Origin of the sequence: Pseudophaeobacter leonis (assembly GCF_002087335.1) — a bacterium.
In the GTDB taxonomy this organism is placed as follows: Bacteria; Pseudomonadota; Alphaproteobacteria; order Rhodobacterales; family Rhodobacteraceae; genus Pseudophaeobacter; species Pseudophaeobacter leonis.
This window is the reverse complement of record NZ_MWVJ01000117.1, coordinates 1-46,158: the sequence shown is the minus strand read 5'-3', so window position 1 is coordinate 46,158 and position 46,158 is coordinate 1. Positions and strand designations below refer to the sequence as shown.

Below are 46,158 nucleotides of genomic sequence, written 5' to 3'. Positions count from 1 at the left end.
CTGCAGACCAAAATCAATCGGCTTGTCGTGCTGCATCGGCATATCCGGTGGTCACCACGCCAGATTTCAGCCGTGGCCCCAAAAACGGGTTGAGGATCACCTCGCCAATCCGGCTGACCTCACCCAGCCCCGCCAGCAATAGCAGCGGCGGCTGCAGCACCTCGCCATCCATCACCGTATGCGCCTTGGCCTTGTAGCCCAGGTTGCGGATCTGGCGGGCAATGACGCCCCCCAGCAGCGAAAAGCGCAGGTAGGCGCGCATCGACTGCGCCACCGCGATCCAGTCATCGCCCGAGGTGCCCTCGGTGGTGTCAAAGCCCTGATCGACAATCATGCTGATTGCCTGATCATGCTCGGGGTGAATTTCGGCGCCGGTGGCATCATGGCTGTACCAGGTCCAGTCCGGGCAGCGACTGATGCCAACCGCATCAATCCCCAGCCAATAGCTGGCGGCCTTGATATTGGCGGCATTGCGCGCTGCATCACTGGGGCGCGGCCCCTGGGCGGACGCGCCGTCCTGCAGCAGCACAAAGGCCCCCAGCATCCGGCGTTGCGCCATCGAGGGCGCGGCTTTGCGCACATAAAACCCACCGGTGGCGGCCGCCTGATTGGTTTTTCCCATGTCGCCAAACTGGCTGCGGGCAAACATATCGGCCCGCTTAGGCACCCGCGCCACGCGGGCCTCGTCGATATAGGTGGTAGGGTCATCCACCCGGTTCAATGTCTCAAAGGGGTGCGGTCCATCCTTGAAGGCGCGTGCCTTGAACGGATCATCGTTGAGCGCTGAACGTTCCGATCCCAGGCCCAGCCACCATTTTGGCCCCTTCACCTGCAGCATCGGTTGCTGATCCAGCGGCAGCAGCGGCTGATCCAGTCTCAGTTCAAAATCGGTGGTCACCACCGCAATGCCAAACCGCGTGCCCAGATAGGGGTTGACCAGATGCCCGCCCTCAACCGAAGCCAACCCCGCCGCCACCGCCAACTGGTTGAGATCCACATCAGACGAGGTGCCGGTATGCGCCTTGGCGTCCCAGCCCAGCAGCCGGATATAGTTGGCCAGAACCACAGCGGTTTCACTGGCGCGCAGGCAGGCGCGATGCTGGGCGGCTCCTTCAATCCAGTCACAGCCTTCCTCATGCGGCTTTGGGTCCCGCGGCATATCATAGAGAAAGACAATGGCGCGGGCGTGATCGCCAATGGTACTGGGCGGCGCCTGCATCGCCTCTTTCAGGTCCGCCATAATGTGATCAATGCCCGCCGCCAGTGTCTTGGTCTGGCGGGTCTTCAGATCTTGCGCCAGCCGATCAATATCCGGGTTGCGAAAGGGCTGCGCCAGCCGCGCCGAGGCCGGCACCGGGCCAATGCCCACCATGGCCGCATCCGCGAAATAGCCAAAGGCCTTGATGTGGTCGGCCCGCTCCTGTGGATCATTGGGAAAAGCGGCCTGCGCCTTATTGACCAGCCCGTCGCGCACCGCATCCATCATCGCCTGGTATTCCCCCATGGCATTGACAATCGAGGCCGGCGCATTGGGGCGGCGGAACTCCAGCGGCTGTGATGCAGGCACCGCGCCAGGATCGGGCATAGGGCCCCGCACCAGCCGCTCCATCGGAAAGGGGCCGAGATGCAGCGCCCGGTTGCGGGTCGAAAAAAAGCGGATAGTCATCAGTCTGGTCCTGCCCTGCCTGTCATAGCTCCCCTAGGTCTACAACACCGGGCAAGCCCTACGATAGGAGCCAACATCCAATTTTTACGATATCACCCTTAACCACTTGAAAAATATAAAAACAATATGGCAATTCACCCAAAAACTGCGCCTTCATGGGGCCTAAATCGCCAAACAGGGCCGCAACACAGCCAGATGCCGCCGCCTCAGCCGCGACGCCCGGCAAATTGGCGCACCTCTACGCCGCCTGCTGTCAGGCTTTGACGCACAGCGCGGGCAAGGGCGACCGCAGATGGGGTGTCTCCGTGCAGGCAGATGGTGTCGATGGCTGTGGGGATCCGCTTGCCGCTTTCGGTGATAATGGCGCCCTCTTCAACCATCTTGAGGATACGGGGCCCCGCCACGGCAGGGTCATGGATCACCGCGCCCGGCAGGCTGCGGTCCACCAGGGTGGCGTCATCATTATAGGCGCGGTCGGCAAAGATCTCGCCGCACCAGTTGCAGCCCAGATCGCGCACCACCTCTTCCATCGCCGTGGCCGCAAGCACCATGATGATAATGGCGGGGTCGACCTCAAGCGCCGCCTCATAGCAGGCCCGCGCCATGGCGTGATCAACGCAGGCCATGTTGGACAGCGCGCCGTGCAGCTTCAGATGCCGCACCTCTGTGCCCAGCGCTGTGGCCATGCCGCGCGCCGCTCCCAGCTGATAGCGCACCATATTGCCAAGGCTGGCGGGCGACATCTGCATTTTGCGGCGACCAAACCCCTGCAGATCCGGAAAGCCGGGATGCGCGCCAATCCCGACGCCATTGTCCCGCGCCAGCGCCATGGTCTGCGCCATCACATCCGGCTCGCCGGCATGAAAGCCACAGGCGATATTGGCAGAGACCACAACATCCAGAAGCGCGCTGTCATCGCCCATGTTCCAGGGGCCAAAACTTTCCCCCATATCAGCGTTAAGATCGACAGTTTTACCCGTATCTGGCTGACGCCCGTCTGACTGGTTCATGTGATGTCTCCACTGTTAGTGTCTGTGCTGTGGTTGTCGGTGCTGTCAAAAGGGTTCGCATCTGCCGACACCGCCCCACTGATGAGTTGATGCGAGAGCAGATCCTGCATCATGGCAGGGTCACGCAACAAGGGTCGGCAGCTGGCGGGCAGCGCCTTTACCTGCTTGTCATGTTTGGCCTGCGCTGCAAGCCCCTCCTCTAGAGAGACCCAGCAAAAGCGCAGATCGGTGCCGGACTGGGCCTGCGCCACCTTGGCAAGATCACAGGGCAGCACCGTGCCAATGCGGGGGTAGCCCCCGGTGGTTTGCGCCTCGCGCAGCAGCACAAAGGGCTTGCCATCGCCCGTCATCTGCACATCGCCCGGCACGATGATTTCCGACAGGAATTTCAGCTGCCCTGCGGCGGTGAACCCCGCCCCGTCAGAGACCATCTCGACCCCCCTGCGGTTGGCACGGCTGCCGCGCTTAAAAGCGGTGGCGCCAAACCGCGCCCGCACATCATTGGCAAACAGTTCAGACTGAAAACTCGCAACGATGCGCAACACACCGCCCTGAAAGCGATCCTCGGCCTGCAGTCCAAGCCCGACCTCGCGCCCCCGGTCCACACCACAGGGCAACAGATCGCCAACCGCTACGGCCTTGCCGAGGCCAGACATCAGGTGAATCGCCCGGGCGCCAAGCAGCATCTCGCTGGCGATGCCACCGCCCAGATGCAGATAACCATACAGGCCTTTCTTGGGCGCGCCGATCTCCAGCCTTTGCCCCGCCTGCAGTTGATGCGAGGCATTCCAGGCCAGCGCCGCGCCGTCCAGACTGGTCTGCATGGGGGCTCCGGTAAGAGCAATGCGCACAGGTCCCGTGGCCTCGAACAGCCCACCAATCCCTGCCAGCTCCAAAGCGGCCAGACTGGCATCCTGACGCAGCAAGGCAGCACCTTCGGCCAGCGCCAGAAAATCAGCGGCACCGCCGCGTGAGACCCCCTGCTGCAACTGCCCGGCGCGCCCCTGATCCTGGATTGAGGCAAGTGGGCCAATGCGCCGAACCCTGAGCCCGCTCATGCCGGGATCTCCGCGCGGCTGGCACCGCCAAAGTGCGGATCCTTCGCACAGGCGCGTTGGTATTCAGATTTGGAAACCGGGGTGAAAACCATCTCGTCCCCCACCCGCAAAGCAATGGGATCCTGCGATCCCAGCTGAAAGCCCTGAAAACCGGTTTGCCCCACATGCCGCCAGCCCGTGGGCGCAGATGTTGCAAACAGCACAAACTGGCTGATCGCCAGAACCAGAGCGCCGGTCGGCACCCTTGGGGTGAGCTCGGTTTGGCGCGGCAGGTTCCACTCAGCCCCCAGCGGCCCCAGATAGGGCTGGCCCGGGGCAAACCCGATGGTCAAAACGCGGACCCGCGCCGAGCCTAAGCTCTCGATCGCCTCGGCCTCGCTCAGGCCTGCAGCGGCGGCCGCCTCGCCCAACTGCGGCGCCAGATCGGTGCCGTAGACGGTTGGCACCTGCCAGAAACGGCGCCCCGGCGGCAAAACCGCCTGCGTCCAGTCTCGCTGGTCCAAAAGGGTCCAAAGCCTGTCTTTGAGCGCCCCATGGCACAGGGTTTCGGCATCAAACCGAATGTAGACGGAGGCCAGCGAGGTGGAGGTCTCCTGCACCCCAGGCCAGCCGCTGGCCTTTACCGCGTCGCAAAACGCCAGCGCGCCGCGATTGGAAGGCTCGGTCAGCGCTTCGGAAAAGGTCACCAGCATGCCATCCAGCCCAGCCGAGCGTATGACCGGAAAATCCATTGCGCCTTGCCCCACCCCGTTGCCTCCAAACCATTTTGCGCCACCGTCGCGACGCGCCAAGCCAGTGTCAATATCCCAGTGTCAATATTGGGTTTGCCTTGCCCCCTCACAAGCCCGTGCTGTGAGGCGCGCATCAGACCATAAACAGACGCACCCAAGCCGCATCAAACCCCTGCACCACAAGAGGCCGCGGACTGCTACGCAAAACGGCCCCCAAGGGGACCGCTGAGCCGTATCTGTCAGGTTTACTGCCGGCTTTATCACCGGGTGGGCCTGGGACCGAAGACTGACCCCAAACGCCTGATGCTAGAAGTCATCCCAACCACGGGCAACACCAGGGTCGGTGCCGGTCATGGCGACCGCAGCAGGCTCTTGCCGCTGTTGCCGCTCTTGTTGTCTGGGCGATGCTGCGGGCATCGTGACCACATTGCCGGCCCGGGCGGTGCTCGGCGCGGCAGCCCCTGGTTTGGTTTTGAACACACCCAATTGCCGGGCCAGCTGGCCCGCATCATTTGACAGGGTCTCGCTGGCGGCTGTGGTCTGTTCAACCATCGCGACATTCTGCTGGGTCACCTGATCCAGCTGTCCGACGCCTGTGTTGATTTCAACCAGCGTAGTCGACTGTTCCGTCGCGCCGCGCGCGATCTCGACGATGTGATTCGAGATTGTGCCAACACTTTCGATAATATGCTGAAGCTCTTCCCCTGTCTTACCCACCAGATCAACGCCACTGCCCACGTGGTGTTTACTCTGATCAATCAACGCTTTGATCTCGCCTGCGGCATGGGCCGAGCGCTGCGCCAGGCCCCGGACTTCGGAGGCAACCACAGCAAAACCGCGTCCGGCCTCACCGGCGCGGGCGGCTTCGACCCCGGCGTTCAGCGCCAGCAGGTTGGTCTGAAAGGCGATGTCGTCAATCACCGTGATGATCTTGGCAATTTCTTCCGATGAGCCTTCGATTTTGGACATGGCACTAATCGCCTCTCCAACCACAACCCCGCTCTGGGTGGCAACTGTGCGCGCCTCGCCCACGATTTCTTCGACTTTTTGCGCCCCACTGGCGGCGGCCTGCACGGTTGCAGTCAACTCCTCCAGGGCAGCGGCGGTTTCTTCCAGCGTGGCGGCCTGGCTTTCGGTGCGATGAGACAGATCGCTGGAGGACTGGTTGATGTCCTTAGCCGTCTGCCCCACGCCAACAGAGACCTGTTTTGCTGAGGTGACAGTGTTTTCCAGCTGCTCAAGCGATTGATTGAAGGTCTTGCCGAGATTGCCGATGTCGGGGATATCCGAGACGGTCACGCGACAGGTCAGATCCCCCTCGCGCAGGGCATCCAGACCTGCGGCGATCTCACCCAGCCCGCGACGGCGCGCGGTCACATCAGAGGCCACCTTTACAACGCCGACCACATTGCCCTCTGCATCAAAGGAGGCGCCATAGGTGGCCTGTATCCAGATTGTCGTGCCGTTTTTGGTCACGCGGGAGAATTGATTGGTAATATCCTGCCCGCTGGCGAGGGTTTTCCAGAATTCAGCGTATTCCTCGCTTTGCGCATAGTTTTGATCAACAAACATGGAATGATGCTGCCCGACGACCTCCTCCAGCGTGTATCCAACAGCCGCGAGGAAGTTTTTATTTGCATCTATGATATTGCCTTTGGGGTCGAATTGAATTGTCGCCTGCGTCCGGTCAACAAGGTCCGCAATGACCTTGTCCATCCCACCCCTTGAAGTGTCATTTTGAGACTTTCTTCTAAAAAACAATGCCATACTCCGAATTTACCTGCTAGTTCTTGGCAAAACTCATAGGGCTAAAAGTCTATTTTTTTCTTAACTCCAACAGTTGAAAGACAACGCGTTTCCGCCTCCCTGCTGCCCTTTTCCACGGAGCTGGGGCTTGGCCATCGCAGCTATTGGCTGCCAGCTGCGCCGTCCAACCTCACCTCGCGCTGATTGGCTAGAGTCGCGGCAGACCCCGAGAAGCACGCAACCGTACCCCCGGCCTTTTCCTCTTTCATCCTGACAGTTGGCAGCCCGCCATCCAGGCGCGCGCACGATACCGCCCGAATGAAGTTCCGATGGACATATTCATGGCGTCCAGCCCCCAAAAGAAAGCCAAGCTTCAAAAGGGCCAGGAAACAATTATGAGAGGCAGTGGCGGACCGAGGAGGATTCGAACCCCCGACCCCCTGATTCGTAGTCAGGTACTCTATCCAGCTGAGCTATCGGTCCACTGCGGCGGGGTTTAGTCTTAGGGACTGAGGCGCGCAACCCCAAAAACAAATAAGCACCAGCCTTTTTCAAGTTCGGCCGTTTTCCCAAGCGCTACGCGCAGAGAGATAGCGGACGCGAGCCAGCCGCAAACACAGATAAAACCCAGCCCCAAAAGGGACCGGTAAGGACCGGAAGCCTCGGGAGGGGACGGGGTCCATGCAAGGCGGTATTCTCGGCGCATGCGCACTATCCGCGCGCCTTGACCCTCACAAAGTGCCGTCGCCCTTTGGGAGACGAATTTCAAAGACACTGCCTTCGGGGCCGGTTTTGCTGAGCGTCACCATGCCGCCATGGCCCCGGACCAGCTCTGCGGCGATTGCCAGCCCCAGACCGCTGCCGCCTTTGCGGGCGCTGCCCTGAAACGGCGTGAACAGGTTATCCTGTGCCCGCTTTGGCAGGCCGGGGCCAGTGTCCGCAACGACAATCCACCAGGCGTCCTCCTCATCTCGGGCCGAAACGGTCACTTCACCGGGCTTACCGGTGGCGATGATAGCCTGGCGGGCATTGCGCACCAGGTTCATCACCACCCGGAACAGCTGCTCAGCATCGCCGCGCAGCTGCATGCCTTTTGGCACCGCATTGGTGATCTTAACCTCAACCGCTGTTTCGGCCAGCAATTCGCTTTCAGCAATGTCTTCGACCAGCTCGCAAAGCCGCACATGCGAGAAGGTCGGCGCAGGCTCTTCGGCGCGCCCAAAGGCCAGCGTGCCTTCGCACAGCGAAACAGCACGGGTGATTGAGTTCACCAGCTTGGGAGCCAGGCGCCGCACCAGAGGGTCTTCGCTCATCTCGATCCGGTCGGTGAACAGCTGCGCCGAGGTCAGGATATTGCGCAGATCATGGCTGATCTTGGCAACTGCCCCGCCAAGCTGCGCCAGCCGCTCGCGCTGCCGCAACGCCTGGTTCAGCTCGGTCTGCAGCTGCAACAGCGCCTCTTCCGCCTCGCGCAGCTCTATGACGCCGGCATTGGGCTGGATAATACCGCGGGCGTCCTCGGGCGCGGCCGCATAGCGCTGCATATAGCCCACAACACCTTTGATCGGGCGCACCAGGAAAATCCGCACTGCTGCAAACAGCAGAAGGGCGGTAAAGACCGAGATCACAGCGGACAGCAGCAAAACCCGCACCCCATAGTCGATCATCGCCATCCTGAGCGGCGCCCTTTCCATGGTGATTTCAATCAGCAGCCCGGCATCGCGCACCGGCGCGCCAATGACCCGGATGATCTTGTTCTCAGGGCTGACCAGCTGCTGAAAAGCATCGCCAATCAGGGTAAAGCCATTGGCCATACGCAGATCATAGGTCGCGACAATTGCCTGGGGAATCGGTGACGACAGCATCAGCTGGCGAATTTCGTCGCGGCGCAGCACCACGTTGAACACGCCGGCATTCTCCAGCAGCTCGGCCTCAAGCTCGGTTTCCAGCATATCATCTGCCAGCAGAACCAATGACGCAATCTGCGCCCGCTCCAACCTGTCAGAAAGATAGTCGAGACGGAAGCGGGAGATTGAGGGCACAAAGATCAGCACTTCGGCCAGCATGACAAAAACAATTGTCAGAACCAGGAACCTGCCTGAAAGCGAATTCAGCATGCGGCCCCGTCCCGCCTAGGGGATCCAGCGCTGCACAAACCGTACTGCGCGCTTAACGGCGGGGCTATCAAATAGCCGTGGCGAAAAATAGGCTCCCGCAACACGTTTGTTGATCTCCCCAATCGAAGGATATGGTGCCACCATCGCAGCAACCTGACTCATTTTTAGTCTATTCACCAGAGCCAGAGACCACAATGAGATCAATTCACCGGCCTGATACCCGACAATTGTCGCGCCCACCGGGCGGCCCTTGACCACCATCACCGTGATAAAACCACCGGTTTTCAACTCAGCCAGCGCCCGGTCATTGTGGTGAAAATCAAACCGCGCCAGCTCTAGCGCTGTGCCATACTGGCTGCGCGCCTCAGCCTCGGTGAGGCCAACCTGTGCCAGTTCCGGGTCGGTATAGGTGGCACGCGGAATATGCAGCTCCTGCGCCCTGGACGGCAGACCAAACAGTGTTGACCGGATGATCACCCCGGCATGATAGCCGGCCACATGGGTAAACTGCAGCCCACCGGCAACATCACCAATGGCATAGACGCGGCGATTGCTGGTGCGCAATGAGGCGTCAACCTTGATGCCGGTACGGCTGGGTTTGATACCGCCAGCGGCGAGGTTCAGCCGCTCCACGTTGCTTTTGCGCCCCACCGCCATCAACAGGTGTGAACCGGTAAAGCTGCGGCCATCCTTGGTTTTCACCGTAATAGATCCGGCTTTGCCGCTGATCTCAGCCGCCAGCGCATCCTCGGCGATCTCGACACCCTCGCGCCGCAGCGCCGCAAGCACCACAGCAGCGGCCTCCGGGTCGTCCCGCCCCAGTGCCTTGGCGCCTTCAATGACCGTGACCTTACAGCCAAGACGGATATGCGCCTGCGCCATTTCCATACCGATAGGGCCGCCGCCAATGATCAAAAGATGCTCCGGGCGCTCGCGCTGCGCGAAAAGCGTCTCATTGGTCTCGTAGGGCACAGAGCCCAGGCCCGGCACCGGCGGCACCAGCGGCGCAGAGCCCGTCGCAATCACCACCCGGCGCGCAGTGATGAAGTGATCCCCCGCCTGCACCTCGGTAGGTGAGATAAAGCTGCCGAATTCGCGGATGACCCGCACGCCAAAGCCCTCGAACCGCTCCTGGCTATCCATCGGGGTGATGGTGTCGATGGTGTTTTGCACATGGGTTTGGGCGGCAGCGTAGTCCACCTGCGGCTGCTGATCCGCAACGCCAAAGGCGGCGCTATGGGCTTGACCATAGGCCACTTTGGCACTGGCGAGCAGCGCCTTGGAGGGCACGCAGCCGTAATTCAGACAATCGCCGCCCATCTTATGGCCCTCAAGCAGCACCACAGAGGCGCCCATCTGGCTGGCGCCTGCCGCAACAGACAGACCACCAGAACCAGCCCCGATCACCAGCAGATCACATTTAACAGGGGTCATGGCTCAGCTCTCTTTCTTTGGGTCAGGACTCGTTGGGGAAGGTTCTTGTGGTGCAGAGGTCTTTGGTCCAGTGGCCTTTGGGCGCAGGGTTTTGACGATGATTGGCATCACAGCCAGCACACAAAGTCCAAGAATCGGCCCGATCACATGTGGTTCCCACAGCAGCGACAGGTCCGGATCTTCTCCGCGATCAAACACTTCGCCCACGCCGACGCCGATCCAGGTAAAGACAATCGCGCCGGGAATGATCCCCACAGCCGTCGTCCACAGGAAATTGCCAAACCGCACCCCGACCAGGGCCGGCAGCAGATTGGCGACAAAAAACGGCACTGCAGGCACCAGGCGCAGCAGCAACAGGACCTCGACCTCGTTCTGGCGCAGCGCGTTCTTGAGCATCTGAATGCGCCCCTCAGCCGATTCGAGCCTGGCCGTCAGCATCTCTCCCAGCCCCCAGCGCGCCGCCAGAAAGATACCCGTGGCCCCGATGGTGGCAGAGACCACATTCAGCCCGGTGCCCATGGCAAGACCAAAGAGAAATCCACCCGTGACCGAGGCCATCGCAGCCCCCGGCAGCGAAAACACCACGATCAGGATGTAAATGCAGGCAAAAATTGCTGCGAGGCCAAGATAGTTTTGATCCCGAAACGCCAAAAGCGCCTCACGATTGTCCCGCAGAGTGTCAAAGCTGAGGTAATCCTTGAGGGTCGCAGCCCCGATCACGGCAACCGCAACCGCGGCAATCAAGGGCAGGTGGCGGGCAATGCCGCCTTTTGGCGTCTTTGTCATATCACTCATCTCTCTGACCTCGATTCTCCGGCCTCGCTTGTGGCCCAGTTCTTTAGTCACCCAGCTTTGCGCAGTCCATCTTGGGCCGCCGAAACTGCGCCTTCATCTGGTCTTTGCTCTGGTCTGTGCTCTGGGCGCTCTGCGCGCTTTGGCTTGCTACGCCGAAAAATCTCCAACCGCGAGGCGTTGAGGGGGCTTATCACGCCGCCTTGATCTGATAAGTGCTATTTTGTGAGGATTCGGCGCATTGCGCGCGGCTTTGCAACATTCCAAGCTATATACTGGCCTAATAGCGCCGCTTTTGGCAGAAATGTTGCACGCTGCCGGCAAAAGTCCGGTCTCATGGTTTGACTTGGCAGAGAATCCCTTCTAAAGACCGGGCTTCGAGATAGACCCGAGGGGAGCGATTCCGCTTTTTCCCGCAGATAGTATTTGGAGACCGGAGCGATGAAACGCACCTTTCAGCCTTCGAACCTGGTTCGTAAACGTCGCCACGGCTTCCGTGCGCGCATGGCCACCAAGGCAGGCCGCAAGATCCTCAACGCACGCCGCGCACGCGGTCGCAAGGAGCTGAGCGCATAAGCGCACAGCTTCAAGGATTGACAGATATGACACCGCCGAAGGCCCCTCAGGACAGCGCTGCTGACCACGGGAACACGCCTTCGGCGGTTTCTGTTTGTCCAGAGCCTGTTTGTCCAGAGCCTGCGCAGACCGGGGGCAAATCAGCACCCCTGGTGGTGCTGTCTAAGCGCAGCGAATTTCTGGGCCGCGGCCCGCGCCCGCCGTCAGGGCACCAAAAGCATGATGGTTCAGGGCCGCAAACGCACCGAGACTGAACCCGGGGGCTTTCGCGTCGGCTTTACCTGCTCCAAGAAGGTCGGCAATGCTGTCGCCCGCAACCGCGCCAAACGCCGCCTGCGCGAAGCCGCCCGGCTGGTTTTGCCCAAAGCTCGGCCGCAGCGGCTGGGACTATGTTTTGATTGGCCGTGCCAAAGAAACCGACCAGCGCGATTTTGAAGATCTGAAGCGCGACCTGGCCTATGCGGTCAAAAAGATCCACGGATGATCTGTTTAACCCGGCCATCTCTCCCTATCTTTGGGGCATGACACCGCTCGCACATCTTCTGGCGCTCCCCGTGCGCGCCTATCGGCTATTGCTCTCCCCCTGGGTGGGCTTCAATTGCCGTTACCAGCCGACCTGTTCCGCCTATTCTCTGGAAGCCTTTGAAAAACATGGGGCTGTCAAAGGTGCCTGGCTGACGGCTCGACGCATCGGGCGCTGTCCCCACTGGGGTGGCGATGGCTATGATCCGGTTCCTGACGGTCCGCAAAACAGCCATCAAAACAGGTCTCAAGACGGGCCGCAAAACGGGCAGCAAAACAATCCCCCAAGGACAGCCAATAGGCGTCCTAAACCCCTGAGAGGCGCCTCTGGCATGGCCGCAAAGACGTGCGGCAAGGGTTTGGGCCAGGGTTAAGCCAGAGTTGGGCCAGAGTTGGGATAGCGACTTTTCTTCTTGGCAAATGCCGCGTCAAAGGCTAGGGGCCGCCATGCTTGATGATGAACAAAAAGAAATCCACCCGCTGTTCAACGGCGCTCCCTCGACCACCGAGTTCAAAAAGCTGCGCAAACGAATCGTGCGGCAGACGCGCGAAGCGATCGAGCAATATGGTATGGTCGATCGCCGTTCCGATGGCAGCACACCACGCTGGCTGGTCTGCCTGTCTGGTGGCAAGGACAGCTACACTCTGCTTGCGGTCCTGCACGAGCTGAAGTGGCGTGGCTTGCTTCCCGTGGTCTTCTGGCCTGCAATCTTGATCAGGGACAACCCGGTTTTCCCGCCACGGTGCTGCCTGAGGTTCTGGAAAAGATGGGTGTGCCCCATCGCATTGAATATCAGGACACCTACAGCATTGTCATGGACAAGGTGCCACAGGGGCGGCCCTTTTGCGCCCTGTGTTCCCGCCTGCGCCGTGGCAATCTCTACCGGATTGCCCGCGAAGAAGGCTGCTCGGCCGTGGTGCTGGGACATCACCGGGATGACATCCTCGAAACCTTCTTCATGAATCTCTTTCACGGGGGGCGCCTTGCCACCATGCCGCCAAAGCTGGTCAATGAAGAAGGCGATCTCTTTCTCTATCGGCCTCTGGCTCATGTGGCCGAAACAGACTGTGAAAAATTCGCGCAGGCAATGGACTACCCGATCATTCCCTGTGACCTTTGCGGCAGCCAGGATGGCCTGCAACGCCAACAGGTGAAGCAAATCCTTGATCAGTGGGAATCAAACAGCCCCGGACGCCGTCAGGTGATGTCCGTGCCCTCACAAATGCTCGACCCTCGCACCTGCTGGACCCAAAACTGTTTGATTTTATGGGCCTTGCGCTCAAAACCGCCGAGGAATCCACCGATTTGGACGAAATTCCCCACCTGCGTTAACTCCGGAGTCAGGAACAGGCCTCTATTCTGCTGAAGCATACCTGCTTGAGGCGAAAGGTCTGAACATGACACACACGAATTCCGGTCTCCTTTACCGAATTCGGACAAGATTGGCACCGGCACTCTTTGCGCCACCCATTCTTGCGTTCCTACCTGCGCTCACCCTCGCGACCTTCTGGGTCGGTGGTGAGGCGGCACTCTTGTGGGTTGCTTTGGGTATCCCTCTGATCTTTGCAGCCTTTGGCGGCTTCTCTGCCAATGCCCGCAATTTCACCCCCCGTGACAGCGTCACCGGGCTGATGCTGCGCGAAGGCTTTGAGCTGGAAATGAGCCGCATCGTCGAAGACTGCAACAAGACCGAACTGCGCTCGGCTCTCTACTATATCGAGGTTGATGAGTTCAAAGAGCTCGTCACCCGTGAAGGGCAGGATGCCGGCGACAGAATTATTCAAAGCTGTGGCGAACGCATTGCCAGTACCCTGCGCAATGGCGACACCGTTGCCCGCATTGGCGACAGCAAATTTGCCCTCTGCCTCACCCCTGTGCTGCAACTGGATCTCGAAGCCTGTGTTCAGATGGCAGGCCGTATTCAGGCCGCGGTGGAAGAGCCGATTTCGCTGGATGGCACCACCATCTACACCTCCTGCTCCATTGGGTTTTGCCTCAACACCCGTGCGCCCGGCAAACTGTCCAGCGACTGGTCTTCAGCCGCCAGTGCTGCCCTGAACGAGGCACAACAGAACGGCCCCTCCGGCATTCGGGTGTTCTCGGCCGATATGCACCAACGCAGCAAAGCCCGTGGCAGCCTGCGTGAAGAGGCTGCAGAAGCCCTTGAGGCAGGTCACATCCTGCCCTGGTTCCAGCCCCAAATCTGTACCGACACTGGCCGCGTTTCGGGCTTTGAAGCCCTGGCGCGCTGGATGCACCCGGTCCGTGGTTTGATCCCACCTGGAAAATTCCTCCCCGTTCTTGAGGAATGCGGCCTGATGGAACGTCTCAGCCAGGTGATGCTGTACCACTCTCTGACCGCGCTGAACGCCTGGGATGCCGCTGGCGTCAAGGTCCCCGCCGTTGGGGTGAACTTTGCCACCCAGGAGCTGCGCAATCCCAATCTGGCCGAGAACATCAAGTGGGAGCTGGAACGCTTTAGTCTGCCCCCGGCGCGTCTTTCGGTCGAGATTCTGGAAACCGTGATGACGGATCAACCCGATGACGTGGTCACCCGCAATATTGCCGCCCTCAGCGAGCTGGGCTGCCACATCGAGCTGGATGACTTTGGCACCGGCCATGCCTCGATCTCTGCGGTGCGCCGCTTTAATATCTCCCGGATCAAGATCGACCGTTCCTTTGTGCTGCGGGCGGACCGCGATCCCGATCAGCAAAAACTGATTGCCGCGATCCTGACCATGGCGGAACGCCTCGACCTTGAGACCCTGGCCGAAGGGGTGGAAACCGTCGGCGAACACGCTTTGCTGTCGCAGCTTGGCTGCGGCCACGTACAGGGCTTTGGCATTGGTCGTCCCATGCCCTTTGACCAGACACTGGACTGGATCACGGCCCATGAAGCCAAGCTGCAGGAAGCTCCCGAAATCGGTCGACACACCCGCTAATCCGCCGCTGATCCCCTGCTGATCCAGGGTTTTCTGCCACCGGGGCGCATTGCCGCCCCGGTTTTCGGCGATTCCGCTTGACCTTTGGGGTCCATCTCTGTTGAACCACACCCTGTCATTCCCTACACGAGGTGGCAGTCCCACATGGACGACCAGAACAAGAATCTCATTCTCGCAACCGCACTCAGTTTCTTGGTGATTCTCGGGTGGTATAGCTTTTTCCCTCCGCCAGAGCCCGCGCCCGCGCCGGATGCTTCGGTGGCTGAAACGGCGCCTGTCGGCGATGCCGCCAGCAGCCCGAATGTCGGAACGACTGAAGCTATTGCCAGCCAGTCGACCGAAGAAACCAGTGCATCTGATGCACCACGGCTCAACATCGAGACCAACCGCCTGTCCGGCAGCATCTCGCTGCAGGGCGGTCGCATCGATGATCTGGCGCTGAAAGACTATCGCGTCACCATTGATGATCCGGAAATCGTCCAGTTCCTGAAACCGGTGGGACAGCCAGGCGCCTACTACGCGCTCTATGGCTGGGCTCCGGGTGCCGGACTTGGCTTTGACGACGTGCCCAGTGCCAATACCCTCTGGAGCGCTCCTGCGGGCGCTACACTGACGCACGAGACCCCGGTGACGCTCACCTGGGACAACGGCAAGGGGCTGACCTTCCGCCGCACCGTTTCGGTGGATGAGAACTACATGTTCTCCATCACCCAGTCGGTCAGCAATGCCACCGGTGAGACCGTCGCCCTGGCGCCCTATGGCACCCTGGCCCGCCATGGCGAGCCTGCGGATCTGAAGAACTTCTTCATTCTGCACGAAGGCGTTGTTGGCATGGCCGACGGAGAGCTGGCCGAGCTGGACTATTCCGACGTTGCCGATTTTGACGTCGATCCACGGGACGGGTCGCGCGCGCAGGTCAAACAGGTTGCAGGCGATGGCTGGATCGGTTTCACCGATCACTACTGGATGTCGACTCTGGTTCCGGCCCCCGGCCAGGCCTTCCGCTCGATCGCCAAATATGACGAGCGCCGCGATATCTATCAAACGGATGTTGTGCTGCCGACAATGACCCTGGCCGCTGGCGAGACCTCTGAGGTCACCACCCAGCTGTTTTCCGGTGCCAAGGAATGGGCAACCATCCGCACCTACGAAAAGCAGGGCGGCATTGCCGGCTTCCTCGACAGCATCGACTGGGGCTGGTTCTTTTTCCTGACCAAACCGATGTTCGCCGTGCTGCACTGGCTCAATGCTCTGATCGGCAACATGGGCTGGGCCATTATCGCCCTGACCGTCCTGATCAAGATCATCGTCTTCCCGCTGGCTTATAAATCCTATGCCTCGATGGCTAAGATGAAAGAGCTGCAGCCGGAGATGGAGAAGCTGAAAGAGCGCGCTGGTGATGATCGCCAGAAGCAGCAAAAAGAGATCATGGAGCTTTATAAGCGGGAAAAAGTGAACCCCGCTGCCGGGTGTCTGCCGATCCTGATCCAGATCCCGATCTTCTTTTCGCTCTACAAGGTGATCTTTGTCACGCTCGAGCTGCGGCATGCGCCCTTCTTTGGTCCCTTCCAGGATCTCAGCGCGCCCGACCCAACCTCGATCATGAACCTCTTTGGGCTGCTGCCCTTTGACGGCCCGGCCCCGGAAAGCATCATGGCGCTGGTCTTCATCGGCATCCTGCCGCTGCTCTTGGGGATCTCGATGTGGCTGCAGCAAAAGCTGAACCCGGCCCCAACAGATCCGACACAGCAGATGATCTTTGCCTGGATGCCCTGGGTCTTCATGTTCATGCTGGGTGGGTTTGCCTCGGGGCTGGTGGTGTACTGGATCGCCAACAACACCATCACCTTTAGTCAGCAATATCTCATCATGCGCAGCCACGGCTATAAGCCGGACGTGTTTGGCAACATCAAGGCCAGCGTCAAGCGCAAGCCAAAAGCAGATGAGAAATGACCGAAACAGTTACAAATATCTGGCGCCACCCGCTCAAATCTCATGGGCGTGAGGCACTGGACAAGGTAACAATGATCGCCGGGCAGACAATGCCCGGCGATCGTGTCTGGGCCGTTGCCCATGAGGCCTCAGAGGCCGACGCCTCCGAATGGGCCCCCTGCAATAATTTCACCCGTGGCTCCAAAGCGCCGCAGCTGATGGCGATTGATGCCCGGCTTGACGACGCAAGCGGTCAGCTGACGCTGAGCCACCCCGACCGACCTGATCTTAGCTTTGATCCTGACGTAGCCGGGGACCTTTCGCGGTTTCTCGACTGGGAAAAGCCGCTGGTGCCGGCAAACCGCGCCGCCTCGGCCCGGATCATTCGCGTTCCCGGTCGCGGAATGACCGATACTGATTTCCCTTCGGTTTCCCTGTGCAACTGGTCCTCCCACCGCGCGGTTGAGGAGGCCATCGGGTATGATCTGTCACCGCTGCGCTGGCGCGGCAATATCTGGTTCGATCTGGGCCAGCCCTGGGTCGAAAACGACCTCATGGGTCAAACGATACAAATTGGCGGTGCGGTCTTTGTGATTCGCGAGCCCGTGGTGCGCTGCCTCGCAACCACTGCAAACCCAAAGACCGGCGAGCGGGATGCCGACACCCTGAAGACCCTGAAGGAAAACTGGGGCCACCAGAACTTTTCGGTCTATGCTGAGGTTCTGACCGGTGGTGACATTCAGCTTGGCGATAGCGTAAAGGTACTGTGATGCAGATCTCATTCTCCCTGGCCGAAGAGCCGGACCAAATCACCGCCGAAAAGGGCCGCAAGCTGTTTGCCGGCGACTCCCTGTTCGTCAAAGGCGTTGTCGCCATGTCCGGCCTGCCCGATGCGGACCGCATGGAGGTCTGTTTTGCCGGCCGTTCCAACGTTGGCAAATCCAGCCTGATCAACGCCCTTACCGGCACCAAGGGTCTGGCGCGGGCCTCCAACACGCCGGGCCGTACGCAAGAGATCAACTTTTTCACCCAGGGCCCCGATCTTTATCTCGTCGACCTTCCCGGCTATGGCTATGCCAATGCTCCGCTGGCGGTGGTCGAGAAATGGCAAAAGCTGCTCAAGCGCTACCTGAGCGGCCGCCAGACCCTGCGCCGGGCTTTTGTGCTGATCGACAGCCGCCACGGCGTCAAAGAGGTCGATGAAGAGATCATGAGCCTGCTGGACAGCTCGGCTGTGACCTTCCAATGCGTCATGACCAAGGCCGATAAGGTCAAGGCCAAAGACCGCGAAAAGGTGATCGAGCAGGTGCGCACTGCCCTCGCCCGTCACCCCGCAGCCTATCCCGAGATCGTGCTGACCTCCTCGGAAAAAGGCGATGGCATCGCCACGCTGCGCTCTATCATCACCGGTCTGGAATAGGTGATCTGCCGCCTGCTGTCATATGTCATGCTGCTGGCCATCGCCTGCGCCGGGTTGATCCCGGCGGGGTGGATGCCTGCGCATGACAGCGACGGCAAGGTGCTGCTGGTGATCTTGTACCACCGACGGGGCTGAGGAACGTTGGGTCGACCTCGGCGACGGGTCTCCCCTGCCTGCGCCGACGGATCAGATAAATGATCGCAGCTGTCCCTTCTCGGGTCACTCGATCCATGCGGATCTGCTCCAGACCCCTGCGACTGATCTGGGGCTCACCCTACCTCTGCGTGCCCGCTGGGCGCATGAAGGCTTTACCCATCATACGGCCGGCTTTCACTGGCGCTATGATGCACGCGGGCCGCCTGCCCTCTCCTGAACACTCAAACCTAGACGTTTTGATACCAGCCTGCCCTGAAACCACGGGCGCAGGCGCTGTTCTGATATGGAGAAATCCCCATGGCCACAAGCCATTCGCACGCCGCGGATCAGTCACGGTCGCGCACTGAAAAATTCTACTTTGCCGCCTGGCGCTGGCACTTTTATGCCGCGCTCTACGTCATCCCCTTCTTTTTGATGCTTGCCGTCACCGGCCTGATGATGATGTTCCTCACCCAATTCGATGGCCGGGACGGCGAGAAAATTCCCGTCACGCAGGGCGAAGCCGCGCTGAGCCTCACCGAGCAAGCCAATCTGGTGCTTGCGGCCCAACCCGGCACAATCGCCGAATGGATCGGCCCCAAGGCGCCTGATCTCGCCGCCGTGTACCGCGTAAAGACTGACGCAGGCCAGCGCTTGGTCGCCCTGAACCAGTACAGCGGTGAGGTGATCGAGATCTGGGATCGCCGCGCAGGCTGGTATGACTTTGCCGACAATATCCATTCGGATCTGCTGATTGGCACCAACCGGCGACCGGATGATCGAGATCGCAGCAGGCCTTGGTCTGGTTCTGGTGCTGACCGGCCTTTATATCTGGTGGCCGCGCGGCAACGCGCTCGCAGCCTTTGTGCCCAACCTGCGCGCCCGTGGCCGCGCCCTGTGGAAAAGCCTGCATGCTGTCACCGGCTTTTGGATCTCGGCGCTGCTGGTCATCTTTCTCGTCTCTGGCCTGTCCTGGACAGGGATCTGGGGCGGCAAGATGATGCAGGCCTGGAGCACGTTTCCGGCAGAAAAATGGGACAATGTGCCCCTGTCCGATTCCATCCATGCCGACATGAACCACGGCGCCACCAATGATGTGCCCTGGGCGCTGGAGCAAACCCCCATGCCCGCCTCAGGGTCTGACGCTGGCATAACGGGCATTCCCGAGGGGACCGCCATCACCATCGACAGCCTGGTGATCCTGGGCCGTATGCTGGGCATGGAGGGCCGTTTCCGCATCGCCTATCCGGGCGGCAAAGCCGGTGTCTGGACCATCAATCGCGACAGCATGAGCAGTGATTCGGACGACCCCTTTGTGGATCGCACCATCCATGTCGACCAATACAGCGGCAAGATCCTCGCGGATGTGAAATATGAAGACTACTCATGGGCCGGTAAGGCCATGGCCGTGGGCATCCCCTTTCACATGGGCCTGATGAGCACATGGAATTTCATTCTCAATGTCGTGTTTTGCCTGTCGGTGATCTTTGTCTCACTCTCGGGTGTTGTCATGTGGGTCAAACGCCGTCCTGTCGGCGCAGGTCGTCTGGCCGCGCCGCCAATGCCAGCGGAGCTGCCGTTCTGGAAAGGCGCCGTTCTGATCGGGCTTTTCACCTCGATGGCCTTTCCTCTGGTGGGGCTCACCCTGCTGGCGGTACTGGCCTTTGATCTCTTGGTTCTCAGCAATCTGCCCGCGATGAAGCGCGCCTTTAGCTAAGCCCATAGCTAGCCAGATAGCCTAACAAGAAAGGCTCCTTACTCACCCCCTGGCGCGTCTGGGGAGAGGAGCCTCAGGCTGGCGACGCCTTTTTGCGCCCCAAAGGTGCCGCCAACCAAAAGGCCCCGCAGAGCGCGAACTCTGCGGGGCCTGACTATGTCCCGAGGGGGAAAGCCTCAGACGTGCTGGGCGCCATGCTCTTCGATCTCGGTCCCCGAGATATAAGAGCTTTCCTGCGAGCATAAAAAGAAGATTGCCGCCGCCACTTCGTCGGGCTGGCCCAGACGCTGCATCGGCAGTTTTTCAACGATCTTATCGGTGCCCGGCGACAGGATTGCGGTTTCCACCTCTCCGGGGGCGATAGCATTGACCCGCACGCCCAGCGGGCCAAAGTCATGCGCCATCTCGCGGGTCAGCGCCGCCAGTGCGGCCTTTGAGGTGGCATAGGCCGCCCCGGCAAAGGGATGCACCCGGCTGCCTGCAATCGAGGTCACATTGACCACCGAGCCCCTGGCGGCGGCCAGCTCTTCTTTTAGGCCTCGCGCCAGCACGACGGTGGAAAAAAAATTGACGTGAAACACCTTGCCCCAGGTCATCAGATCAGTATCCAGCGTGCTCAACCGCTCGCCCTCAGGGCCCTTTGGTGAAATCCCGGCATTGTTGACCAGCGCATCCAGCCTGCCCCCCAGCCGTTCCTGAATGACGCCAACCGCATTGATGGTGTCGCTGGGGTCTGAGAGATCCAGCTGGACATGATCCTCGCGACCGCCGCCCAGGGGCATTCCTCGGGGAAGGGTTGCCGGGAGCAGGTGACCACCCGCCAGCCTTCGGCGTTAAAGCGACGCACGGTGGCATGGCCGATGCCTCGGCTGGCCCCAGTCAGAAGCAAGGTCTTTTGGCGCATGGCGAGGCTATCCATCATTTATGAGGTCTGTGGCGACACTAACAGCGCCAACCGGGGCTGCAATCAGTATGTGCCCCTTGGCAGCACTGCCGCAAACGCGTAACACCAAGTGCCAAAGGGACCCAGAGCCATGAAGAAGCAAGATATGAACCGCGATTGGATTGCCACAGCCGAAACCCTCTCAAGCGCTCTGCCCTACCTGCAGCGCTATGACGGGGCCATTGTTGTCATCAAGCTGGGTGGCAATGCCATGGGCAGCGATGAGGCGATGGAAACCTTTGCCCGCGACATCGTTCTGATGCGCCAGGTCGGGGTCAACCCGGTGATCGTGCATGGCGGTGGCCCGATGATCAATGCCATGCTGGACAAGCTGCAGATCAAATCGGAATTTGTTGATGGCAAACGGGTCACCGATCAGGCCACCATGGAAGTTGTGGAGATGGTGCTCTCGGGCGTGGTCAACAAACGTATCGTGCAGGCTATCAACGGCCAGGGCGGTCGTGCCGTGGGGCTTTCGGGTAAAGATGCCAATCTGATCATCTGTGATCAGGCCAACCCGGCTCTTGGCTTTGTCGGCGCCCCTGCCGAGATGAATCCGCAGGTGCTGCATGATCTGTTTGAAAAACACATCATCCCGGTGATTGCCCCGATTGGCGCCGGGCGCGCGGGCGAGACCTTCAATATCAATGGCGACACGGCCGCAGGCGCCATCGCCACCGCGCTCAACGCCGACCGCTTGCTGCTGCTGACCGATGTCTCTGGCGTCAAGGACGCGACCGGTGAGGTGGTCACCGAGCTGAAGGCCGCCGATGTCGAGCGGCTGACCGAAGAGGGCGTGATTGCCGGTGGCATGATTCCCAAAACCGAGACCGCCCTGGCAGCCGTCCGGTCAGGCGTGCGTGCCTGTACCATCGTCGATGGCCGGGTACAGAATGCCGTCTTGCTGGAACTGTTTACCGATCACGGTGCAGGCTCAATGATCCGCGCCTAAGGCCCCAAGCTTCACCAATCGAGCTATCCCTGCCTGCACCCTGGCTCTTCGGCTGGCGGGGGACATATTGACTGGGGAAGACTGCGCTAAATTGAGCTGCGTGATAGAACACCCGTGCCATTTTTCTCGACCTGACGGGCCCCGCTCCTGATAGGGTCTCTGTAAAAAAAATTGCAGGGATCAACTATGTTTGAGGTCACTCCCTCCCGCAAAACCACGCGCATGCGCCCTCTGGGCTATGCGCAGCTCGAAGGAGCTGTGCAGGCGCTGGGATTGCAAATCCACGGCGCGCTGCAGCCAGACCGCCAGCCTGTACAGGCGCTTTCCCATGGCACTTTGATCCTGTTGGGCACCGGTGCGGATTTTTGGCCCCAGTTCACCCAGGCGCCCGAATATCACGACAGCCAGCCAGACCCGATTGCCCGCTGGTCAGCCCGCGTCATTGGCGCGCTTGCAGTGTCACTGGATGCCACGGCCTATTTTCCCTTTGGCGGGCCGCCCTATAGGCCCTTTGTCAATTGGGCCCTGGCCTCGCAGCGCGCCTTCACATCGCCGTCACAGATGATGGTGCATGATAGCCTGGGCATGTTGATTTCCTACCGGGGGGCGCTGCACTTCGATCAATGCTTTGACATACCCCCCTTACCTTTGGCACACTCCCCCTGCACGACCTGTGCAGCCAGGCCGTGCCTGAACACATGCCCGGCGCACGCCTTGGTTGACGGAGGCCCCTATGATTTGGCAGCCTGTCACCATCATCTTGATACCACAGCCGGAGAGCCCTGCATGACACAGGGATGCCTCGCTCGGCGCGCCTGCCCCCTCAGCCAGGGGGCTGGTCGATGTTTTGAACAAAACGCCCATCATATGAGGTATTTTCACCGATCAGGACCCGCACCCTTATTCTGACCCGCCATGCCAAATCCGCCTGGGATTCCAACTCACCCAGCGATCATGCCCGTCCCCTGAACAAACGCGGTCGCAGATCCGCAATCGCCCTTGGGAACTGGCTGCGCGAGAATGGTCACCAACCCGACCAGATCCTCTGCTCCTCGGCACAGCGCACGCGGGCGACCCAGTCCCTGATGCAGTTTGACGTGCCCACGGCCTTATTGAGCGGCTGTATCACGCCAGTTCCGACGTCATTTTTCAGGCCGTCAGCGAAGCCGAAATGAACCGGATTCTGGTGGTCAGTCATAACCCCGGCATTGCCGCCTTTGCCCATGCCATTGTCAAAGACCCGCCGGATCACATTCGCTTTGATGACTACCCCACACCGGGGCCACACTGGTGGCGCGCTTTGATATCGACAGCTGGGCCGATCTCAGCTGGAGTTCCGGCCGGGTTATTGATTTTGTCGTCCCCCGGGAACTGTTGGAAGAAGAGGCTGGCGCCTGATCGCACCACCTGATCCCGACGCCTGATCCCGGTGGCGACACAGGCTGCAGAGACACAGGCCGCAGCCACCGCCGCAGCGCCCTCTCATGGGGATCAATTTCCCAATAAAAACGGCCCCGTGGAACGCCACGGGGCCGTAATCTGTTTCAGGCTTGCAGCTGTTGATCAGTGGCCGAGGATCTGGCTCAGGAACAGCTTGGTGCGGTCGCTCTGTGGATTGTTGAAGAACTCTTCCGGCTCGTTCTGTTCAACAATCTGGCCCGCATCCATAAAGATCACCCGGTTCGCCACCTGACGGGCAAAGCCCATCTCGTGGGTGACGCAGAGCATGGTCATGCCCTCTTCCGCCAGCTCGATCATGGTGTCGAGCACCTCTTTGATCATCTCCGGGTCAAGCGCCGAGGTCGGCTCATCAAACAACATGATCCGGGGCATCATGCAGAGCGAGCGGGCAATCGCCACACGCTGCTGCTGACCACCGGAAAGCTGGCCGGGGTACTTGTCCGCCTGCTCGGGGATTTTCACCTTTTCCAGGAAATGCATTGCGCGCTCTTCGGCTTCTTTCTTGGGCGTTTTACGCACCCAGATCGGGGCCAGCGTGCAGTTTTCCAGAATGGTCAGATGCGGAAACAGGTTGAAGTGCTGAAAGCACATGCCAACCTCGGAGCGGATCTTGTCGATGTTCTTGAGGTCGTTCGACAGCAGTGTGCCATCCACCACAATCGATCCCTGCTGGTGCTCTTCCAGGGCATTGATACAGCGGATCAAGGTCGATTTCCCCGACCCCGAAGGCCCACAGATCACGATCCGTTCGCCCTGGTTGACGGTCAGGTTGATGTCACGCAGCACATGGAACGAGCCATACCATTTGTTCATATTGTCAATGGTGATGGCGATTTCATCAGAGACATGCATTTGAGAAGTGTCAGCCATTGTCCGGCCTCCTTAGCGATGACCAGTGGCGAGACGACGCTCAAGCCACTGAGAATATTGTGAAATGCCGTAGCAGACGATGAAGAACAGGAAGGCTGCAAAACCCAAGAGCTCCCAGTACACCCCGTTCCATTCAGTGGAGGCGAGGATGGGACCACGGATCATGCCCACCAGATCAAACATCGAGATAACCGACACAAGCGTGGTATCCTTGAACAGGCCAACAGCCACGTTCACGATGCCCGGAATGGAAATCTTCAAAGCCTGCGGCAAGATGATCAGACGCATCGCCTGTGGGTAATCCAACCCCAGACTATCTGCCGCCTCATACTGCCCGGTCGGAAGCGCTGCCAGCCCGCCACGGATCACCTCAGCGATATAGGCCGCCGAAAACAGGGTGATCATGATAACCACACGCAGAAACAAAGTCCACGGTCGCATCAGGTGGGAAGAAGTAGGACAGCATCACAGAAGCCACAAAGAGCAGCGTGATCAGCGGCACGCCGCGCACGAACTCGATGAAGATTACGCAGATCCATTTGATGAAAGGCATGCTTGATTGCCGCCCCAGCGCCAGGGCAATGCCCAGTGGCACCGACAGCGACACACAGGTCACGCCTAGCATCATGTTCAGCATGAACCCGCCCAGATCACGGCTTGGGACAGAGCTCAGCATGGCAGTGTCAGAGGCCGCATCAGGGATCAAAAGCCCGCCAAGGTTCCAGATTACCAGAGCCGTTGCGATCGCCCCAAAGAAGCCAGCAGCAAAACTACCCTTGCCGTATTTTTGGAAAACCACTGCCGCAGCAACAAAGCCAAGCAACGCCACGATGGGCACCAGAATGGAGCCGCCCCAGATCAGCCAAAAGGCCAGGAAGGGATAAACGGCTGTGAAACCCAAAAGCTTGCGTGGCAGGTCAAAGAACAAAACCGGTGCCAGTGCAATCATCAGCAGCAGCAACGCCAGATTGGGACGCCAGTACTGATCGGTGGGGTATTTGAAACCATAGAGCAGCTGATGCCAGCGTTCCGTCAGAACCGAGAAACAGGCGCCAGCTTTGCCCTCAAGAACCTCACGGCATTCAGCCAGCGACGAGGTCGTCCAGACCCCGTTCAAAAGCCAGGGCAAAACATTGCTGAGCAGCGAATAGATCAGCGCCAGCGCGGCCAGCGTCAGGATCGAGTTGGGAATGCTTGAGAACAGGTTCTCACGGACCCACTTATAAGCACCGGCCTCCCGCGCAGGCGGCGGTGATTCCGGAATCATGCCCTCCGCAACAAAGGCAATCTGTTGTGTTTTTTTGTCACTCATGGCTCAGCGCTCCTTCAGCTTCACGGAGGAGTTATAGACGTTCATCACCATCGAGATGACCAACGACGCGGTGAGATAGAACAGCATAAGCAGCAAAACGCATTCAATCGCGCGGCCGGTCTGGTTGAGGGTAATCCCGCCCAAAGTCGCGGTGATGTCGGCATAGCCGACGGCAATAGCCAGCGAAGAGTTCTTGGTGATATTGAGGAAGTTGGAGATCAGCGGTGGAATGATCACACGCAACGCCTGTGGCAAAATCACGAGGTTCATCGTCCGGCTCGGGCGCAGCCCTAGTGCAGCCGCAGCTTCGGACTGCCCCTTGGAGATCGCCTGAATACCCGCCCGCACGTTTTCAGCAATAAAGGCACCGGTATAGATCGACAGGGCAAACCACAGCGCGATCAGCGGTCCGCCAATCTTAATGCCGCCCTTAAAGTTAAAGCCCTTGAGCTCTGGAACTTCCCAGGTCAGCCCCATGACCAGCATCAGCAGCGCAAAGGGAATGATCCAGACAGCCAGTGCAATAAGCAGGGTTTTGGGCCGCTCGCCGGTTTCTTCCTGCGTCGCAGTTGCCTTGGCTTCCACCCGGCGCATCACAAAGAATGACCCGGCCAGGACCAAAAGAACCACCAGCCAGTTCAAGGCTGTGGAGGCAAAAAAGCCGTTTCCAAACACCGGCATCGGTGTATAGACGCCACGGTTGGTAAAGGCAAAAAGATCAAACAGCATGCTTGCCGTTGGCTCTGCACGGCGGAATTCGCGCGGGCCAGGCATCACAGCTGTCATGATTGTAAAGATGATGATGATCCAGATCAGCACCGGGATGTTGCGAAACACCTCGACATAAATGGCCATCAATTTGGACACGAGCCAGTTGTTCGACAGCCGTAAAACCCCAGCCACCACACCAAAAATGGTTGCCGTGATGCAGGCCAGAAAGGCCACCAGCAGGGTGTTTAGAATACCAACAAGCGCCGCGCGCCCGTGGCTATCCTGGTTGTCATATTCGATCAGGCGCTGGTTAATGTCGTAACCCGCCGAATTGCCCAGAAAGTCATACGAGATATTCAGGCCCGCAGCGCGCAGGTTCTGCAGAAGGTTGTTCCCCAGATACCAAATGGCCAAGGCCAGAACCAGCGCCGCAATCGCCTGGAAGGTCAACGAACGATAGCGTGTATCGTTAACCAACATAGACAACCGGAACTGTTCCTTTGGAGGGTCAGTGAGAGTTGACATGAATGAGAGATCCCCGTGGCTTACAGATCAACTGATCGGCAAGGTTGGTCCCTGCTCGCGTCGGATCTCAAGCGTGTTTGGTTGGATAGTCGAAGAAGGAAAAAGGGCGCAGGATCTACCTGCGCCCTTTTCCGCCAAAGTTCCTAGCGGAACGGAGGCGAGTACAGCAGGCCGCCTTCGGTCCACTGCGCGTTCAGGCCGCGCGCCAGACCGATGGGGGTATCTTCGCCGATGTTCTTGGCAAAGACTTCACCGTAGTTACCGCCTGCGGCAACAGCGTTTTTGCCCCAGTCAGCGGAGAGACCAAGCATCTCACCCAGGGTACCTTCGGTGCCCAGGAGACGGTTGATTTCAGGGTTGTTGGTGCCAGCCGCCATCTCAGCGATATTGGCCGAAGTAACACCCAGCTCTTCAGCAGTGATCAGCGCGTTCAAAGTCCAGCGAACAACGTCGCCCCACTCATTGTCGCCGTGACGAACCAGCGGGCCGAGAGGCTCTTTCGAGATGATTTCTGGCAGCAGAACGTGATCGTTTGGTGCATCAAACGTGGCACGGGTCGCCGCAAGACCGGAGGCGTCTGTGGTGTAGACGTCGCAGGCACCAGCAAGATACTGCTGCTGCGCTTCGGCATTGGTCTCGATTGGAACCGGCTCATAGGAGATGTTGTTGGAGCGGAAGAAATCCGCCAGGTTCAGCTCGGTGGTGGTGCCGGTCTGAATGCAGACAGTCGCGCCATCAAGTTCCTTGGCCGAGGAAACACCCAGCTCTTTGGGAACCATGAAGCCCTGGCCATCGTAGTAGTTGACGCCGGTGAATTCAAACTTCAGGTCGACATCGCGCGAGAAGGTCCAGGTGGTGTTCCGGGCCAGCATGTCGATTTCGCCAGACGCCAGCGCAGTAAAGCGGGTCTTGCCGGTTGTTGGCACGAATTCAACAGCAGTCGAGTCACCCAGAGCAGCCGCAGCAACAGCGCGACAGACGGCAACGTCAAAGCCTTCCCATTCCCCATTCGCATTCGGAGCTGCAAAACCAACCAGACCGGTTGTGACGCCGCAGTTCAGTTTGCCGCGGGCCTTCACGTCGTCCAGAGTACCAGCAGCAGCTACACCAGCTGACAGACCGGCAATGGTGAGCGCGCCCAAAATTACGGTATTTTTCATATTTACCTCTTCCTGATGTTCCACCTATTGCGGTGGTTTTTTTGGCCGACGAAGGTTACGTCGGAGATCGTCTGATACAGGGCAGAACCCCATATCGTAAAGGAGTTTGGTCCCATTCATCAACAAACGTCAAGTGCGGGATCATGAAATTCGATGTCCGGATAGCGTACTTTCTACTATTCGACACAAAATTTCCCAATGTGGATCAATCCGGCAATTTGCTGTCTTATCAAGAAAAGTCGTAGAAACTTTTTGCATGCAAAAAGGCCCGGCGTTTCAACTCTGCAGTTGCCTTTGCCTCGTCATCGACGCCCCATTGCTCTTCTTGCCAGGTCTCGTCCAAACGGGAAATGCGCCAGATTTCATCGGCGGTGCGCCAGTTATAGGCAGCTGCAAAGCCCAAAACCAGCGATCCGGACATCGACACCAGGTCATGAAAGGCCGCAAGTTGATAATTGCTCAGGCTGTGCACGGCCTGACGCAGCTGAGCCAGCGCCGCCTGATCCTGCGCCTGATGCGACAGCCCATGGCGCGGATGCAGCCGCGCCCCCAAGGTCTGCTCGGCCCAGTCCAGGGCAGGATCCCATTCGGCGGCCTGGCGCGCCACCAATTCCTGAGGTGAGTCGGCGCGATAGCACAAAAGATCCGAATCGCCGTAGTCAGCCAGCATTTCTGCTACTTCTGCGTGCTGATTCGCCACCTTGTCGATCGCAGCATTGGCCGAGCGGGTAAAGGGCATGGTCTCTGGATTGATGCCCTCCTGCTGTGCGTCCCACTCAACTGCAATAGCATCCGCCATGGCAAGGGTTGGCACAATCAGGGCCGCCTTGGCTGGTGTCTTCACCAAACGGCCATCCAGATGCACCGTAAATCCGTCAGGCGTTTCACTGGTGGTGGCTGCTTTCCAAAACCGCTTCTGCTTCCAGTTACTCATGTCTCAAACCTTCCAGATTTCCTGCAGCAGCGGCTCCAGCTGGGCAAAACTGCTGATAATATGGTCCGCCCCAAGGCCGGCTGCAGGATGATATCCCCAGTCCACCGCAATGGTGCGAACACCAGCCGCGCGCCCCATATCAATGTCAAAACTCGTGTCGCCAATCATCACCGCATCCGCAGGCTCCACGCCGGTCTCGGACAGCGCGGTCAACACCATCGAAGGATGCGGTTTTGAGGGATGATGATCTGCCACCTGCCGGGTGACAAAACAGTCGAGCCCGTGTGATGCAATCAAAGCATCGAGGCCGCGCTGCGATTTTCCGGTCGCCACACCCAACAGATACTCGGGCACCGCGTTCAGCCGCATCAGGGTCTCGACAGCCCCCGGAAACAGCGGCGAGTGACCTGCGCCTGCCTTGAGCCGCTTGTCCATATAGTCGCTTTTGTATCCCTCAACCAGCTGCGCCTGCGTCTGCGCGTCGGCCGCAGGCGCCAGTGCGGCCATTGCCAGCGGCAGCGACAGCCCGACGATCGCAATGATCTCGGAATGCGCAGGCACTGCCAGCCCAACGCCCGCAAAGGCGCTGCTCATAGCCGTGGCGATCGCATTCTGGCTGTCCGCCAGAGTGCCATCCACATCAAACAGGATCAGCCTCAGAGGCGCGTTCACATCAGACCCTCAAACGGGTCATCCGCCGCCAGATCTTCGGTCCAGCCAAAGGTGTCCCAGCTTTGTTTCATGTGCTCCGGCAGAGCTGCCGTCACCACGATGTCTTTTTTGGTGGTGGGATGTTCAAACACCATGCGACGGGCATGCAGATGCAGTTTTTTGCTGATCATGCCACCCAGTTGCGCGCCCCAGCCATCGCCGAGGTTTTCCTGACCAGAGCCGCCGTATTTGCCATCGCCAATAATAGGATGGCCGATTTCGGCCATATGCGCCCGCAGCTGGTGGGTACGGCCCGTGACCGGCTCCATCGCCACCCATGAGGCCCGCCCGGCAACCCGGTAGAGCGTGGCATAAAAGGTATGCGCCCGCTTGGCTCCGGGGGTTCTGTCGATCTCAGAGGGATGCACCGCGATCATTTTCTCGCCTTCACCGCTGCTGCCATGGCCCGAGGCCTTGACCAGACCGGCCTTGATCTCGCCCAGATAGGGCGTGGGAACCCCGGCCACCAGCGCCCAGTAGATCTTGCGGGTGCTGCGGTGGCGGAAGGCGGCCGTCAGCGCCTTGGCCGCAAGACGGGTGCGGGCCAGAACCAGAATGCCTGAGGTGTCTTTGTCCAGACGGTGCACCAGACGGGGTTTTTCCTCGGCGTCAAAGCGCAGCGCCTCAGACAAGCCATCCACATGCTTTGTCGTGCCGCTGCCCCCCTGCACGGCCAGACCCGCAGGCTTGTTCAACACAATGACATCGTCATCCTTGTAGATCACGCAAGCGCGGATCATCTTGGCATCCGCCTCTGAAACCCTGGCCACACGCGGTTCGGCCTGCTTCAAATCAGACGCGGCCAGCGGCGGCACCCGCACCACCTGACCAGCGGAGACACGCGAGTTCGCCTTGACCCGACCGCCATCCAGACGCAGCTCGCCCTTGCGGCACATCTTTTCGATACGGCCCTGGTTCACATGCGGGAACAGACGGCGCAGCCAGCGGTCGATCCGCTGGTCGCCATCCTCTTCCGTAACGGTGATCATCTGTACGCCACTCATGCGAACACTCCTCTTGCGGACCAAAGGCCCAAAAACAATCCACCGACCGACAGGCCAACAGAGAGAAAAACATATAGCGCGGCCTGCCCAAAAGCGCCGCGCTCGATCATATTGGCACTTTCCAGCGAGAAGGCCGAAAAAGTGGTAAAGCCGCCCAGCAGCCCGGTCATCACAAACGGGCTGAGATGGGTCAGCCCCTTGTGCGCCGCTGCCACCACAAACGCCCCCATCAAAAACGAGCCAATCACGTTCACGGTGATGATAGCGAGCGGGAATTCCTGATGTCCCAGCAGGCGGGTCACGCCCAGCCCTGCCAGATATCGCAATGCCGCCCCGATAGCGCCGCCAAGGGCGACCAGAGATACAGTTGAAACCATCAGGGGTCTGTGGCGCGCACAGGGTAAGATGTCAAGTTTTAGCCGCCATGCGCCCAGCAGATGCATCGTATCGCTTTTGCCCTGCAGGTTTATGACAGCTCAAAAGCCAGAGCGATTTGTCGCGCTGCAACCTCAGTTATTTGTTGCGCTGCAACCTGAGCTATTTGTTGCGCTGCAACCGGAGCTTGGCAAAATACTCACTGCGCCGTTTCAATTCGCGCTCAAATCCGCGCTCAACGGGTTGATAGAGCACCGGGCGACGCACCCCATCGGGGAAATAGTTCTGGCCGGAAAACCCGTCTTCGGCGTCGTGGTCATAGGCATAGCCATCGCCATATCCCTGCTCGGCCATCAGCTTGGTCGGGGCATTCATGATGTGTTTTGGCGGCGGAGCCGAGCCGGTCTCTTTGGCCAGACGCCGCGCCGCCTTGATGCCGACGTAGACTGCGTTGGATTTCGGCGCCAGCGCCAGATAGACGGCGGCATTCGCCAGCGCGTGATCGCCCTCGGGGCTGCCAAGCCGCTCGTAGGTGTTCCAGGCATTCAGGCAGACGGTATTGGCCTGCGGATCCGCAAGACCGATGTCTTCGGTAGACATCATGGTCAGCCGACGGGCCAGATAGCGCGGATCCTCGCCGCCCTCAAGCATCCCCCCCAGCCAATACAGCGCGGCATCCGGATCCGAGCCGCGGATGGATTTCTGCAGGGCCGAGATCAGATTGTAGTGCTCATCCCCCGATTTGTCGTACTTTGTCGCCCGCCGCATCAGGCGTGTTGCAAGGGCCTCGCGGCCCAAAGGCGTGGCCACCCGCCAGGCAGCGACCTGTTCAATCAGGTTCAAAAGGGCGCGACCATCGCCATCCGCCATCTCCTGCAGGGCATCACGCGCCTCAGCGGTGAGCGGCAGGGCGCGGCCCAGATCCTGTTCAGCCCGCTGGGTCAGGTGCTCAAGATCCGCAAGGGACAGACGCTCCAGCACCAGCACCTGCGCCCGCGACAGCACCGCCGCGTTCAGCTCAAACGAGGGGTTTTCGGTGGTGGCCCCCACCAGCAGAATGGTGCCATCTTCCATATGGGGCAGAAAGCCATCCTGCTGCGCCTTGTTAAAGCGGTGGATCTCATCGACAAACAGCAGGGTTCCCTGACCATTCTGATGCCGGATCTTGGCCGCCTCAAACACTTTGCGCAGATCCGCAATACCGGTGAAAATCGCTGAGATCTGGACAAAATGCAGATCCGTCTCCCCGCGCCAGCAGCCGCGCAATTGTGGTTTGTCCCACCCCGGGCGGGCCCCAAAACACCAAAGACGACAGCGAGCCCGACGAGAGCATTACCCCCAGGGGCGACTCCGCGCCCAGAACCTGCTGCTGCCCGATCACCTCTGACAGCGTCTGTGGCCGCAGGCGGTCCGCCAGAGGCCAGTTGCGCGCGACGCCCCCGGCAGCGGGCCGTGGGTCGGCGTCACTGTCAAAAAGATCCGCCATCGGCTAGCGCCGCATCCGCAGGCTGACCCGCTGGCCGCGCCGGTTCAGATCCAGCTGCAACCGGCGCCCGGCTTCCTCAAGAAGACGCGGGACATCCTGTTCTATCAGCACCTCATCGCCATTGATGGCCAGTAAAATATCGCCGGCCTTTACGCCTGCGCGCCCGGCAAAGGGTCCGGGGTCCAAAACCGCAATGCCTGTCGCCGACAGCGGCAGTTGCAGACGCACAATGGCCACCGGATTGATCAGGCCAACCGTCAGTCCCGGCAGCGCACTGTTCTCATTCAGTACCAGAGAGCGCGCAGGTGGGTCATTCGGAGCGACAAACATCTCGACCAAAAGGGGCTCGCTGACGTCTCCCCGCAGGCGCACCACCTCGGAGGTATCGCCAAGACCTGCAACAGACATGCGGAACACCATCTCGGAGGGAGAATTCACCACCTCCCCGTCGACCTCGGTGATGACATCGCCAACTTCAAAGCCTGCCTTGGCAAAAGGGCTTTTGGGGTGCAACTCGCTGATCACCATGCCCTCGGGGATATCCATCCCCAGAGAGGCCGCCAGATCCGCATCAACCGGCTGCCCTGTCATGCCCGCCCAGGGGCGCTGAAACCCTTCGGAGCCGGTCTTTGCCTGATGGACAAATTCGCGCACCAGATTGGCAGGAATGGCAAAACCGATGCCATTCGAGCCCCCAGAGCGGCTGAGAATACGAGTGTTGATACCAATAAGGGCGCCATTCACATCAATCAGGGCGCCACCGGAATTGCCCGGATTGATCGGCGCATCGGTCTGGATGTAATAACCAAACCCCTCACCCGTGGCGGTGCCAGAGCGCGCCAGTCCCGACACGACGCCGCCGCTGACGGTTTGCCCAACGCCAAAGGGGTTGCCGATGGCCAGCGCCAGCTCTCCGACCTCAACCTGATCGCTGTCGCGCAGACTGAGATAGGGCAGCGCGCTGGCCCCCTCCAATTGCAGGATCGCCAAATCGCTGGCCTGATCGGCCAGAACCACCCGGGCTGCGTATTCCCGCCGGTCCGTGGGCACCACCCGAATATCCGTCGCCATACCAACTACCACGTGGTTGGACACAACCATGCCGTCCTCAGACAGGATCACGCCGGATCCAAGCGAGTTCTCCACCCGCGGCCGCGGCGCCGTCAGGCCGCGAAAGAACTCGTCAAAAAACGGGTCATTCATAAAGGGAGAGCGTTGCTGGGTCTGGGTGACGATCTTGGCATAGATATTGACCACAGCCGGAGCCGCCTGTTTTACCAAAGGCGCAAAGCCAAGCGAAATTTCTGTTTGCGACTGGGGAACACGGGTTTCTGCCAGGGCGCCCTGCGGCTGAACCAGTGACAGAGCAAAAACAAGTGGAGCGAAAAGAACAGCGCGGATCATGATATCTCCGAGGATTGGGTGTCCTCAGGATATGCGGAGCCGGGGCAAAGATTGCAAGCGTTCTGCGCCAAACGCGCCTGTATCGCATTTTCGTCACTGCGGAAAAGGCCGACCTGCGACAGGTGACAAGGTCGCGCTGCGACTGGGCGAAAAGGCTGCGCTGCGACAGGCCGAAAAGGCCGCACTGCGACAGGCCGAAAAGGCCGCACTGCGACAGGGCAAACGAAAACCCCCGCCTGGAAACCAGACGGGGGCAAAACTTCAAAACCCGGATGGGCCTTGGGTCTTATTCTTCGTCAGCACCTGCTTCGGCAGCAAGACGTGCCTTGTCGGCGGCGCCTTTGGCCGAAACGTCGCGGTCGACGAATTCGATGATCGCCATGGGCGCCATGTCGCCGTAGCGGAAGCCGGCTTTCAGGATGCGAACATAGCCGCCCTGACGGTCTTTGTAGCGGGGGCCAAGGATGTCAAAAAGTTTGCTGACATACTGGTCTTCTTTCAGGCGCGCGTTGGCCTGACGACGGGCGTGCAGATCGCCACGTTTCGCCAGAGTGATCATCTTTTCGATGATCGGGCGCAATTCTTTTGCCTTTGGCAGAGTCGTTTTGATCTGCTCGTGCTCGATCAGCGAGCCGGCCATGTTGGAAAACAGGGCTTTACGGTGCTCATGAGTACGGTTGAGGCGGCGATAACCACGTGCGTGACGCATTGTATAATTCCTTCTTTCGCGTTTTTGCTTTGTCTGTCAGCCGATGCGTGTCAGCTGCTCTCCTTGGGGCATCTGCCCGGTATTTCCCCGCCAGCGCGGGCATTGTTTAAGGGCAGACCGCAGCCTACCCCTAAATCTTGGTGGCCTGAAGGTTCTTAGAAGGTGTCTTCGAACTTCTTGGCCAGATCTTCGATGTTGTCCGGTGGCCAGTCCTCGACGTCCATGCCGAGATGCAGACCCATGCCCGAAAGCACTTCTTTGATCTCGTTGAGCGACTTGCGGCCAAAGTTTGGCGTGCGCAGCATTTCTGCTTCGGTCTTCTGGATCAGATCGCCGATGTAGACAATGTTGTCGTTCTTCAGGCAGTTTGCCGAGCGCACAGACAGTTCCAGCTCGTCCACTTTCTTCAGCAGCAGCGGGTTGAACTCAAGACCATCGTCTTCGTCCTGACGGTTCGCCGACTCGGGCTCTTCAAAGTTGACGAAGATCGACAGCTGATCCTGCAGGATGCGTGCGGCATAGGCCAGCGCATCATCCGGGGTCACAGAGCCATCGGTTTCAATCTTCAGTGTCAGCTTATCATAATCCAGCACCTGGCCCTCACGGGTGGGCTGAACGTCATAAGAGACCTTTTTCACGGGCGAGTAGATCGCATCAATCGGGATCAGACCGATGGGGGCGTCTTCTGGCTTGTTCTTGTCGGCAGAGACATAGCCCTTGCCGGTGTTCACGGTCAATTCCATGAACAGATCAGCACCATCATCCAGGTGGCAGATGACGTGGTCGCGGTTCAGGATCTCGATGCCTGCGCTCTCAGAGATGTCACCGGCGGTGACAACTGCGGGGCCTTTGGCATTGATCGACAGACGCTTGGGGCCTTCGACTTCCATACGGAGCGACACACCCTTGAGGTTCAGGATGATATCGGTGACGTCTTCACGCACACCGGCAACACTGGAAAATTCGTGCAGAACGTTGTCGATCTGAACAGATGTGATCGCCGCACCCTGCAGCGAGCTCATCAGAACGCGACGCAGCGCGTTGCCAAGAGTAAGGCCAAAGCCCCGCTCAAGTGGTTCGGCAATAATGGTTGCCTGACGTGCGGGATCGTTGCCCGGCTTTGCGTCAAGCTGTGTAGGCTTGATCAGCTCTGCCCAATTTTTATGGATCATGCAGTCCCTCCATTCCTGTCTGTACCTCATGTCCGAAGGTGCAGACGCCCGAGGTTTAAAATGACGGACTGGGGCCCCGCAAAAACAGCAGGACCCCAGCGTAATTCTCGAAGTTTAGACGCGGCGGCGCTTTGGCGGACGGCAGCCGTTGTGCGCCATAGGCGTTACGTCGCGGATCGAGGTGATGTTGAACCCAACTGCGGCCAGAGCGCGCAGAGCCGATTCACGACCGCCACCGGGGCCCTGAACTTCGACTTCGAGGGTTTTAACACCGTGATCCTGCGCCTTTTTGCCAGCATCTTCTGCTGCCATCTGAGCCGCATAAGGAGTCGATTTACGCGACCCTTTAAAGCCCATGGAGCCAGCGGAGGACCATGCAATCGCATTACCCTGAACGTCAGAGATAAGGATTTTGGTGTTATTGAACGAAGAGTTCACATGAGCAACGCCTGTGGCGATATTCTTGCGCTCTTTTTTCTTAGTACGAGTCTTTTCGCGTGCCATTGATCAAACCCTCCCTTTACTTCTTCTTACCAGCGATGGCCTTTGCGGGGCCTTTGCGAGTACGAGCGTTGGTGTGGGTACGCTGACCGCGAACGGGCAGGTTACGACGATGGCGCAGGCCGCGGTAGCAACCAAGATCCATCAGGCGTTTGATGTTCATCTGGGTTTCACGACGCAGGTCGCCTTCAACGGTGAAGGTTGCATCGATGTGCTCGCGGATGGCCAGAATTTCGGCATCAGACAGCTGGTTGACGCGACGCGATACGTCAATGCCAACGGCTTCGCAGATTGCGGCGGCTGAGGTGTTACCGATTCCGGTGATATAGGTGAGGGCGATAGGTACCCGCTTAGCAGCGGGAATGTTTACGCCGGCAATACGTGCCACGTGTCACTTTCCTTTTCGTTGCGGTTCCGTAGTGCCAGAACCTTTTTTCACAACGCTTGACCTTGGCAGTGCCGCCAGATGGTCCAGCATTTTGAGGTGGTCATGCAGGCAAAAGAATCCGCCCACATGGAATCATCCCACGAGGGGATGGGGTTGCGTATGAGGATTTGGAGATACCGTCAACCCGTCATCCCAATTACGGAAGAGTTTTCCTCAAAACAAGGGCTTTTCAGCATATTGGCATCAGGAAGAACAGGCAAAGAAGCGCAGCGGCTCATCCCCGCCTGTAAAGATTGAGATCACACCAGGCGCCTCAGCTCCCGTACGATGGTAAAGAGCTGCGGCTGAAATTCGGGGCCGGGCATCTCACAATGGCCCACATGGGTCGTCACATCATAGACCTGCCACTGATAGAGCGCCCGTGGCGAGAAAGAGCAGAAATACTCAAGCGAGCTGAACCCGGTGTCACTCAGGATCAGACCGCCCTCGCCCGCATAGTCGAGATCCCCGTCCGGGCTGCCCATGACGATGACACAGCCCTCCTCGCTGTCAACAAACAGATGCTGCGCCTGGGCAGGCAGGCAGAGCGCAAAGCAAGACAGAACTGACAAAAGGATTTTCATGACACGTCCTTCATAAATTGGGGGTGTCACAGATCTATAACCCGCGCCGCTAACACCCCGTAAAAGCCCTCGGGTAGGGGCACAGTCAGACTGTACGCGGCCTGTCATGTTGGACTGAACCGCTCCCCAAAAGGAAAAAGGGGGACCCACTGGCTCCCCCTTTTAAGTTATGTAAGCCACTCTTTGGCCTGAGAGCCGCGCTGACTTATGCGTCGGGTCGGCCTATGCGTCGGGTCGGCCTATGCGTCGAGGGCCGCCGCAATATCGGCTGTGACGGCATCCATCGCCTGCAACCCATCAACGGATTGCAGATCGCCCTTGGCGTAATAGTAGCCAAGCAGCGGCGAGGTCTTTTTGTAATATTCCATCAGGCGGGTCTTGAGGCTTTCCTCATTGTCGTCCGCGCGACGTTTTACATCGGTGCTGCCGCATTTGCTGCATTTGCCATCCGCAGGCCAGGGTTTGGTCTCATCATGATACACCTCACCACAGCCACCGCAGGTCGACCGGCCGGTGATACGCGCGACAAGCGCTGCATCATCCACGGCCATCTCGATAACTGCGTCCAGGGTCAGGCCCATCTCCGACAGCAGCTCTCCCAGGGCGTCCGCCTGCCCCAGGGTGCGGGGAAAGCCATCAAAGATAAAGCCTCCCGCAGCGCCCTCTGCGATCTTCTCGCGAATAAGACCAATCACGATCTCATCCGTCACCAGTTCACCGCGTGCGATCACATCAGCGACCTTTTTGCCCATTTCAGAGCCATTGGCCTGGGCCTCGCGCAACATGTCTCCGGTGGAGAGCTGTACCATGCCACGGTTCTCAACAAGGTGGCGTGCCTGTGTCCCCTTACCCGCTCCGGGTGGGCCTAGTAGAATGATATTGGTCATCGGCGAGACGGTCCCCGTTTTGCACGTTTCTTACTCCGGCCACGAAGCTGGCTCTTCTCGATAAGGCCTTCATACTGATGCGCAAGCAGATGGCTTTGCGCCTGTTGAATGGTGTCCATGGTGACGGAGACAACGATCAGAACCGAGGTGCCGCCAAAATAGACAGGGAAATTGAACTGGCCGCGCAGGATCTCGGGCAACAAACAAACCAGCGCCAGATAGCCAGAGCCAAGAACCAGAATGCGGTTGACCACATACTCGATATATTCAGCCGTCTTTTTGCCGGGTCGAATACCCGGAACAAAGCCGTTCTGATTTTTCAGGTTGTTTGCCACATCCTCGGGCTTGAAGGCCACGTTGAAGGTGTAAAAATAGGCAAAGAACACAATCATCGAGACAAAGAAACAACAGATAGAGCGGCTGGCCAGGGCCAAAGTTGGCCAGGAGCCAGGACATCGCCGGGCCGTTGGTTGCACCGGACGAGAAGGCCGAAATGGTTGTCGGCAGCAGCAGCAGCGAGCTGGCAAAGATCGCCGGGATCACGCCTGCTGGGTTCACTTTGACGGGCAAGTGGCTGGAGCCACCGTCATAGACCTTCATGCCGACCTGACGACGCGGGTACTGAATGTGGATCTTGCGCAGCGCGCGCTCCATGAAGACCACAAACATGATCACCGCAATAACCATCAGGATCACGCCAATGATCACGGCGGGGCTGATGGCACCGGAGCGACCGGAGGCAAAGAACTGGGCAATAGAGGCCGGAACCTCGGCGATGATGCCGACAAAGATGATCAGAGAGATACCGTTGCCAAGGCCACGCTGGGTGATTTGCTCGCCCAGCCACATCAGGAACATGGTGCCCCCAACCAGAGTGATCATGCAGGCCATGCGGAAGTACATGCCCGGATCAGTTGCCAGATCCCCGGCTTCAAGCGACACAGCCAGGCCATAGGCCTGCGCGGTTGCCAGCACCACGGTGCCGTAGCGGGTGTATTGGTTGATTTTCTTGCGGCCCTGATCGCCCTCTTTTTTGAGCTGTTCAAGTGCCGGGACCATCGAGGTCAGCAACTGGACAATGATCGAGGCCGAAATATAGGGCATGATGCCCAGGGCAAAGATGCCCATACGGCCAAGTGCGCCACCGGTAAACATCGACACCATGCCGCCAATGCCCTGCCCCGCCTGCTCCATAAAGTTGCGCAGGGCGTTCGCATCAAGCCTGGGACCGGAATAAAGGTGCCGAGGCGATAGACGATCAGGAGGCCAAGCGTAAACAGGATGCGATTGCGCAGATCCGTGGCTTTGCCAAGTGCGGACCAGCTGGTGTTGCTGCCATTTGTTCTGCTGCTGTACCATGAAATGGGTCTCTTCTTGCAAAAACGCCGCCCGGAGCCCTTTTCCGGCTCGGACGGCGTACTGGAAAACTGATGACCTATGTAAGCGGCATTGTCGCCGCTCACAAGCCGTTACTCAGCTGCGGCTGCTTGTGCCACGGTCAATGCGCCACCGGCCTTTGCAACTGCGTCAACAGCAGCGGCAGAAGCGCCTGTGACCGAGATGTTGGCTTTTGCGGTGAAATCACCTTTGGCCAGCACCCGGATACCGTCTTTTTTGCGGCGGATCAGACCCGAAGCCACCAGGGTGTCTTCGTTGATCGACGCTGCGTCAAGTTTGCCCAGGTCGATGAATTTCTGGATCAGGCCCAGGTTCACAACGGCAAAGGCCTTACGGTTTGGCTTGGTAAAGCCGCGCTTAGGCAGACGTTGGTACAAAGGCATCTGACCGCCCTCATAGCCATTGATCGAAACACCCGAACGGGATTTCCTGACCTTTGATACCACGGCCACCCATTTTACCCTTGCCGGAGCCGGGACCACGGGCAACGCGCATACGTTTTTTGGTTGCGCCGGGATTGTCGCTGAGTTCGTGAAGTTTCATATCGCTTCTCCTTCGCCGGATGTGACCCCAGAAGCGTAAACAGGGTCAACCACGGCATGTATTTAATGATGATTCCATGCGGCCTAAGGGCCACCGCTGGCATATACCCCCCCTGCCCCAACGGTTCAAGCCCCTAGAGGTCCTGGCTCTCAGATTGCTCCTGCACCTATGCTTTGCAGTGAAATTCTGCCGGATACACAAAACGCCCCTGCAATCAGCAGAGGCGCCTGTGCGATCAAAACCGAGGGAGGAGGGTTCAGATCGAAAAACTCAGGCCTTTGATCAGGCCTTATAGACGTGGCAGCGGGCAATATCGGCGATATCACAGCGGCGCACGCCAATGTCCGCGAGCTCACGATTGCTCAGCCGGTCCAGCTGCGCGTAGGTGCGTTTGTATTCGCGACCCTGTGCCCAGCTTGCGGCCAGATCTGAGAAGGTGCCCCGCAGACGCGCGATGAGGCCAAATTCGGTAGAGGCAGTGTTAAAAACATGCGCCATTGTAGTCATCCTTGTTGTCGGCCAGGACCCATTCCCCAACCCTTTATCCGTGCCATTTTTAGGTACTTTTGAAATAAAGGATTTAATTCGCGCAAAACAACCAGCGCAAAAGACAACCGGCCATGCATTCAGAACATGGCTGGCTATCAAGGGGTTAACGCAGCGCCCGCTCCATGGGCTGAGCCCCGGGATGCGCCAGTGCCCCCCCCCACAGTCACGCCCCTCTCACAGTCACGCCCGTCTCACAGTCAGCCTGGCAAAACTGGCTCATCTGGCAAAACTGGCTCATGCGCCGAGGGCCAGCCGGCATTCGCCCACAAAAAAAACGCCCCCGGTTTCCCGGAGGCGTTTTCTTAGGTCATTTGAAAAGAGCTTAGTCGCGCTCTTCGATGATCTCAACCATGTGAGAGATCTTGCGAACCATGCCACGAACCGAAGGTGTGTCTTCCAGTTCACGGGTTCGGTGCATCTTGTTCAGACCCAGACCGATCAGCGTCGCGCGCTGGTCGGCGGGGCGGCGGATTGGAGAACCAACCTGCTTAACAACGATAGTTTTAGCCATGTGTCCGTCTCCTTACGCTTCTGCTGCTTCAGCAACAGGTGCTTCGTCCCGCTTGGGCAGGATGTCGGCAACCTTTTTACCACGACGCTGGGCAACCGAACGGGGGCTCTGCTCTTTTGTCAGACCGTCAAGGGTTGCGCGGATCATGTTGTAGGGGTTCTGCGAGCCGATCGATTTGGACACAACGTCTTTGACGCCGAGCATTTCGAAAACTGCACGCATTGGACCACCAGCGATGATACCGGTACCTTCAGGGGCGGTCCGCATGACAACTTTGCCGGCGCCGTGGCGGCCCGCAATGTCGTGGTGCAGGGTGCGACCCTCTTTCAGAGGTACACGTACCATCTGACGCTTGGCTTGTTCTGTCGCCTTGCGGATGGCCTCGGGTACTTCTTTGGCTTTACCTTTGCCAAATCCGACGCGGCCTTTTTGGTCACCAACAACAACCAGTGCTGCAAAACCAAAGCGCTTACCGCCTTTTACAGTTTTGGAGACGCGGTTGATTGCAACCAAGCGATCCGCAAATTCAGGTGTCTCGTCGCGGTCACGACGATTGCCCCGGCGGTTTTCACGTTCTGCCATAAAGCATTCCTTTGAGTGTGGCGACTGGCGCCTATTGTTCCAATCCTGGTGGGACACCCCGCAAAGAGCATCCCCCGGATCATCGGGGCGGCGTCACCGCCGCCCGCAATCTTTAGATCTTCAAGCCGCCTTCACGCGCAGCGTCGGCCAGGGCCTTCACTTTGCCGTGAAACCGGCAGCCGCCACGGTCGAAATGCGCTTCGGTGCCGCCAGCGGCCTTGGCACGCTCGGCGATAACCGAACCGACCTTGGTCGCGGCTTCGATGTTGCTCTTGCCTACAAAGCCAAGATCTTTTTCCAGGGTCGATGCGGACGCCAGAGTCTTGCCTGCCAGATCGTCGATCAGCTGAACCGAGAGGTTCTTGTTCGAACGGTGGACAGAAAGACGAAGACGGCCAGAGTTGACCTTGCGAAGTTTGTTCCGGACGCGCAGGCGACGCTTCAGAAACAGGGTACGTTTGCTGTTTGCCATTGTGCTGGTCCTTACTTCTTCTTGCCTTCCTTGCGGAAGATAAACTCACCCTTGTAGCGGATGCCTTTGCCCTTATAGGGCTCGGGACGGCGCCATTCGCGGATCTTTGCCGCGACTTCGCCCACCTGCTGCTGGTCGTTACCTTCCACAACGATTTCAGTCTGCTTCGGTGCGGTGATGGTAACACCTTCCGGAGCGACAAATTCGACGTCGTGGCTGTAGCCGAGGTTCAGCTTCAGGGTATTCCCCTGCATCTGAGCCCGGTAACCCACACCCTGGATCTCCAGCTCTTTCTTAAAGCCGGCGGTCACGCCGGTTACCAAGTTGGCAACCATGGTGCGGGACATGCCCCACTGCTGACGCGCACGCTTGGACATGCCGCGAGGCTTGACCGATACAGCGTTCTCTTCAACAGATAGTGTGACATCGTCGGTTGCAGTGAAGCTGCGGGTCCCTTTGGGACCTTTGACTTCGATGCTTTGGCCGGACACGCTTGCGGTAACACCGCTGGGCAGGTCGACCACTTTTTTACCAATACGGGACATTGATGAAGCCTCCTTAGAAGACGGTGCAGAGCACTTCGCCGCCAACATTGGCTGCGCGTGCGTTTGCGTCCGACATCACACCTTTTGAGGTGGAGACAATCGACACACCCAGGCCCTGACGGACCGACGGGATGTCATTAACGCCCATGTAAACGCGACGGCCAGGTTTGGAAACCCGCTTCACTTCGCGAATGACTGGATCGCCATCGTAGTACTTGAGACCGATTTCCAGCGCCGGATGGCCGCTTTCATCAGTCGTTTTCTCGTAGCCGCGAATGTAACCTTCGTCAGCCAGCACATCCAACACCCACACGCGCAACTTAGACGCAGGGGATGATACGGTGGATTTGCCGCGCATCTGAGAGTTACGAATACGGGTGAGCATATCGCCGATAGGATCGTTCATATCTGTCTCTCCCTTACCAGCTCGATTTCACCATACCGGGGATCTGGCCATTCGAGCCCAGTTCCCGCAGCGCGATCCGGCTGACCTTCAGCTTACGATAGTAAGCGTGAGGACGACCGGTCAGCTGACAACGGTTGTGAAGACGAGTTGCCGAAGAATTCCGCGGCAGTTTTGCCAGTGTCAGACGCGCTTTGAAACGCTCTTCCATCGACTTAGATTCGTCAGTCGCGATTTCTTTCAGCTCGGCGCGTTTCGCAGCATACTTTGCTACCAGACGCTCGCGCTTTTTCTCGCGTTCGATCATGCTTTTCTTAGCCATGTCTCTGTCCTTCCCGCGCTCAGCTATTGAAGGGCATGTTGAAAGCTTTCAACAGTGCCTTCGCTTCCGCGTCGGTTTTCGCGGTTGTGGCAATCACGATATCCATACCCCAGTTTTCGTCGATTTTATCAAAATCGATTTCTGGGAATACGAGATGCTCTTTCAGACCCATGGCGTAGTTGCCACGGCCGTCAAAAGATGTACCCGATACGCCGCGGAAGTCACGGATACGGGGCATCGCGATGGTGATCAGACGGTCGAGGAATTCGAACATCCGGTCGCCGCGCAAAGTCACCTTTGCACCCATTGGCATGCCTTCACGAACGCGGAAGCCAGCAATGGAGTTTCTTTGCAATGGTGGTCAGAGCTTTCTGGCCAGCAATTGTCGACAGATCGGCCTGAGCGGATTTGGCTTTCTTGCTGTCACGGACAGCAGCACGGCCACAACCGATGTTCAGAACGATTTTTTCCAGCTTTGGCAGCTGCATGTCGTTCTTATAGCCGAACTCTTCTTTCAGGGCACCAGAGATGGTTTCCTTGTAAAGAGTCTTCAGACGCGGGGTGTAGGTTGCAGTATCAAGCATCAATCACGTCCCCCGTGGTTTTAGCAAAGCGCACTTTCTTGTCGCCTTCCATGCGGAAGCCAACGCGCGTTGGTTTGCCATTTGCGTCCAGCAGAGCCAGGTTCGACAGCTCAACAGGCAGAGCTTTTGGCAGACGGCCACCCTGTTCAGTCTGCGACTGACGGGTGTGGCGGATTGCCATGTTCAGACCATCAACGATGGCTTTTCCGGCTTTGGGGTCAACGGAGGCAATGGTGCCTTCTTTGCCTTTGTCCTTACCGGCCAGCATGACAACCTTGTCGCCTTTGCGGAGTTTAGCAGCCATTGTTACAGCACCTCCGGAGCAAGCGAGATGATTTTCATGAAGTTCTTGGCGCGCAGCTCACGAACAACTGGGCCAAAGATACGTGTACCTACGGGCTCGTTGTTGTTGTTGAGGATGACGGCAGCATTGCTATCAAAACGGATAGCAGTACCGTCAGCACGACGGACTTCTTTAGCGGTGCGAACGACGACGGCCTTACGGACATCACCTTTCTTAACGCGACCGCGGGGGATGGCTTCCTTAACCGAGACGACAATGATGTCACCTACGGATGCGTACTTACGCTTGGAACCACCCAGAACCTTGATGCACTGAACTCGGCGAGCGCCTGAGTTGTCAGCAACATCCAGGTTTGTTTGCATCTGGATCATGTGGTTTCTCCCGACCTGTGAGGACTGGCGATGCGTGCCAAATTATGCCCCCAGGGTTTCGACAAACTGGTGAGTTTGCCGCTTATGGGACCTTACGGTCTCTTAAGCGGTGACAACTTCCCAGCGTTTCGTTTTCGATTTCGGCGCGCATTCAATGATGCGGACTTGATCGCCGACCTTGAAAGCGTTCTGTTCATCGTGCGCCCGGTATTTTTTGGACTTACGAATGGTCTTTTTCAGAACAGGATGCGTGAAGCGGCGTTCAACCGAAACTGTTACGGTCTGGGCGTTGGCGTCGCTGGTCACGGTGCCTGTGAGAATACGTTTGGGCATCTGTCAGGCTCCTTATTCTGCAGCTGCGGCTGCAGCTTTTTCGTTCAGAATGGTTTTCACGCGAGCAGCGTTGCGGCGTGCCGCTTTGATGCCCGAGGTGTTTTCCATCTGACCGGTAGCTTGTTGAAAACGGAGATTGAAGCTCTCTTTTTTCATGTTTGCAAGCACATCGCGGAGTTCATCCACGGTCTTGTCGCGCAGATCATTGGCGTTCATCGCCTTTGTTCCTTGTCCAAAGCACCAGAGGGCCCCTGAGATGGGTAACCCTGTGTCTGGTGGGTTATGTCACCTGTGCGTGAGCACAGAAAAGAATCATCCAGCCCAGATCCAGTGCGGAAAAGAGCCAAGTGATGGGCTGCTATAGGGGAGATAGGCTGTGAGGGCAAGGGAAAGGTTGGCGGCGTGCAAGCCAAGGCAGGTTTTCCCGGTGTCAAACCTCTGGCAGACTAGAGACCGGCCCACCGCCCACTTCTCTGAGCCCGCCTCCCTGAGCAGACAGGATAAGCTAGTCTTGCTCGGGCTGTAAGCCCGGGCAGCGCCCGCCCCTCCCCACGGGAGGGCGCTTTCGCACCCACCCAGGGTCAGGCGCAGCCCTCAATTTGGCTTTGGGTCGGTGAGTGGCTCAGTGCCAGCCCCTACGTTATCCATGTTGCCTTGGGCTCCGCCCGCTCGCGCCTCAATCGTTCCCCCGGAACGATTGCCACTTCGTTGTTCGGCGCTCACTCCCAGCGATAATTAAAGCTGACGGAGATACGATCGTCTTCGGACATGTTCATCGGCACCTCGTGGCGCAGCCAGCTTTCCCAGAGCAGCACATCGCCCACGGCGGGCTTCATATAGATAAAGGGCTTCAGCTCACGTCGCGCGTCCTTCACGCGCACTGGTGCCGCCATCATCATGGCAGACCGCGGATCTTCCAGCTTCAGCGCAGAGGTACCCTCGGGCATCGCCACATAGGTGGTGCCGGAAATCACCGAATGGGGATGGATATGCGAGGCATGCATGCCGCCCTCGGGCAGGATATTGATCCAGAGATCTTCGAGCACCAGGGCGCGCCCATCAAGATCAAACTGAAGATCCTTGGCAAAACTCGCGACATGCGCGTCCAGCACCTTGACCAGATCGGCAAAGATCGGAAAGCGCCAGGGCAGATCGGTGAGCGAGGCATAAGAGGTATAGCCGGGATAGCCGTTCCCCTCACACCAGTCCTGCCCGGCCTCATCATCGTCGGCGATGACAAGGCAAGAGTTTTCAAGTTCATCCGCGTCGATCTTTGGATCAAACTCGGAGAGACCCGCATGATAGAGGCGGGGG

Annotated in this window: 41 protein-coding genes, 1 tRNA gene and 12 pseudogenes; 13 read left to right on the top strand and 41 right to left on the bottom strand. The window is 58.9% G+C overall.

Annotation, left to right across the window (positions count from 1 at the left end; genetic code table 11):
* From B4968_RS21955 to B4968_RS21915, 9 genes and pseudogenes are all read right to left on the bottom strand, one after another.
* Positions 1 to 1,666 (bottom strand): annotated as a pseudogene (locus tag B4968_RS21955) (NAD-binding oxidoreductase); the annotation flags it as partial.
* Positions 1,667 to 1,872: 206 nt separating this feature from the next.
* The gene (locus B4968_RS21950; RefSeq protein WP_083101316.1) at positions 1,873 to 2,676 is read right to left on the bottom strand and encodes a LamB/YcsF family protein; all 804 of its coding nucleotides are present in this window, start codon (positions 2,674 to 2,676) and stop codon (positions 1,873 to 1,875) included.
* Positions 2,673 to 3,734 carry a 5-oxoprolinase subunit C family protein gene (locus B4968_RS21945; protein ID WP_083101315.1) on the bottom strand — a complete coding sequence of 354 codons (1,062 nt, stop codon included), beginning with the start codon at positions 3,732 to 3,734 and terminating at the stop codon, positions 2,673 to 2,675. Before B4968_RS21945 ends, B4968_RS21950 begins: the two co-directional genes overlap by 4 nt.
* The gene (locus B4968_RS21940) at positions 3,731 to 4,465 is read right to left on the bottom strand and encodes a 5-oxoprolinase subunit B family protein (RefSeq protein ID WP_083101321.1); all 735 of its coding nucleotides are present in this window, start codon (positions 4,463 to 4,465) and stop codon (positions 3,731 to 3,733) included. The genes B4968_RS21945 and B4968_RS21940 overlap by 4 nt, the downstream gene beginning before the upstream one ends.
* A 306-nt stretch (positions 4,466 to 4,771) precedes the next feature.
* Positions 4,772 to 6,181: a methyl-accepting chemotaxis protein gene (locus B4968_RS21935; RefSeq protein ID WP_139792973.1), complete on the bottom strand. Its 1,410-nt coding sequence runs from the start codon at positions 6,179 to 6,181 to the stop codon at positions 4,772 to 4,774.
* 436 nt (positions 6,182 to 6,617) lie between these two features.
* A tRNA-Arg gene (locus tag B4968_RS21930) sits at positions 6,618 to 6,694 on the bottom strand.
* A gap of 248 nt (positions 6,695 to 6,942) precedes the next feature.
* Positions 6,943 to 8,328, bottom strand: a complete 1,386-nt coding sequence (locus B4968_RS21925; protein WP_083101314.1) for a sensor histidine kinase — start codon at positions 8,326 to 8,328, stop codon at positions 6,943 to 6,945.
* A gap of 15 nt (positions 8,329 to 8,343) precedes the next feature.
* Positions 8,344 to 9,762 (bottom strand): dihydrolipoyl dehydrogenase family protein, encoded by a 1,419-nt coding sequence (locus B4968_RS21920; protein WP_083101313.1) that lies wholly within the window; start codon positions 9,760 to 9,762, stop codon positions 8,344 to 8,346.
* A 3-nt stretch (positions 9,763 to 9,765) separates the two neighbouring features.
* On the bottom strand, positions 9,766 to 10,557 hold the full coding sequence (locus tag B4968_RS21915) for a TVP38/TMEM64 family protein (RefSeq protein ID WP_083101312.1): 792 nt from the start codon (positions 10,555 to 10,557) through the stop codon (positions 9,766 to 9,768).
* Between the two features lie 438 nt (positions 10,558 to 10,995).
* Here B4968_RS21915 and rpmH point away from each other — a divergent pair, with 438 nt between their 5' ends.
* The 10 genes and pseudogenes from rpmH to B4968_RS21865 all read left to right on the top strand — a co-directional run bounded on the left by rpmH (position 10,996) and on the right by B4968_RS21865 (position 19,799).
* The gene (rpmH, locus tag B4968_RS21910) at positions 10,996 to 11,130 is read left to right on the top strand and encodes a 50S ribosomal protein L34 (RefSeq protein WP_027241708.1); all 135 of its coding nucleotides are present in this window, start codon (positions 10,996 to 10,998) and stop codon (positions 11,128 to 11,130) included.
* Between the two features lie 26 nt (positions 11,131 to 11,156).
* Positions 11,157 to 11,614 (top strand): annotated as a pseudogene (gene rnpA, locus B4968_RS21905) (ribonuclease P protein component).
* 37 nt (positions 11,615 to 11,651) lie between these two features.
* Positions 11,652 to 11,870: pseudogene (yidD, locus tag B4968_RS25000) on the top strand (membrane protein insertion efficiency factor YidD); the annotation flags it as partial.
* A gap of 229 nt (positions 11,871 to 12,099) precedes the next feature.
* Positions 12,100 to 12,985, top strand: a pseudogene (ttcA, locus tag B4968_RS21895) (tRNA 2-thiocytidine(32) synthetase TtcA).
* 65 nt (positions 12,986 to 13,050) lie between these two features.
* Complete coding sequence (locus B4968_RS21890) at positions 13,051 to 14,595, top strand: putative bifunctional diguanylate cyclase/phosphodiesterase (RefSeq protein WP_083101311.1); 1,545 nt, start codon at positions 13,051 to 13,053, stop codon at positions 14,593 to 14,595.
* Positions 14,596 to 14,739: 144 nt separating this feature from the next.
* Complete coding sequence (yidC, locus tag B4968_RS21885; protein ID WP_083101310.1) at positions 14,740 to 16,548, top strand: membrane protein insertase YidC; 1,809 nt, start codon at positions 14,740 to 14,742, stop codon at positions 16,546 to 16,548.
* The gene (locus B4968_RS21880) at positions 16,545 to 17,297 is read left to right on the top strand and encodes an MOSC domain-containing protein (RefSeq protein WP_083101309.1); all 753 of its coding nucleotides are present in this window, start codon (positions 16,545 to 16,547) and stop codon (positions 17,295 to 17,297) included. Before yidC ends, B4968_RS21880 begins: the two co-directional genes overlap by 4 nt.
* On the top strand, positions 17,297 to 17,947 hold the full coding sequence (gene yihA / locus B4968_RS21875; protein WP_083101308.1) for a ribosome biogenesis GTP-binding protein YihA/YsxC: 651 nt from the start codon (positions 17,297 to 17,299) through the stop codon (positions 17,945 to 17,947). Before B4968_RS21880 ends, yihA begins: the two co-directional genes overlap by 1 nt.
* Positions 17,948 to 18,082, top strand: coding sequence for a hypothetical protein (locus tag B4968_RS25465; RefSeq protein WP_277620981.1), 135 nt, complete (start codon positions 17,948 to 17,950; stop codon positions 18,080 to 18,082). It abuts the gene before it with no gap.
* A 318-nt stretch (positions 18,083 to 18,400) separates the two neighbouring features.
* Positions 18,401 to 19,799, top strand: a pseudogene (locus B4968_RS21865) (PepSY-associated TM helix domain-containing protein).
* A gap of 176 nt (positions 19,800 to 19,975) precedes the next feature.
* Here the strand turns inward: B4968_RS21865 and B4968_RS21860 are convergent.
* A pseudogene (locus tag B4968_RS21860) lies at positions 19,976 to 20,703 on the bottom strand (SDR family NAD(P)-dependent oxidoreductase).
* Positions 20,704 to 20,833: 130 nt separating this feature from the next.
* On the opposite strand from B4968_RS21860, the gene argB reads away from it, so the two are divergent.
* The 3 genes and pseudogenes from argB (at position 20,834) to B4968_RS21845 (ending at position 23,092) form a co-directional block, all read left to right on the top strand.
* Positions 20,834 to 21,694, top strand: a complete 861-nt coding sequence (argB, locus tag B4968_RS21855; protein WP_083101307.1) for an acetylglutamate kinase — start codon at positions 20,834 to 20,836, stop codon at positions 21,692 to 21,694.
* 186 nt (positions 21,695 to 21,880) lie between these two features.
* Complete coding sequence (locus B4968_RS21850) at positions 21,881 to 22,603, top strand: ferredoxin (protein WP_241525923.1); 723 nt, start codon at positions 21,881 to 21,883, stop codon at positions 22,601 to 22,603.
* Positions 22,579 to 23,092 (top strand): annotated as a pseudogene (locus tag B4968_RS21845) (SixA phosphatase family protein). Before B4968_RS21850 ends, B4968_RS21845 begins: the two are co-directional and overlap by 25 nt.
* 165 nt (positions 23,093 to 23,257) lie before the next feature.
* Here B4968_RS21845 and B4968_RS21840 read toward each other — a convergent pair.
* The 31 genes and pseudogenes from B4968_RS21840 to B4968_RS21685 form a co-directional block, all read right to left on the bottom strand.
* The gene (locus B4968_RS21840; RefSeq protein WP_420916589.1) at positions 23,258 to 24,007 is read right to left on the bottom strand and encodes an amino acid ABC transporter ATP-binding protein; all 750 of its coding nucleotides are present in this window, start codon (positions 24,005 to 24,007) and stop codon (positions 23,258 to 23,260) included.
* A 30-nt stretch (positions 24,008 to 24,037) separates the two neighbouring features.
* Positions 24,038 to 25,337: pseudogene (locus B4968_RS21835) on the bottom strand (amino acid ABC transporter permease).
* 3 nt (positions 25,338 to 25,340) lie between these two features.
* Entirely contained in the window at positions 25,341 to 26,573 is a 1,233-nt protein-coding gene (locus B4968_RS21830; RefSeq protein WP_083101305.1) for an amino acid ABC transporter permease, read from the bottom strand.
* Positions 26,574 to 26,716: 143 nt separating this feature from the next.
* Positions 26,717 to 27,733 (bottom strand): amino acid ABC transporter substrate-binding protein, encoded by a 1,017-nt coding sequence (locus B4968_RS21825; protein ID WP_083101304.1) that lies wholly within the window; start codon positions 27,731 to 27,733, stop codon positions 26,717 to 26,719.
* 229 nt (positions 27,734 to 27,962) lie between these two features.
* Complete coding sequence (locus B4968_RS21820) at positions 27,963 to 28,667, bottom strand: ATP12 family chaperone protein (RefSeq protein WP_083101303.1); 705 nt, start codon at positions 28,665 to 28,667, stop codon at positions 27,963 to 27,965.
* A 3-nt stretch (positions 28,668 to 28,670) separates the two neighbouring features.
* Positions 28,671 to 29,339: an HAD-IA family hydrolase gene (locus B4968_RS21815; protein WP_083101302.1), complete on the bottom strand. Its 669-nt coding sequence runs from the start codon at positions 29,337 to 29,339 to the stop codon at positions 28,671 to 28,673.
* Positions 29,336 to 30,382, bottom strand: coding sequence for an RluA family pseudouridine synthase (locus B4968_RS21810; protein ID WP_083101301.1), 1,047 nt, complete (start codon positions 30,380 to 30,382; stop codon positions 29,336 to 29,338). The genes B4968_RS21815 and B4968_RS21810 overlap by 4 nt, the downstream gene beginning before the upstream one ends.
* Complete coding sequence (crcB, locus tag B4968_RS21805; protein WP_083101300.1) at positions 30,379 to 30,759, bottom strand: fluoride efflux transporter CrcB; 381 nt, start codon at positions 30,757 to 30,759, stop codon at positions 30,379 to 30,381. The genes B4968_RS21810 and crcB overlap by 4 nt, the downstream gene beginning before the upstream one ends.
* 160 nt (positions 30,760 to 30,919) lie before the next feature.
* A pseudogene (locus B4968_RS21800) lies at positions 30,920 to 32,243 on the bottom strand (replication-associated recombination protein A).
* Positions 32,244 to 32,246: 3 nt separating this feature from the next.
* On the bottom strand, positions 32,247 to 33,647 hold the full coding sequence (locus B4968_RS21795) for a trypsin-like peptidase domain-containing protein (RefSeq protein WP_083101299.1): 1,401 nt from the start codon (positions 33,645 to 33,647) through the stop codon (positions 32,247 to 32,249).
* Positions 33,648 to 33,933: 286 nt separating this feature from the next.
* Positions 33,934 to 34,356 carry a 50S ribosomal protein L17 gene (rplQ, locus tag B4968_RS21790; RefSeq protein ID WP_083101298.1) on the bottom strand — a complete coding sequence of 141 codons (423 nt, stop codon included), beginning with the start codon at positions 34,354 to 34,356 and terminating at the stop codon, positions 33,934 to 33,936.
* A gap of 155 nt (positions 34,357 to 34,511) precedes the next feature.
* Entirely contained in the window at positions 34,512 to 35,528 is a 1,017-nt protein-coding gene (locus B4968_RS21785; protein ID WP_083101297.1) for a DNA-directed RNA polymerase subunit alpha, read from the bottom strand.
* Between the two features lie 114 nt (positions 35,529 to 35,642).
* Complete coding sequence (gene rpsK, locus B4968_RS21780) at positions 35,643 to 36,032, bottom strand: 30S ribosomal protein S11 (protein ID WP_083101296.1); 390 nt, start codon at positions 36,030 to 36,032, stop codon at positions 35,643 to 35,645.
* Positions 36,033 to 36,048: 16 nt separating this feature from the next.
* Positions 36,049 to 36,417 carry a 30S ribosomal protein S13 gene (rpsM, locus tag B4968_RS21775; RefSeq protein ID WP_083101295.1) on the bottom strand — a complete coding sequence of 123 codons (369 nt, stop codon included), beginning with the start codon at positions 36,415 to 36,417 and terminating at the stop codon, positions 36,049 to 36,051.
* 299 nt (positions 36,418 to 36,716) lie between these two features.
* Positions 36,717 to 37,040, bottom strand: a complete 324-nt coding sequence (locus tag B4968_RS21765; RefSeq protein WP_083101293.1) for a hypothetical protein — start codon at positions 37,038 to 37,040, stop codon at positions 36,717 to 36,719.
* A 239-nt stretch (positions 37,041 to 37,279) separates the two neighbouring features.
* Positions 37,280 to 37,927, bottom strand: a complete 648-nt coding sequence (locus B4968_RS21760; protein WP_083101292.1) for an adenylate kinase — start codon at positions 37,925 to 37,927, stop codon at positions 37,280 to 37,282.
* Positions 37,924 to 39,266: pseudogene (gene secY / locus B4968_RS21755) on the bottom strand (preprotein translocase subunit SecY). The gene B4968_RS21760 and the pseudogene secY overlap by 4 nt, the downstream one beginning before the upstream one ends.
* Positions 39,267 to 39,396: 130 nt before the next feature.
* Positions 39,397 to 39,868: pseudogene (gene rplO / locus B4968_RS21750) on the bottom strand (50S ribosomal protein L15).
* 282 nt (positions 39,869 to 40,150) lie between these two features.
* Positions 40,151 to 40,366: a DUF1127 domain-containing protein gene (locus B4968_RS21745; protein ID WP_083101291.1), complete on the bottom strand. Its 216-nt coding sequence runs from the start codon at positions 40,364 to 40,366 to the stop codon at positions 40,151 to 40,153.
* A gap of 373 nt (positions 40,367 to 40,739) precedes the next feature.
* The gene (gene rpmD, locus B4968_RS21740) at positions 40,740 to 40,928 is read right to left on the bottom strand and encodes a 50S ribosomal protein L30 (protein ID WP_083101290.1); all 189 of its coding nucleotides are present in this window, start codon (positions 40,926 to 40,928) and stop codon (positions 40,740 to 40,742) included.
* Positions 40,929 to 40,940: 12 nt separating this feature from the next.
* Positions 40,941 to 41,510: a 30S ribosomal protein S5 gene (rpsE, locus tag B4968_RS21735; RefSeq protein WP_083101289.1), complete on the bottom strand. Its 570-nt coding sequence runs from the start codon at positions 41,508 to 41,510 to the stop codon at positions 40,941 to 40,943.
* Positions 41,511 to 41,622: 112 nt separating this feature from the next.
* Positions 41,623 to 41,982, bottom strand: coding sequence for a 50S ribosomal protein L18 (gene rplR, locus B4968_RS21730; RefSeq protein ID WP_083101288.1), 360 nt, complete (start codon positions 41,980 to 41,982; stop codon positions 41,623 to 41,625).
* 11 nt (positions 41,983 to 41,993) lie between these two features.
* Positions 41,994 to 42,527 carry a 50S ribosomal protein L6 gene (rplF, locus tag B4968_RS21725; protein ID WP_083101287.1) on the bottom strand — a complete coding sequence of 178 codons (534 nt, stop codon included), beginning with the start codon at positions 42,525 to 42,527 and terminating at the stop codon, positions 41,994 to 41,996.
* Positions 42,528 to 42,540: 13 nt separating this feature from the next.
* On the bottom strand, positions 42,541 to 42,933 hold the full coding sequence (gene rpsH, locus B4968_RS21720; RefSeq protein ID WP_083101286.1) for a 30S ribosomal protein S8: 393 nt from the start codon (positions 42,931 to 42,933) through the stop codon (positions 42,541 to 42,543).
* A gap of 13 nt (positions 42,934 to 42,946) precedes the next feature.
* A complete protein-coding gene (gene rpsN / locus B4968_RS21715) occupies positions 42,947 to 43,252 on the bottom strand; it encodes a 30S ribosomal protein S14 (protein WP_083101285.1) in 306 nt (101 codons plus the stop codon).
* A gap of 19 nt (positions 43,253 to 43,271) precedes the next feature.
* Positions 43,272 to 43,836: pseudogene (gene rplE / locus B4968_RS21710) on the bottom strand (50S ribosomal protein L5).
* Positions 43,829 to 44,140 (bottom strand): 50S ribosomal protein L24, encoded by a 312-nt coding sequence (rplX, locus tag B4968_RS21705; RefSeq protein WP_083101284.1) that lies wholly within the window; start codon positions 44,138 to 44,140, stop codon positions 43,829 to 43,831. Before rplX ends, rplE begins: the two are co-directional and overlap by 8 nt.
* Before the next feature lie 2 nt (positions 44,141 to 44,142).
* Entirely contained in the window at positions 44,143 to 44,511 is a 369-nt protein-coding gene (gene rplN, locus B4968_RS21700; RefSeq protein WP_083101283.1) for a 50S ribosomal protein L14, read from the bottom strand.
* A gap of 102 nt (positions 44,512 to 44,613) precedes the next feature.
* Entirely contained in the window at positions 44,614 to 44,844 is a 231-nt protein-coding gene (gene rpsQ, locus B4968_RS21695; protein ID WP_083101282.1) for a 30S ribosomal protein S17, read from the bottom strand.
* A gap of 12 nt (positions 44,845 to 44,856) precedes the next feature.
* Positions 44,857 to 45,060 (bottom strand): 50S ribosomal protein L29, encoded by a 204-nt coding sequence (rpmC, locus tag B4968_RS21690; protein WP_083101281.1) that lies wholly within the window; start codon positions 45,058 to 45,060, stop codon positions 44,857 to 44,859.
* 503 nt (positions 45,061 to 45,563) lie between these two features.
* A partial coding sequence (locus B4968_RS21685; RefSeq protein ID WP_139792972.1) for a TIGR02466 family protein occupies positions 45,564 to 46,158 on the bottom strand: 595 nt, incomplete at its 5' end.

Bases quoted from the DNA above. Each gene is read 5' to 3' on its own strand.
- B4968_RS21935 (WP_139792973.1), bottom strand. From the start codon at position 6,181: ATGGACAAGGTCATTGCGGACCTTGTTGACCGGACGCAGGCGACAATT.
- rpsH (WP_083101286.1), bottom strand. From the start codon at position 42,933: ATGAACGATCCTATCGGCGATATGCTCACCCGTATTCGTAACTCTCAG.
- rplF (WP_083101287.1), bottom strand. From the start codon at position 42,527: ATGTCCCGTATTGGTAAAAAAGTGGTCGACCTGCCCAGCGGTGTTACC.
- B4968_RS21880 (WP_083101309.1), top strand. From the start codon at position 16,545: ATGACCGAAACAGTTACAAATATCTGGCGCCACCCGCTCAAATCTCAT.
- rpmD (WP_083101290.1), bottom strand. From the start codon at position 40,928: ATGGCTAAAACTATCGTTGTTAAGCAGGTTGGTTCTCCAATCCGCCGC.
- B4968_RS21760 (WP_083101292.1), bottom strand. From the start codon at position 37,927: ATGACCAATATCATTCTACTAGGCCCACCCGGAGCGGGTAAGGGGACA.
- B4968_RS21920 (WP_083101313.1), bottom strand. From the start codon at position 9,762: ATGACCCCTGTTAAATGTGATCTGCTGGTGATCGGGGCTGGTTCTGGT.
- B4968_RS21840 (WP_420916589.1), bottom strand. From the start codon at position 24,007: ATGCATGTCTCTGATGAAATCGCCATCACCATTGACAATATGAACAAA.
- rpsN (WP_083101285.1), bottom strand. From the start codon at position 43,252: ATGGCTAAGAAAAGCATGATCGAACGCGAGAAAAAGCGCGAGCGTCTG.
- rplR (WP_083101288.1), bottom strand. From the start codon at position 41,982: ATGGCAAACAGCAAACGTACCCTGTTTCTGAAGCGTCGCCTGCGCGTC.
- B4968_RS21830 (WP_083101305.1), bottom strand. From the start codon at position 26,573: ATGTCAACTCTCACTGACCCTCCAAAGGAACAGTTCCGGTTGTCTATG.
- B4968_RS21820 (WP_083101303.1), bottom strand. From the start codon at position 28,667: ATGAGTAACTGGAAGCAGAAGCGGTTTTGGAAAGCAGCCACCACCAGT.
- rplQ (WP_083101298.1), bottom strand. From the start codon at position 34,356: ATGCGTCACGCACGTGGTTATCGCCGCCTCAACCGTACTCATGAGCAC.
- rpsE (WP_083101289.1), bottom strand. From the start codon at position 41,510: ATGGCAGAACGTGAAAACCGCCGGGGCAATCGTCGTGACCGCGACGAG.
- B4968_RS21850 (WP_241525923.1), top strand. From the start codon at position 21,881: ATGTTTGAGGTCACTCCCTCCCGCAAAACCACGCGCATGCGCCCTCTG.
- B4968_RS21810 (WP_083101301.1), bottom strand. From the start codon at position 30,382: ATGAGTGGCGTACAGATGATCACCGTTACGGAAGAGGATGGCGACCAG.
- B4968_RS21825 (WP_083101304.1), bottom strand. From the start codon at position 27,733: ATGAAAAATACCGTAATTTTGGGCGCGCTCACCATTGCCGGTCTGTCA.
- B4968_RS21925 (WP_083101314.1), bottom strand. From the start codon at position 8,328: ATGCTGAATTCGCTTTCAGGCAGGTTCCTGGTTCTGACAATTGTTTTT.
- B4968_RS21745 (WP_083101291.1), bottom strand. From the start codon at position 40,366: ATGGCGCATGTTTTTAACACTGCCTCTACCGAATTTGGCCTCATCGCG.
- rpsQ (WP_083101282.1), bottom strand. From the start codon at position 44,844: ATGCCCAAACGTATTCTCACAGGCACCGTGACCAGCGACGCCAACGCC.
- B4968_RS21940 (WP_083101321.1), bottom strand. From the start codon at position 4,465: ATGGATTTTCCGGTCATACGCTCGGCTGGGCTGGATGGCATGCTGGTG.
- B4968_RS21765 (WP_083101293.1), bottom strand. From the start codon at position 37,040: ATGAAAATCCTTTTGTCAGTTCTGTCTTGCTTTGCGCTCTGCCTGCCT.
- B4968_RS21795 (WP_083101299.1), bottom strand. From the start codon at position 33,647: ATGATCCGCGCTGTTCTTTTCGCTCCACTTGTTTTTGCTCTGTCACTG.
- rpmC (WP_083101281.1), bottom strand. From the start codon at position 45,060: ATGAACGCCAATGATCTGCGCGACAAGACCGTGGATGAACTCCGCGAT.
- rplX (WP_083101284.1), bottom strand. From the start codon at position 44,140: ATGGCTGCTAAACTCCGCAAAGGCGACAAGGTTGTCATGCTGGCCGGT.
- rpsK (WP_083101296.1), bottom strand. From the start codon at position 36,032: ATGGCACGCGAAAAGACTCGTACTAAGAAAAAAGAGCGCAAGAATATC.
- rplN (WP_083101283.1), bottom strand. From the start codon at position 44,511: ATGATCCAGATGCAAACAAACCTGGATGTTGCTGACAACTCAGGCGCT.
- yihA (WP_083101308.1), top strand. From the start codon at position 17,297: ATGCAGATCTCATTCTCCCTGGCCGAAGAGCCGGACCAAATCACCGCC.
- B4968_RS21945 (WP_083101315.1), bottom strand. From the start codon at position 3,734: ATGAGCGGGCTCAGGGTTCGGCGCATTGGCCCACTTGCCTCAATCCAG.
- B4968_RS21950 (WP_083101316.1), bottom strand. From the start codon at position 2,676: ATGAACCAGTCAGACGGGCGTCAGCCAGATACGGGTAAAACTGTCGAT.
- B4968_RS21890 (WP_083101311.1), top strand. From the start codon at position 13,051: ATGACACACACGAATTCCGGTCTCCTTTACCGAATTCGGACAAGATTG.
- crcB (WP_083101300.1), bottom strand. From the start codon at position 30,759: ATGGTTTCAACTGTATCTCTGGTCGCCCTTGGCGGCGCTATCGGGGCG.
- B4968_RS21785 (WP_083101297.1), bottom strand. From the start codon at position 35,528: ATGATCCATAAAAATTGGGCAGAGCTGATCAAGCCTACACAGCTTGAC.
- yidC (WP_083101310.1), top strand. From the start codon at position 14,740: ATGGACGACCAGAACAAGAATCTCATTCTCGCAACCGCACTCAGTTTC.
- rpmH (WP_027241708.1), top strand. From the start codon at position 10,996: ATGAAACGCACCTTTCAGCCTTCGAACCTGGTTCGTAAACGTCGCCAC.
- argB (WP_083101307.1), top strand. From the start codon at position 20,834: ATGAAGAAGCAAGATATGAACCGCGATTGGATTGCCACAGCCGAAACC.
- B4968_RS21915 (WP_083101312.1), bottom strand. From the start codon at position 10,557: ATGAGTGATATGACAAAGACGCCAAAAGGCGGCATTGCCCGCCACCTG.